The sequence below is a fragment of the Massilia paldalensis genome (assembly GCF_044901715.1).
In the GTDB taxonomy this organism is placed as follows: domain Bacteria; phylum Pseudomonadota; class Gammaproteobacteria; order Burkholderiales; family Burkholderiaceae_D; genus Telluria; species Telluria paldalensis.
In genome coordinates this window covers 55,864-113,534 of the sequence record NZ_JBJCIU010000003.1, presented here as the reverse complement: position 1 = coordinate 113,534, position 57,671 = coordinate 55,864, and the positions used below count along the sequence as shown (strand labels likewise).

46 protein-coding genes and 1 riboswitch (1 of these 47 running past the window's edge) are annotated in these 57,671 nt (G+C 68.0%); of the genes, 31 read left to right on the top strand and 15 right to left on the bottom strand.

Features of this window, described 5'->3' with window-relative positions; translation table 11 throughout:
- Nucleotides 1-1,375, top strand: partial view of a S8 family peptidase gene (locus ACI1V7_RS15190; protein ID WP_404532629.1) — the 3' portion only. Its footprint begins 392 nt before the window's first position; 1,375 of the gene's 1,767 nt are visible here — the last part of the coding sequence; its start codon lies off the left edge, out of view; the stop codon is at nt 1,373-1,375.
- Here ACI1V7_RS15190 and ACI1V7_RS15185 read toward each other — a convergent pair.
- Nucleotides 1,365-2,336 carry an AraC family transcriptional regulator gene (locus ACI1V7_RS15185; RefSeq protein ID WP_404532628.1) on the bottom strand — a complete coding sequence of 324 codons (972 nt, stop codon included), beginning with the start codon at nt 2,334-2,336 and terminating at the stop codon, nt 1,365-1,367. The genes ACI1V7_RS15190 and ACI1V7_RS15185 overlap by 11 nt on opposite strands.
- An 81-nt stretch (nt 2,337-2,417) precedes the next feature.
- On the opposite strand from ACI1V7_RS15185, the gene ACI1V7_RS15180 reads away from it, so the two are divergent.
- The 3 genes from ACI1V7_RS15180 (at nt 2,418) to ACI1V7_RS15170 (ending at nt 5,592) form a co-directional block, all read left to right on the top strand.
- Nucleotides 2,418-3,443, top strand: coding sequence for an aldo/keto reductase (locus ACI1V7_RS15180; protein ID WP_404532627.1), 1,026 nt, complete (start codon nt 2,418-2,420; stop codon nt 3,441-3,443).
- Nucleotides 3,444-3,529: 86 nt separating this feature from the next.
- Nucleotides 3,530-4,606, top strand: coding sequence for a DNA polymerase IV (gene dinB, locus ACI1V7_RS15175; protein ID WP_404532626.1), 1,077 nt, complete (start codon nt 3,530-3,532; stop codon nt 4,604-4,606).
- Nucleotides 4,607-4,695: 89 nt separating this feature from the next.
- Nucleotides 4,696-5,592 carry a recombination-associated protein RdgC gene (locus ACI1V7_RS15170; protein ID WP_290412815.1) on the top strand — a complete coding sequence of 299 codons (897 nt, stop codon included), beginning with the start codon at nt 4,696-4,698 and terminating at the stop codon, nt 5,590-5,592.
- A gap of 155 nt (nt 5,593-5,747) precedes the next feature.
- On the opposite strand, the gene ACI1V7_RS15165 is transcribed toward ACI1V7_RS15170, so the two are convergent.
- Both ACI1V7_RS15165 and ACI1V7_RS15160 read right to left on the bottom strand, forming a co-directional pair.
- Nucleotides 5,748-7,376, bottom strand: a complete 1,629-nt coding sequence (locus tag ACI1V7_RS15165; protein WP_404532625.1) for a catalase — start codon at nt 7,374-7,376, stop codon at nt 5,748-5,750.
- Nucleotides 7,377-7,467: 91 nt separating this feature from the next.
- On the bottom strand, nt 7,468-7,953 hold the full coding sequence (locus ACI1V7_RS15160) for an asparaginase domain-containing protein (RefSeq protein WP_290412813.1): 486 nt from the start codon (nt 7,951-7,953) through the stop codon (nt 7,468-7,470).
- A 149-nt stretch (nt 7,954-8,102) separates the two neighbouring features.
- On the opposite strand from ACI1V7_RS15160, the gene ACI1V7_RS15155 reads away from it, so the two are divergent.
- The gene (locus ACI1V7_RS15155; RefSeq protein ID WP_290412812.1) at nt 8,103-8,861 is read left to right on the top strand and encodes an L-asparaginase; all 759 of its coding nucleotides are present in this window, start codon (nt 8,103-8,105) and stop codon (nt 8,859-8,861) included.
- 104 nt (nt 8,862-8,965) lie between these two features.
- Here ACI1V7_RS15155 and ACI1V7_RS15150 read toward each other — a convergent pair whose 3' ends face one another.
- A complete protein-coding gene (locus tag ACI1V7_RS15150; protein WP_404532624.1) occupies nt 8,966-9,955 on the bottom strand; it encodes a D-2-hydroxyacid dehydrogenase family protein in 990 nt (329 codons plus the stop codon).
- A 343-nt stretch (nt 9,956-10,298) separates the two neighbouring features.
- Between ACI1V7_RS15150 and ACI1V7_RS15145 the strand changes: the two genes are divergently transcribed.
- From ACI1V7_RS15145 to ACI1V7_RS15135, 3 genes are all read left to right on the top strand, one after another.
- Nucleotides 10,299-12,164: a phosphoenolpyruvate carboxykinase (GTP) gene (locus tag ACI1V7_RS15145; protein ID WP_404532623.1), complete on the top strand. Its 1,866-nt coding sequence runs from the start codon at nt 10,299-10,301 to the stop codon at nt 12,162-12,164.
- Between the two features lie 236 nt (nt 12,165-12,400).
- A complete protein-coding gene (locus ACI1V7_RS15140; RefSeq protein ID WP_404532622.1) occupies nt 12,401-14,353 on the top strand; it encodes a phosphatase PAP2 family protein in 1,953 nt (650 codons plus the stop codon).
- A gap of 186 nt (nt 14,354-14,539) precedes the next feature.
- Nucleotides 14,540-16,138: a GH39 family glycosyl hydrolase gene (locus tag ACI1V7_RS15135; protein ID WP_404532621.1), complete on the top strand. Its 1,599-nt coding sequence runs from the start codon at nt 14,540-14,542 to the stop codon at nt 16,136-16,138.
- A 157-nt stretch (nt 16,139-16,295) separates the two neighbouring features.
- Here ACI1V7_RS15135 and uvrA read toward each other — a convergent pair whose 3' ends face one another.
- Complete coding sequence (gene uvrA, locus ACI1V7_RS15130; protein WP_404532620.1) at nt 16,296-19,145, bottom strand: excinuclease ABC subunit UvrA; 2,850 nt, start codon at nt 19,143-19,145, stop codon at nt 16,296-16,298.
- Nucleotides 19,146-19,639: 494 nt separating this feature from the next.
- On the opposite strand from uvrA, the gene ssb reads away from it, so the two are divergent.
- Nucleotides 19,640-20,137, top strand: coding sequence for a single-stranded DNA-binding protein (ssb, locus tag ACI1V7_RS15125; RefSeq protein WP_314547099.1), 498 nt, complete (start codon nt 19,640-19,642; stop codon nt 20,135-20,137).
- Nucleotides 20,138-20,237: 100 nt separating this feature from the next.
- Here ssb and ACI1V7_RS15120 read toward each other — a convergent pair whose 3' ends face one another.
- Both ACI1V7_RS15120 and ACI1V7_RS15115 read right to left on the bottom strand, forming a co-directional pair.
- On the bottom strand, nt 20,238-20,765 hold the full coding sequence (locus tag ACI1V7_RS15120) for a DUF1993 domain-containing protein (RefSeq protein ID WP_404532618.1): 528 nt from the start codon (nt 20,763-20,765) through the stop codon (nt 20,238-20,240).
- A 102-nt stretch (nt 20,766-20,867) separates the two neighbouring features.
- On the bottom strand, nt 20,868-21,443 hold the full coding sequence (locus ACI1V7_RS15115) for a Dps family protein (protein WP_404532617.1): 576 nt from the start codon (nt 21,441-21,443) through the stop codon (nt 20,868-20,870).
- Between the two features lie 229 nt (nt 21,444-21,672).
- Nucleotides 21,673-21,882: riboswitch (cobalamin riboswitch) on the top strand.
- Between the two features lie 120 nt (nt 21,883-22,002).
- Here ACI1V7_RS15115 and ACI1V7_RS15110 point away from each other — a divergent pair.
- The 15 genes from ACI1V7_RS15110 (at nt 22,003) to ACI1V7_RS15040 (ending at nt 37,348) form a co-directional block, all read left to right on the top strand.
- Entirely contained in the window at nt 22,003-22,683 is a 681-nt protein-coding gene (locus ACI1V7_RS15110; RefSeq protein ID WP_404532615.1) for an energy-coupling factor ABC transporter permease, read from the top strand.
- On the top strand, nt 22,680-23,021 hold the full coding sequence (locus tag ACI1V7_RS15105; protein ID WP_404532614.1) for an energy-coupling factor ABC transporter substrate-binding protein: 342 nt from the start codon (nt 22,680-22,682) through the stop codon (nt 23,019-23,021). The genes ACI1V7_RS15110 and ACI1V7_RS15105 overlap by 4 nt, the downstream gene beginning before the upstream one ends.
- Complete coding sequence (gene cbiQ, locus ACI1V7_RS15100) at nt 23,011-23,745, top strand: cobalt ECF transporter T component CbiQ (protein ID WP_404532612.1); 735 nt, start codon at nt 23,011-23,013, stop codon at nt 23,743-23,745. The genes ACI1V7_RS15105 and cbiQ overlap by 11 nt, the downstream gene beginning before the upstream one ends.
- A complete protein-coding gene (locus tag ACI1V7_RS15095) occupies nt 23,742-24,593 on the top strand; it encodes an energy-coupling factor ABC transporter ATP-binding protein (protein ID WP_404532611.1) in 852 nt (283 codons plus the stop codon). Before cbiQ ends, ACI1V7_RS15095 begins: the two co-directional genes overlap by 4 nt.
- The gene (cobM, locus tag ACI1V7_RS15090; RefSeq protein WP_404532610.1) at nt 24,590-25,381 is read left to right on the top strand and encodes a precorrin-4 C(11)-methyltransferase; all 792 of its coding nucleotides are present in this window, start codon (nt 24,590-24,592) and stop codon (nt 25,379-25,381) included. Before ACI1V7_RS15095 ends, cobM begins: the two co-directional genes overlap by 4 nt.
- A complete protein-coding gene (locus tag ACI1V7_RS15085) occupies nt 25,378-26,451 on the top strand; it encodes a sirohydrochlorin chelatase (RefSeq protein ID WP_404532609.1) in 1,074 nt (357 codons plus the stop codon). The genes cobM and ACI1V7_RS15085 overlap by 4 nt, the downstream gene beginning before the upstream one ends.
- Nucleotides 26,448-27,131, top strand: a complete 684-nt coding sequence (locus tag ACI1V7_RS15080; protein WP_404532608.1) for a precorrin-8X methylmutase — start codon at nt 26,448-26,450, stop codon at nt 27,129-27,131. Before ACI1V7_RS15085 ends, ACI1V7_RS15080 begins: the two co-directional genes overlap by 4 nt.
- Nucleotides 27,128-28,333, top strand: a complete 1,206-nt coding sequence (locus tag ACI1V7_RS15075) for a cobalt-precorrin-5B (C(1))-methyltransferase (protein WP_404532607.1) — start codon at nt 27,128-27,130, stop codon at nt 28,331-28,333. The genes ACI1V7_RS15080 and ACI1V7_RS15075 overlap by 4 nt, the downstream gene beginning before the upstream one ends.
- Before the next feature lie 2 nt (nt 28,334-28,335).
- The gene (gene cbiE, locus ACI1V7_RS15070; RefSeq protein ID WP_404532606.1) at nt 28,336-29,652 is read left to right on the top strand and encodes a precorrin-6y C5,15-methyltransferase (decarboxylating) subunit CbiE; all 1,317 of its coding nucleotides are present in this window, start codon (nt 28,336-28,338) and stop codon (nt 29,650-29,652) included.
- Complete coding sequence (gene cobI, locus ACI1V7_RS15065; protein ID WP_404532605.1) at nt 29,649-30,440, top strand: precorrin-2 C(20)-methyltransferase; 792 nt, start codon at nt 29,649-29,651, stop codon at nt 30,438-30,440. The genes cbiE and cobI overlap by 4 nt, the downstream gene beginning before the upstream one ends.
- Nucleotides 30,441-31,199 (top strand): cobalamin biosynthesis central domain-containing protein, encoded by a 759-nt coding sequence (locus ACI1V7_RS15060; protein ID WP_404532604.1) that lies wholly within the window; start codon nt 30,441-30,443, stop codon nt 31,197-31,199.
- Nucleotides 31,196-31,600 (top strand): cobalamin biosynthesis protein, encoded by a 405-nt coding sequence (locus ACI1V7_RS15055; RefSeq protein ID WP_404532603.1) that lies wholly within the window; start codon nt 31,196-31,198, stop codon nt 31,598-31,600. Before ACI1V7_RS15060 ends, ACI1V7_RS15055 begins: the two co-directional genes overlap by 4 nt.
- Entirely contained in the window at nt 31,597-32,604 is a 1,008-nt protein-coding gene (gene cobJ, locus ACI1V7_RS15050; RefSeq protein WP_404532602.1) for a precorrin-3B C(17)-methyltransferase, read from the top strand. The genes ACI1V7_RS15055 and cobJ overlap by 4 nt, the downstream gene beginning before the upstream one ends.
- Entirely contained in the window at nt 32,601-32,969 is a 369-nt protein-coding gene (locus ACI1V7_RS15045) for a (2Fe-2S) ferredoxin domain-containing protein (protein ID WP_404532601.1), read from the top strand. Before cobJ ends, ACI1V7_RS15045 begins: the two co-directional genes overlap by 4 nt.
- A gap of 167 nt (nt 32,970-33,136) precedes the next feature.
- Entirely contained in the window at nt 33,137-37,348 is a 4,212-nt protein-coding gene (locus tag ACI1V7_RS15040; protein WP_404532600.1) for an ATP-binding protein, read from the top strand.
- A gap of 73 nt (nt 37,349-37,421) precedes the next feature.
- Here the strand turns inward: ACI1V7_RS15040 and ACI1V7_RS15035 are convergent, their stop codons facing one another.
- The 6 genes from ACI1V7_RS15035 to ACI1V7_RS15010 form a co-directional block, all read right to left on the bottom strand.
- Nucleotides 37,422-38,234, bottom strand: a complete 813-nt coding sequence (locus ACI1V7_RS15035) for a ThuA domain-containing protein (protein ID WP_404532599.1) — start codon at nt 38,232-38,234, stop codon at nt 37,422-37,424.
- A gap of 22 nt (nt 38,235-38,256) precedes the next feature.
- Nucleotides 38,257-39,141, bottom strand: a complete 885-nt coding sequence (locus ACI1V7_RS15030; RefSeq protein ID WP_404532598.1) for an alpha/beta hydrolase — start codon at nt 39,139-39,141, stop codon at nt 38,257-38,259.
- A 2-nt stretch (nt 39,142-39,143) separates the two neighbouring features.
- Nucleotides 39,144-42,161: a glycosyl hydrolase family 28-related protein gene (locus tag ACI1V7_RS15025; protein WP_404532597.1), complete on the bottom strand. Its 3,018-nt coding sequence runs from the start codon at nt 42,159-42,161 to the stop codon at nt 39,144-39,146.
- A 20-nt stretch (nt 42,162-42,181) separates the two neighbouring features.
- Nucleotides 42,182-43,492, bottom strand: coding sequence for a GntT/GntP/DsdX family permease (locus ACI1V7_RS15020; protein ID WP_404532596.1), 1,311 nt, complete (start codon nt 43,490-43,492; stop codon nt 42,182-42,184).
- A 12-nt stretch (nt 43,493-43,504) separates the two neighbouring features.
- Nucleotides 43,505-46,582, bottom strand: coding sequence for a TonB-dependent receptor domain-containing protein (locus ACI1V7_RS15015; protein WP_404532595.1), 3,078 nt, complete (start codon nt 46,580-46,582; stop codon nt 43,505-43,507).
- A 77-nt stretch (nt 46,583-46,659) separates the two neighbouring features.
- Nucleotides 46,660-47,202 (bottom strand): gluconokinase, encoded by a 543-nt coding sequence (locus tag ACI1V7_RS15010; protein ID WP_404532594.1) that lies wholly within the window; start codon nt 47,200-47,202, stop codon nt 46,660-46,662.
- Nucleotides 47,203-47,925: 723 nt separating this feature from the next.
- Here ACI1V7_RS15010 and ACI1V7_RS15005 point away from each other — a divergent pair.
- The 5 genes from ACI1V7_RS15005 to ACI1V7_RS14985 all read left to right on the top strand — a co-directional run bounded on the left by ACI1V7_RS15005 (nt 47,926) and on the right by ACI1V7_RS14985 (nt 53,867).
- Nucleotides 47,926-49,092, top strand: a complete 1,167-nt coding sequence (locus ACI1V7_RS15005) for an MFS transporter (RefSeq protein WP_404532593.1) — start codon at nt 47,926-47,928, stop codon at nt 49,090-49,092.
- 322 nt (nt 49,093-49,414) lie between these two features.
- Nucleotides 49,415-51,064 (top strand): methyl-accepting chemotaxis protein, encoded by a 1,650-nt coding sequence (locus ACI1V7_RS15000; protein ID WP_404532592.1) that lies wholly within the window; start codon nt 49,415-49,417, stop codon nt 51,062-51,064.
- 127 nt (nt 51,065-51,191) lie between these two features.
- Nucleotides 51,192-51,923, top strand: coding sequence for a DUF4254 domain-containing protein (locus ACI1V7_RS14995; RefSeq protein WP_404532591.1), 732 nt, complete (start codon nt 51,192-51,194; stop codon nt 51,921-51,923).
- Nucleotides 51,920-52,762, top strand: a complete 843-nt coding sequence (locus ACI1V7_RS14990; protein WP_404532590.1) for a glycosyltransferase family 2 protein — start codon at nt 51,920-51,922, stop codon at nt 52,760-52,762. The genes ACI1V7_RS14995 and ACI1V7_RS14990 overlap by 4 nt, the downstream gene beginning before the upstream one ends.
- 4 nt (nt 52,763-52,766) lie before the next feature.
- Nucleotides 52,767-53,867 carry a glycosyltransferase family 9 protein gene (locus ACI1V7_RS14985; protein ID WP_404532589.1) on the top strand — a complete coding sequence of 367 codons (1,101 nt, stop codon included), beginning with the start codon at nt 52,767-52,769 and terminating at the stop codon, nt 53,865-53,867.
- A 12-nt stretch (nt 53,868-53,879) separates the two neighbouring features.
- Here ACI1V7_RS14985 and ACI1V7_RS14980 read toward each other — a convergent pair whose 3' ends face one another.
- A complete protein-coding gene (locus tag ACI1V7_RS14980) occupies nt 53,880-54,932 on the bottom strand; it encodes a glycosyltransferase family 9 protein (RefSeq protein WP_404532588.1) in 1,053 nt (350 codons plus the stop codon).
- A gap of 233 nt (nt 54,933-55,165) precedes the next feature.
- On the opposite strand from ACI1V7_RS14980, the gene nudC reads away from it, so the two are divergent.
- Nucleotides 55,166-55,987, top strand: a complete 822-nt coding sequence (gene nudC, locus ACI1V7_RS14975; protein ID WP_404532586.1) for an NAD(+) diphosphatase — start codon at nt 55,166-55,168, stop codon at nt 55,985-55,987.
- A 31-nt stretch (nt 55,988-56,018) separates the two neighbouring features.
- Here the strand turns inward: nudC and ACI1V7_RS14970 are convergent, their stop codons facing one another.
- Nucleotides 56,019-56,900, bottom strand: a complete 882-nt coding sequence (locus ACI1V7_RS14970; RefSeq protein ID WP_404532585.1) for a hypothetical protein — start codon at nt 56,898-56,900, stop codon at nt 56,019-56,021.
- Between the two features lie 143 nt (nt 56,901-57,043).
- Here ACI1V7_RS14970 and folE point away from each other — a divergent pair, with 143 nt between their 5' ends.
- Entirely contained in the window at nt 57,044-57,634 is a 591-nt protein-coding gene (gene folE, locus ACI1V7_RS14965) for a GTP cyclohydrolase I FolE (RefSeq protein WP_404532584.1), read from the top strand.
- The last annotated feature ends 37 nt before the right edge of the window (nt 57,635-57,671 follow it).

Here is a 57,671-nt window from a genome sequence, read left to right as displayed (position 1 = left end):
CGACGCGCGCTACGGCGAGCAATGGGACCTGTTCGAGGCCAGGGGCGGCATCAACGCGCCGGCCGCCTGGAACAAGGCCACCGGTAGCGGCATCAACGTGGCCGTGATCGACACGGGCTACCGCCCGCACGCGGACCTGGCCGGACAGATCCTGCCGGGCTACGATTTCATCACCACGGGCGTCATCGCCAACGACGGCGGCGGCCGCGATGCCGATGCCAGCGACCCGGGCGACTGGGCCCCGGCGGGCAGCTGCGCGGCCGGCGTGCCGGCCCAGGACACGAATTCGAGTTGGCACGGCACCCATGTCGCCGGCACCATCGCGGCGAAGACGAACAACGGCAGCGGCATCGCCGGCGTCGCCTACAACGCGAAGGTCGTGCCCGTGCGCGTGCTGGGCCGCTGCGGCGGCTACACCTCGGACATCGCCGACGCCATCGTCTGGTCCTCGGGCGGCACCGTCACGGGCGTGCCGGCCAACGCCAACAAGGCGCGCGTGCTGAACCTGTCGCTGGGCGGCAGCGGCACCTGCGACACCACCACCCAGCGCGCCATCGACAGCGCCCGTTCGCGCGGCGCCGTCGTGGTGGTCGCGGCGGGCAATGCGAACGTCGACGCCGCCAATTCGAACCCGGCCAACTGCAGCGGCGTGATCGCGGTGGCGGCCGTCAACCGCAATGGCGGCCGCGCGTCCTACTCGAACTACGGCAACGTGGTCGACCTGGCGGCACCGGGCGGGGACAATGGCGCCGGCATCCTGTCGACGCTGAACGCGGGCACCACCACGCCGGCCGGCGACAGCTACGCCACCTACATGGGCACCTCGATGGCGGCGCCGCACGTGGCCGGCGTGGCCGCGCTGATGCTGTCGGCGAATCCGTCCCTGACCCCGGACGAGGTCGAGGCGAAGCTGAAGTCGAGCGCGCGCGCCTTCCCGGCCACGTGCACGGGTTGCGGACGCGGCATCGTCGACGCGGCGGCGGCCGTGAACGCGGCGCTGCCGGCAGCGGCAGCCGCCGTGCCCGCGCAGAACGAGACGGAGTTGAACAACACGATCCCGGCGGCGAACGCGGTGACGGTGAGCGGCACGGTTGTCAACGGCACCGTCGCGGCGACCAACGACAACGATTACTTCGTGGTCCAGGTCCCGGCCGGCAAGACGCTGACGGCGACCCTGACGCCGGCTGCAGGTTCGGACTTCGACCTGTACGCCTACAACGCCGCCGGCACCCAGCAGGCCACCAGCACCAACGGCCTGGGCGTGGCGGACGCGGTGTCGACGGCCAACACGGCGGCGGCGACGCAGGCGCGCTACGTGCGCGTGCGCTACCACGCGGGCGCGGTAGGCAAGTACACGTTGAAGTTCACCTGGTAAGCCCTGCCGCCGTGCCTTGCTGCCGGAACTGTCCCGGCGCCAGGCCCGTGCTTTTCTTGAAGGCCGCGCTGAACGCGCTCTCCGACGCATAGCCGAGCCGGTACGCCAGCGTGGCCACCGGCTCGCTCCCCTGCACCAGGGCCTGGCGCGCCAGCCGCATGCGCCATTGCTGCAGGTAGTGCAGCGGGGCGCTGCCGACCAGGGCCTTGAAGCGCAGCGCCAGCGCCGAGCGCGACATGCCGCCGGCGCGCGCCAGCTCGGGCAGCGTCCAGCGCCGTGCCGGGTCGCCGTGCAGCGCCCGCAGCACGGGGCCGATCCTGGGGTCGGCCAGGGCGCCCAGCCACCCGTCCGCCGCCGGCCCTTCGCCATGGGCGCGCAGCGCCTGCACGAGCGCGATGCGCGCAAGGCCCGCCGTCACCGCGCGCTGGCCGGGCGCGCCGGCCTGCGCTTCGTCGCGGAACAGTTCGAGCAGGGCGCGCAGCGCCGGCGCCGCGCGCGAGGCGGCGCGGATGTGCAGCTCGGGCGGCAGAATCTCGTCCAGCAAGGCGCGCTGTCCCGGCGCGATCTCGAAACGGCCGGCCACGGCCACCATGTCCGGCGCGCCTTCTCCCCAGCGCACGCTGCCGCTGGCCCGGTCCATGGCGGCGGCGAAGTGCGCGACGCCGTCGACGGGCGCCAGCGCCAGGTCGCTCGCCACCACGAACGGGCGTCCGCCATGCATGACGAGGCAATCGCCCGGCTCCAGGCAGATGGCAGTGTCGCCGCCGTCCACGCGGATCCACTGGCGGCCCGCGACCTGGGCGATGAACTTCAGGTAGGAATACGAGGGCAGGCGCAGCGCCCACGCGCCGCCGGCGGCGATGCGCAGCGAGGTGCCGTCGCGGATCTGCAGCAGCGCCAGGACGTCGGACAGGGGATCGCCGACGGGGGCGTCTGCGCCTGGCGCTGGACGCGCGCGCATCGGTTGTGGATCGTGGAGCATGGTGGAGCGGGGCCGCGGCTTCTAGACTGTCGTCATCGGATCACAGGAGAACGACGCACCATGCAATACCGACGACTCGGAAAGACCGGCCTCATCGTATCACGCCTGTGCCTGGGCGCCATGACCTTCGGCGGCGCGGCGACGCCGCCCTACGACAAGGTCGGCGGCCTGTCGCTGGCGGACACGGACCGCCTGGTCGGCACGGCGCTGGACGCCGGCATCAACTTCATCGACACGGCCGACGTGTACGCGAACGGCGAATCGGAAAGCCTGCTCGGCGAGGTGCTGCAGGGGCGCCGCGACGACGTCGTGCTGGCCACGAAATACCATGCGCCGATGGGCAAGGGGCCGAACGATGCCGGCCAGTCGCGCCTGTACACGCTGCGCGCGCTGGACGCCAGCCTGAAGCGCCTGCGCACCGACCACGTTGACCTGTACCAGATCCACAATTTCGACGGCCTCACGCCGATGGAAGAGACGCTGCGCGCCCTCGACGACGCCGTCCGCGCCGGCAAGATCCGCTACATCGGCTGCTCCAACCTGGCCGCGTGGCAGGTGGCCAAGGCCCTCGGCCTGTCGGCGCTGCACGGCTGGTCCGCCCACGTGTCGGTGCAGGCCTGCTATTCGCTGGCCGTGCGCGACATCGAGCGCGAGATCCTGCCGCTGGTGCGCGACGCCGGCCTGGGCCTGATGGCCTGGAGCCCGCTGGCGGGCGGCCTGCTGTCGGGGAAGATCAGCCGCGCCGGCGGCGCCGACCCCGGTTCGCGCCGCGCCCACATCGACTTCCCGCCGATCGAGGCGGAACACGGCTACCGCGTCATCGAGGCGCTGGCGCCGGTGGCCGAGCGCCACGGCGTCAGCGCGGCCCGGGTGGCGCTGGCCTGGCTGCTGGCGCAGGAGGGCGTCACCTGCGCGATCGTCGGCGCGCGCCGCGTGGAGCAGCTGCAGGACAACCTGCAAGCGCTGGACCTGCAGCTGACGCCGGACGACCTGGCGCAGCTCGATGGCGCCACCGCGCTGCCGCGCGCCTACCCGGGCTGGGTGCAGGCGATGACGAACGTGCACCGGGAACGCTTCCTCGGCTGACCCTGCCGGACTTGCGCGGCGGGGGCGATCCGGGCGATACTGTATGCAATAACAGTAGTCGTCCCGGCGCCGGGACGCACGCCAGAGTGAACGTCCCTGTCCGCAAGATCATCCACTGCGATTGCGATTGTTTCTACGCATCCGTCGAGATGCGCGACGACCCCTCGTTGCGCGGCCGGCCGCTGGCCGTCGGCGGCAGGCCGGACCAGCGCGGCGTCATCGCCACCTGCAACTACGAGGCGCGCCGCTTCGGCATCCATTCGGCGATGGCCACCGCCACCGCCGTCAAGCTGTGCCCGGACCTCCTGCTGATCCCGCCGAACATGGAGAAGTACCGGACCGCCTCGCGCCAGATCATGGAGATCTACCGCGACTACACGGAGCTCGTCGAACCGTTGTCGCTGGACGAGGCCTACCTCGACGTCACCAATTCCCCCCACTGCAAGGGCAGCGCGACGCTGATCGCGCAGGAAATCCGGCGCCGCATCCACGAGACCGTCGGCATCACGGCATCGGCCGGCGTGGCGCCGAACAAGTTCGTGGCCAAGATCGCCAGCGACTGGAACAAGCCGGACGGGCTGTTCCTCGTGCGGCCCGACGAGGTGGATGCCTTCGTGGCCGCGCTGCCCGTCAAGAAGCTGTTTGGCGTGGGCAAGGTCACGGCCGCCAAGCTGAACCGCCTCGGCGCCCAGACCTGCGGCGACCTGCGCGACTGGAGCATGGACAAGCTGCAGCAGCATTTCGGCTCGTTCGGTGCGCGCCTGTACAGCCTGTGCCGCGGCATCGACGAGCGCGACGTGAATCCCGTGCGCGAACGCAAATCGATCAGCACCGAGGAAACCTATACGCCGGACGTGCCCGACCTGCCGGCCTGCCTGGCGCTGCTGCCCGAGCTGATGGAGCACCTGGCCGGGCGGATCAAGCGCAACGGTGCCGAAAAATTCATCAACAAGCTGTTCGTGAAGATCAAGTTTTCCGACTTCCAGCAGACCACCGTCGAATGCGTGGGCTACGCGCCGAGCCTGGAAACCTACCGCCACCTGATGGAGACGGGATGGCAGCGCGCCAGCCGTCCCGTGCGCCTGCTGGGCGTGGGCGTGCGCCTGGCGGACAGCGAACAGGTCGAGCAATTACGCCTGTTTGACGAACTCGCAACACACTGAAAAACCCTTCCCCGCGATATGAAAATTGCTGCTAAGCAGCGTGTAGAATGTCGTTCCTTTGAAATACCGAGATAACTGAGAGCAACCTTATGTGGTTCAAGAACCTGCAGATTTACCGTCTCCCCCAGAACTGGGCGTACACCCCCGAACAGATGGAAGAAGCGCTGCAATCGCAGGCGTTCACGCCGGCCAGCAGCAATGAATTGCTGCGCCAGGGCTGGGACTCGCCGCGCGGCAACGGCAAGCTGGTCCACGTGGTCAACAAGCAGATGCTGATGATGCTGGGCACGGAAAAGAAACTGCTGCCGAGCTCGGTGATCAACCAGGTCGCCAAGGCCAAGGCCGCCGAACTGGAAGAACAGCAAGGTTTCCCGCCAGGTAAGAAGGCGATGAAGGAATTGAAGGAACGCGTGGCCGACGAACTGCTGCCGCGCGCCTTCTCGATCCGCAGCAACGTCTGGACCTGGATCGACCCGGTCAATGGTTGGCTGATCGTCGATGCGGCCAGCCCGAACAAGGCCGACGACGTCATCAAGCTGCTGCTGAAGGCCGTCGACAAGCTGCCGCTGGAATCGCTGCGCGTGCAGAGCTCGCCGGTGGCCGTCATGACGGGCTGGCTGGAATCGGACGAGGCGCCGTACAACTTCACCATCGACCAGGACACCGAGCTGCGCGCCACCGGCGAGAGCAAGGCCGCCGTGCGCTACGTGAAGCACTCGCTGGACCCGGAAGACATCCGCCGCCACATCGCCGCCGGCAAGCAGTGCACGCGCCTGGCGCTGACCTGGAACAGCCGCATCTCGCTGGTGCTGACCGAGCAGCTGGCCGTCAAGGGCATCAAGCCGCTCGACGTGATCAAGGAAAACGAGACGATCACCTACAGCGACGACGAGCGCTTCGACAACGACATTATGCTGATGACGGGCGAACTGGCCAAGATGCTGGCGGATCTGGTGGAAGCGCTGGGCGGCGAAGCCAAGGCCTGATGAAACGTAGGGTGGGCACCATGTGCCCACCATGGCGTTCGCGGATGGCACGCGTTCATGGTGGGCACGTGGTGCCTACGCCGGCCGCGCCCACCCTGCGAAAGGCAAGCGGCCCGGGTTGTTGCCCGGGCCGTTTGCATTTCTGCGTCACGCCATTACTTCGCCGCGACTTCCTCGCTGGTCGACGGCTCCTTCACGCCGCCCGCGCCATCTCCCGCTTCCGCCTGGCCGCTCGTGTAGGTCGCCCCCTGGCGGTTCTCGTGCGGGGCCGGCTTGCCCGGCAGCGGCGGCAGGGCCCTGGCCTTGTCCAGGTCGATGCCGGCGACCTGGGCCACGCGGCGGCCGTAGTCCTCGTCGCAATGCCACAGGTGCCAGACCATGCGCAGCTGGATCACTTCCGGGCACTTCTTGAGGTCGCCGCCGACGTTGGCGACGAGGTCGTCGCGCTCCCAGTCCTGGAAGCTGCGGTAGCGGTCGCCGGCCTGCTTGTAGTCGGCCGCCGTGCTGGTCGTCTGGTAGCGGCCCAGGTGGCCCTGCACGTACTGGTGGTAATCCTTCTTCGGCTGCGGCCCTTCCTTCAAGCCGCCGATCAGGCTCGGTTCGTAGTTCAGGTGCTTGTTTTCGCCGCCATCGTCGACGTAATACGCCATCTGGCCGTCGCGCTGGTTGGTGCGGGCCACCGCCTTTTCCTGCGGCGCATTGATCGGCAGCTGCAAATAGTTGGGGCCCACGCGGTAGCGCTGCGTGTCCGAATAGGACAGGGTGCGGCCCTGCAGCATCTTGTCGTCCGAGAAGTCGATGCCGTCGACCAGCACGCCGGTGCCGAAGGCCGACTGCTCGGTTTCGGCGAACACATTGTCCGGGTTCTTGTTCAGCACCATGCGGCCCACGGGCAGCAGGGGGAACTGGTCTTCCGGCCAGCGCTTGGTATCGTCCAGCGGGTCGAAGTCGAGTTCCGGATGCTCGCCGTCGGCCATGATCTGCACGCAGAATTCCCACTCGGGAAAATCGCCGCGCTCGATGGCATCGTACAGGTCGCGCGTGGCATGGCTCGTGTCCTGGCCCTGGATCTCGGCCGCCTGCTGCGCGGTGAGGTTGCGCACGCCCTGCCTGGGCTGCCAGTGGAATTTCACCAAGTGGGCGACGCCCTGGTCGTTCACCAGCTTATAGGTGTTGACGCCCGAGCCTTCCATCTCGCGGTAGTTGGCCGGGATGCCCCATGGGCTCTTGACCCAGGTGACCATGTGCAGCGATTCCGGGTGGTTCGCGATGAAATCGTAGAAGCGCCACGGTTCCTGCTGGTTGGTGACGGGGTCCGGCTTGAAGGCGTGGATCATGTCCGGGAACTTGATGGCGTCGCGGATGAAGAAGACCTTCAGGTTGTTGCCGACGAGGTCCCAGTTGCCCTCGACGGTCTTGAACTTGACGGCGAAGCCGCGCGGGTCGCGCGCCGTCTCCGGGGATTCCTTGGCGCCGATCACGGTCGAGAAACGGACGAACATGGGCGTCTGCACGCCGGTCTCGTTCAGCACGCGGGCGCGCGTGTACTTGCTCGCCGGTTCGTTGCCGATCTTGCCGTAGGCTTCGAAATAGCCGTGAGCGCCGGTGCCGCGTGCATGCACGACGCGTTCGGGGATGCGCTCGCGGTCGAAGTGGGTGATCTTTTCGATGAACTGGTAGTTCTCGAGGGTTGCCGGGCCGCGCTCGCCGACCGAGCGCAAGGACTGGTTGTCGCGCACGGGATGGCCCTGGCGGGTGGTCAACGTGGGTCGCTGCTCATCCATCGTTCTTCCTCCTGCAAATGTGGGGGGGAGAACCATTATAGGAAGCGGCTGGGACATGCAGCGCCCGCCAGCCCTCAGGCAACTTGCGTTGTCAGAGCGCCTGGAACACGCCGGCCGCGCGGTTCTTGGTGACGTTGTCCCAGCTGAACACCTTGCCGTTCATGGCCACGTAGACGCCGGCCGGCAGCGTCTGTGCCACGCCGCAGGCGAAGCCGAAGTTGAACAGCGCGTCCGAATTCGCGATCTCGTAGGGAATCATGGCGCCGGTAAACACGATGGTCTTGTCGGTGGCGACCGTGCCCAGTACCTCGGCCGTCTCGCGCATGGTGTCGGTGCCGTGCACGATCACGATGGCCTTCTCGCTGGCGGCCTGGCAGGCGGCCAGCACCTTCTGGCGGTCGGCGTCCTGCATGTCAAGCGAGTCGAGCAGGGACACCACTTCCAGTGCGACGGGAATGGTCATGCGCGTGCGTGCAATGACTTCCGGCAAGTGGCTGTCGGCAAAGCCCAGAACGCCGTTCAGTTCGTTGTAGTGTTTGTCGAAAGTGCCGCCGGTGGCGATGATCCGCAGAGTCATGATGTTTTGAAAACTCGGTAAAAAAAGGTGGGTAATGATAGCCGCAAACCGTAGTGTATCCACATGTGACTGCGCTAGAATCTTCGAGATCGGATGAGTACACTGATCCCTTTGTTTGATCTCTTTCCGGGCCCCAGCCCGCTTCCCCAATGAAACCCGTCGCACCTGGAACCGTCATTTTCCACCGCCATCGCGGCTATGGCGTCATTACCCACGTCAACCTGCTGACCGGGTGGATTTCCGCGCGCTTCGGCAACGAATCGCGCACGCTCGACCTGAATTTGTCGACCGATGAAGTCCAGCATGCGGACGGCGAGCCGATCCTGTTCCGCCGCTCGCCGCCGGACCGCATGCCGCACGCGCGCCTGATGGCCATGGTGCGCGCGCTGCACCAGGCCGGCTACGAAAAGCTGTACCTGCACGCATGGCCCAAGCCCTCGGGCCTGCACTGGCGCTGGCACCTGTTCGCCGGCCAGCGCGACTGGATGCAGCGCCCCTGGCGCGAAGGCTGGTACGGCTCGGGCGCCGACTACAACAACAATCCCGTGATGGGCTGGGGCGACGCCCCGGGCGCCACCACGGACGAACTCGTGCACGCGCTGGCCAAGTTCGATCCCGAAGGCCTGGCCCGCGCGCTGGGCCGCGACGAAGACCACACGGCCTGGTTCGCGGGCGTGTGCGATGCGCTATTACCTGGCTACATGTATTCCTTCGACATGGCACCCGCTCCCCAGGGCGGCGGCCTCGTCGAGATGCCGCCCGTGCCCGTGGTGCCCGTGCGCGCGGGCTTGCCCGCCTATGCCGGCCCCGTCATCGAATGGCCGCCGGGCTGGCCGGGGCTGTGGCTGCGCAAGCATGCGATGCCGGCGCAGAAGCCGAATTTCACGGGCGAGCCGGAGTTGCGTTGATGCAGGCGTTGAGGTGGGCACATGGTGCCCACCCTACGATGCAGATACCGATACCGTAGGGTGGGCACCACGTGCCCACCGTGCGCGTACCACAGGCCCATGCATTACCGTTTCAACGCCTCCGGATTCAGGATATTGCTCGGATTCCCATTCGCGAACTGCACGATGTTCTCGAACGCCTTGCCGAAATACATCTCGTAGCTGTCCTTTTCCACATACCCCAGGTGCGGCGTCGCCAGCACGGTCGGGATCTTCAATAGCGGCGCATCCGCCGGCAGCGGTTCGCTGGTGAACACGTCCAGCGCCGCATAGCCCGGCCGGCCCTTGCGCAGCGCCGCTTCCAGCGCCCCGTCGTCCACCAGCTCCGCCCGGCTGGTATTGACGAACAGCGCATCGCGCTTCATGCGCGCCAGGTCCTCGCCCGTGACGATGCCGCGCGTCGCATCGTTCAGGCGCAGGTGCAGGCTCAGCACGTCCGCCTGTTCGAAGAACGCCTCGCGCGACGCCGCGGCCAGGTTGCCGTCGGCGACGGCCGCCGCGCGGCTCGCCTCGCTGCCCCAGACTAGCACCTGCATGCCGAAGGCACGGCCGTAGCCAGCCACCATGCGGCCGATCTTGCCGTAGCCCCAGATGCCCAGCGTGCGCCCGTGCAGCGTGCGGCCCAGGCCGTTGAGTTCCGGATTGATGGAGGCCGTCTGCCACAGGCCGTCCTTCAGGTTGTTGGCATAGGGAACGATCTTGCGGCTGGCCGCCATGACCAGCGTCCAGGCCAGTTCGGCGGGCGCCACCGGCGAACCCGTGCCTTCGGCGATGGCGATGCCGCGTTCGGTCGCGGCCGCCACGTCGATGTGGCCGGAGACCTTGCCCGTCTGCGAGATCAGCTTCAGGTTCGGCAGCTTCGCCAGCAGCGCGCGCGGGAAGGGCGTGCGTTCGCGGATCAGCACGAGGGCGTCGAACGGGGCCAGGCGGATCGCCAGCTGGCCCAGGCCGCGGGTCGAATTGTGGAACACCTTGACCTCGTGACCGTCCAGCAAGTGGAAGCAATCGAGGCGGCGGACGGCGTCCTGGTAATCGTCGAGGATGGCAATTTTCATGAAAACAGGGTGATTTGTGGGCTAGAACGTAATGAAATAACGTGATTTAAAGTTAAGAAATTAACCTACTACATTACTCAACCAAAATTCCTACATTTTTGTTGTTGAAGCATTTGAAACGCATTTGCGGGGGTGTAGAATCGACCAGACATAAAGACCCGCGATGTCTGAATGACATCACTCAAGGGCCTTCATCCGTTCCACAGCCCCATCGATTGCACCGCCACGCAGGTGCCCGGGCTGGCGACAAGACCGCCGTAGCGCCAGACCACCAGGCCGACATGACGACGATCCTGCCGAGACGGGACGAGACAGAGATTTCTATTGGCATGGAGGTACACCTATGAACCAGCCCGTGATGGGCGGCGCCGCCGCACTGAACGTCCCAGCTTACATCAAGCACGATCGACTCATCCACTGGGTGGCGGAAATCGCCGCCCTCACCAAGCCGGACGCCATTTACTGGTGCGACGGCTCGCAGGAAGAATACGACCGCCTGTGCGCGCAGATGGTCGAGGCCGGCACGATGAAGCGGCTCAATCCCGACAAGCGCCCGAATTCCTACCTGGCCTGCTCCGATCCGAGCGACGTGGCGCGCGTCGAGGACCGCACCTTCATCTGTTCCAGCACGAAGGAACAGGCCGGCCCGACCAACAACTGGGTCGACCCGGCCGAGATGCGCCAGACCATGCACGGCCTGTTCGACGGCTGCATGGCCGGCCGCACCATGTACGTGGTGCCTTTCTCCATGGGCCCGCTGGGCTCGCCGATCGCCCACATCGGCGTCGAACTGTCCGACTCCCCATACGTGGCCGTCAACATGCGCATCATGACGCGCATGGGCCGCGCCGTGTACGACGTGCTGGGCACGGACGGCGAATTCGTGCCCTGCGTGCACAGCGTCGGCATGCCCCTGCAGGCCGGCCAGCAGGACGTGCGCTGGCCGTGCAACGCCACCAAGTACATCGTGCACTACCCGGAAACCCGCGAGATCTGGTCGTTCGGCTCGGGCTACGGCGGCAATGCGCTGCTGGGCAAGAAGTGCTTCGCGCTGCGCATCGCCTCGAACATGGGTTACCAGGACGCGCAGCAGGGCGGCACCGGCTGGCTGGCCGAACACATGCTGATCCTGGGCGTGGAGTCGCCGCAGGGCGACAAGCAGTACGTGGCGGCCGCGTTCCCGTCGGCCTGCGGCAAGACCAATTTCGCCATGCTGATCCCGCCCGCCGGCTTCGAAGGCTGGAAGGTCACGACCATCGGCGACGACATCGCCTGGATCAAGCCGGGCCCGGACGGCCGCCTGGTCGCCATCAACCCGGAAGCGGGCTATTTCGGCGTCGCCCCGGGCACCAACGACAAGACCAACCCGAACTGCATGGCCTCGCTGCGCGAGAACGTCATCTTCACCAACGTCGCGCTGACCGACGACGGCGACGTCTGGTGGGAAGGCATGACGAAGGAGGCCCCGGCCCACCTGATCGACTGGCAGGGCAAGGACTGGACGCCGGCCTCCGGCACCAAGGCCGCGCACCCGAACGCGCGCTTCACCGTGGCCGCCACGCAGAATCCCGTGATCGATCCGGCCTGGGACGATCCGGCCGGCGTGCCGATCTCCGCCTTCATCTTCGGCGGCCGCCGCTCGACCACCGTGCCGCTCGTGACCGAGGCGCGCGACTGGACCGAAGGCGTCTACATGGCAGCCACGATGGGCTCGGAAACGACGGCCGCCGCCGCCGGCCAGATGGGCGTCGTGCGCCGCGATCCGTACGCGATGCTGCCCTTCATCGGCTACAACATGAGCGACTACTTCCAGCACTGGCTGGACCTGGGCCGCAAGGTGGCGGACAAGAACCCGCAGGCGCTGCCGAAGATCTTCTGCGTCAACTGGTTCCGCACCGACGATGCCGGCAACTTCGTGTGGCCGGGCTATGGCGACAATATGCGCGTCCTGAAATGGATCCTGGACCGCACCCAGGGCCAGGGCGGCGGCGTCGAGCACATGTTCGGCACCACCCCGTCGTACGCCGACCTGAACTGGACCGGCACCGACTTCAGCGACGCCCAGTTCGCCACGATCACGTCGATCGACAAGGACGCCTGGCGCGAAGAGCTCAAGCTGCACGCCGAGCTGTTCGACAAGCTGTCCTACCGGCTGCCGCAGGAGCTGGTGGCCACCAAGCAGAAGCTGGAACAGCGCCTGGGCCAGTAAGCGCGATCACTAAGCCGTATCACTAAGCCGTATCACTAAGCAGGAAAACTGAGCAGGACCACTGAGCAGGACCACGGAGAACCGGGGGAGACGACGGCTGCGGCACGTACCGCAGCCGCATTGGGGAAGAGGGACGGGCATATGCCTGTCCCTTTTTTCATGGCGCCATGTCATCGGCGCGTCATGTGGCGAAAGAATAATGCGCGGCTTCACCATCCATTTCTTCGGAGCCCGCAATGCCGCGTACGTCCCCTCATGCCCGCACCCTCGTCTCGATCGCCGTCCTGGCCATGCTGGCCGCTTGCGGCGGCAGCGACGATGTCACGGACATCTCGCCCGTCACCACCGCGCCGGCGGCGCCGGCCGATCCGGGCTTCGTCGAGAGCGTACCGGTACCGGCCGTCGCCGCCTTCGTGGACACGGTGGCCACCAACCAGCGCGGCGATGCCCGCTACGCCACGCTGGCCACCAATGCCGGCGTGCGCGTGCTGGGCGGCATGCTCGACATCTGGAAGCCGCTGACCGAGATCGTCGATGCCGGCGTCACCGCGCCCGCCGTCGACGGTTTCCCGGCCGTGGTCGCATCGGGCTGGACCGGCGTGCCGAACGACGGCACCAATGGCGGCACGGTCGTCAATGCCGCCGTGCACAACGCGAACATCGACTACGTCGTCAAGGCGACCGCGAACCGCACGCCGGAGCAGGCCCGCCTGGCCTACCTGGACGACCGCCGCAACAAGGGCTATAGCGTGACCGAGGGCATGGGCCCGCTGACGAGCGCCTGGCGCACGGCCGCGCGCGCGACCACCACGATCAACGACGTGCCGGCCGACGCCACCACGGTCAAGTACGACGACGGCGGCAACAACAACGGCGTGGGCGGCGATGCCAATGCCGACTTCGGCAAGGTCGTCGACCTGATCAACTCGATGGGCAACAACGGCTCGACGGAACCGGCCAAGCGCTTCTACAAATACGCGCGCCCGTACCGCTGGAGCACGGCCGTGAAGGTCGTGCCCCAACTGGAACCGGCGAAGAGCACCACGCCGAATACCGACGGCGGCTTCACCAGCGGCCACTCGGCCGAAGCGGTCCGCAACGGCGTCGCCATGGCCTACGTGCTGCCGGAACGCTACCAGCAACTGGTCGGCCGCGGCCTGGAGCTGGGCGAGAGCCGCATCCTGGCCGGCATGCACTCGCCGCTGGACGTGATCAGCGGCCGCGTGCAGGCGCAGGCCGTGGCCGCCGCCAACCTGCTCGCCGCGAGCAGCGCGACGCGCGCCGCCGCCGTGACCCAGGCGCACACCACCCTCATGAAGCTGACCAGTACGACCGCGGCCACGTTCCCGGCCTACGCCGTGTCCGGCACCGCCGCCAACGACCGCTTCGCCGACTACGCGACCAGCAAGGCCAACTACATCCGCCGCATGACCTTCGGCCTGCCGCAGATCGGCGCCACCAACGTGCCGGCCGCCGTGCCGAAGGGCGCCGAAGTGCTGCTCGAGACGCGCCTGCCCTACCTGAGCGACGCCCAGCGCCGCGCGGTGCTCAAGAGCACGGCGATCGCCTCCGGCTATCCGGTGCTGGACGATCCGGAAGGCTGGGGCCGCCTGAACCTGTTCGCCGCGGCCGACGGCTACGGCGCCTTCAACGGCAACGTCGTCGTGACGATGGATGCGGCGCGCGGCGGCTTCTATGCGATGGACGCCTGGCGCAACGACATTTCCGGCAGCGGCAAGCTGACGCTGAAGGGCAGCGGCCGCCTGGCCCTGTACGGCAAGAACAGCTTCACGGGCGGCACGCAGATCGACGGCGGCACGCTGGAAGCGGATGCCGAGGGCGCGCTGGGTAGCGGCGACGTCTATGTCGGCAGCGCCGGCACGCTGGCGAGCAAGGCCAAGGGCCAGCTGGCCATCGGCGGCAACTATGCCCAGCTCGACAAGGGTACGCTGGACATCACCCTCGGCTCCGCCAGCGCGGGCCTCGTGACGGTGAAGGGCACGGCGACCATCGTCGGCGGCACGCTGCGCCTGCGCTTCGCCGACGGCTTCAAGCCGGCGGCAGGCACCACCTACCGCGTGCTGACGGCCGGGGCGCGCAAGGGCGTGTTCACGAGCGTCGTGGCCGACGGCTACAAGGCGACTGCGGTCTACGCCAACGACGGCGTGAGCGTGCGCATCGACGGCTGATCCGCTCCGGCTTCGCCTCACGCAAGGACAGCGCAAGCTGTCCTTTTTTCATTGGCGATCGATGCCGCCGGAGGAGGCGGCCTTTCGTTTTACTAAAGTCTCGTTATCCATTATCCTTTGCAACTGGATGAGTGTTAGCGCAAACATTCCATCCGCCGTCATCGACGCCTACAAAGGACAATAATCATGAGACACCGTCGTACACTGCTCGGCAGCGCCGTGGCGCTGGTTTTTGCCGCCTCCTTTTCCCTCCCCGCCGCAGCCGCAGCCGCAGCCGCATCCGCACCGGCCAGCACACGCCACATCGCCGTCGACCTGAACGCGCCGACCACGCCGCGCGACCGTTTCGCCGACCTGTCCGTCGGATCCGACTATCCGGGTACCCTGATCCGCGACGACAGCCTGGCGCAACTGAAGATCGCCCGCGACGAGCTGGGCTTTCGCTACATCCGCTTCCACGCGATCTTCCACGACGTGCTGGGCACGTACAAAGTCGTCGACGGCAAGCCGGTCTACGACTGGACCAAGATCGACTACCTGTACGACAAGCTGCTGGCCATGGGCATCAAGCCCTTCGTCGAACTGAGCTTCACGCCGGACGCGATGAAGACCTCGGAGCAGACCATTTTCTACTGGAAGGGCAATACCTCGCATCCGAAGCATGCGCAGTGGGGACCGCTGGTCGATGCGTTCGTGCGCCACCTGCAGCAGCGCTACGGCAAGGAAGAAGTGCGCACCTGGTTCTTCGAAGTCTGGAACGAGCCGAACCTGGACGGCTTCTGGGAGAAGGCCGACCAGAAAGCGTATTTCGCGCTGTACGACCTGACCGCCAACACTATCAAGGCGATCGACCCGGCGCTGCGCGTGGGCGGTCCGGCGACGGCGGGCGCGGCCTGGGTGCCGGAATTCCTGGCGCACACGCGGCAAAGCGGCGCGGCCGTCGACTTCGTCGCCACGCACACCTACGGCGTGGATGGCGGCTTCCTGGACGAGAGCGGCAAGGAGGACACCAAGCTGTCGCCGAACCCGGACGCCATCGTGGCCGACGTGCGCAAGGTCCGCAAGGAGATCGAGGCGTCCTACCTGCCCAAGCTGCCGCTGTACTTCACGGAGTGGAGCACCAGCTACAACCCGCGCGACGTCGTGCACGACTCCTACATCAGCGCCGCCTACATCCTGAGCAAGCTGAAGGCGACGGAGGGCATCGTGCAGGGCATGAGCTACTGGACCTATACGGACCTGTTCGAGGAACCGGGCCCGCCGACGGCGCCGTTCGAAGGCGGCTTCGGCCTGATGAACCCGCAAGGCATCCGCAAGCCGGCCTGGTTCGCCTACAAGTACCTGAACCAGCTGGGCGACCAGGAGATCAGGACGGCCGACCGGCAGGCCTGGGCCGCGCGCGACAAGGACGGCAACGTGCAACTGCTGGCCTGGGACTTCCAGACCCCGGACCAGAGCAGGACGACCAACCGCAATTTCTATACGGTCGTCCAGCCGACCCGCAACGCCGCGCCGCTGAAGATCGCGCTGAAGGGCATGAAGCCCGGCAGCTACACGATGCAGGTCTACCGCACGGGCTTCAAGGCCAACGACGCGCCGACGGCGTATATCGAGATGGGGCGGCCGAAGGCACTGGATGCGTCGCAACTGGCGAAGCTGCAGGGGCTCACGCAGGACAAGCCGGAGACGCGCCAGGTGAAGGTGGGCAAGGACGGCACGGCCAGCGTGGAGGTGAAGATGCGGGTGAACGATGCGGTGCTGGTGAAGATTGGCCCGGCACGTTGATGTACCGTCGTCCCTGCGAAGGCAGGGACCCAATTTTGTACGTGCAGTCGAAGCGCAAACAGAAATTGGGTCCCCGCCTGCGCGGGGACGACGGTCTTGCGTAAGCATCAATAGAAAGGGCCGCTGATCAGCGGCCCTTCGTTCATGCTATTTAAAGTTACTGCTTGAGCAGCGGCTTCAAATACTTGCCTGTCACGCTCGCCTTGTTTTCCGCCACTTCCTCCGGCGTGCCGTGCGCCACGATCGTGCCGCCGCCCGCGCCGCCTTCCGGACCCAGGTCGACGATCCAGTCCGCCGTCTTGATGACGTCCAGGTTGTGCTCGATGATGACGAGCGTGTTGCCCTGGTCGCGCAGGCGGTGGATCACCTTCAGCAGCAGGTCGATGTCGGCGAAGTGCAGGCCGGTGGTCGGCTCGTCGAGGATGTACAGCGTGCGACCCGTGTCGCGCTTGGACAGTTCCAGCGACAGCTTGACGCGCTGCGCCTCGCCGCCCGACAGCGTCGTCGCGCTCTGGCCCAGCTTGATGTAGCCCAGGCCCACGTCCAGCAGCGTGTGCAGCTTGCGTGCGATGACCGGCACGGGCTTGAAGAACTCGTGCGCATCCTCGACCGTCATGTCCAGCACTTCGGTGATGTTCTTGCCCTTGTACTGCACTTCCAGCGTTTCGCGGTTGTAGCGCTTGCCGTGGCAGACGTCGCACGGCACGTACACGTCCGGCAGGAAGTGCATCTCGACCTTGACCACGCCGTCGCCCTGGCAGGCTTCGCAGCGGCCGCCCTTGACGTTGAACGAGAAGCGGCCCGCGGAGTAGCCCCGTTCCTTCGCCGTCGGCACCGTCGCGAACAGGTCGCGGATCGGGGTGAACACGCCCGTGTACGTCGCCGGGTTCGAGCGCGGGGTGCGGCCGATCGGCGCCTGGTCGACGGAGATCACCTTGTCGAAGTGCTCCAGGCCGTGGATGGCGTCGTGCGGCGCCGGGTCGGTCTGCGAGCCGTACAGGTGGCGCGACAGGGCCGGATACAGCGTGTCGTTCACCAGCGTCGACTTGCCGGAGCCGGAGACGCCTGTCACGCAGGTGAGCAGGCCCACCGGCAGTTCCAGCGACACGCTCTTGAGGTTGTTCCCGGTGGCGCCCGTGATCACCAGCTGGCGGTCCGGGTCGGCCTGGGTACGCTTCTTCGGCACCTCGATCTTCTTGCGGCCGCTCAGGTACTGCGCCGTCAGCGAATTCTTGTTCTTCAGGATGTCCTTCAGCGAACCCTCGGCAATGACGGCGCCGCCGTGCACGCCCGCGCCCGGACCCATGTCGACGATGTAGTCGGCGGTACGGATCGCGTCCTCGTCGTGCTCGACCACCAGCACGCTGTTGCCGATGTCGCGCAGGTGCTTCAGCGTGGCGATCAGGCGGTCGTTGTCGCGCTGGTGCAGGCCGATCGACGGCTCGTCCAGCACGTACATCACGCCCGTCAGGCCGGAACCGATCTGCGAGGCCAGGCGGATGCGCTGCGCCTCGCCGCCGGACAGGGTGTCGGCGCTGCGGTCCAGCGACAGGTAATCCAGGCCCACGTCGTTCAGGAATTTCAGGCGCGCGACGATTTCCTTGATCACGCGGTCGGCGATGTCCTTCTTCGAGCCCGTCAGTTCCAGGTTGTCGAAATAGGTCAGGCAGTCGCGCAGCGGCGTCTTGGCCACTTCATAGATGGCGCGCTGCTGCTCGCCATTGCCGATCTTGACGTAGCGCGCTTCGGTGCGCAGGCGCGCGCCGCCGCAGGTCGGGCATTCCTTCTCGTTGATGAACTTCGCCAGCTCTTCCTTGACGGCCATCGAGTCGGTCTCGCGGTAGCGACGCTGCAGGTTGTTCACCACGCCTTCGAAGGTGTGCTCGCGGATCACGGTGCGGCCACGCTCGTTCACGTAGGCGAACGGCACGGCGGTCTTGCCCGAGCCGAACAGCACGACGTCCTGGGCCTGCTTGTTCAGCTGCTCGAACGGCTTGTCCAGGTCGAAGCCATAGTGGTCCGCCAGGCTGGTGAGCATCTGGTAGTAGAACTGGTTGCGGCGGTCCCAGCCCTTCACGGCGCCGGATGCCAGCGACAGGTTCGGGAACGCGACGATGCGCTTCGGATCGAAGAACTCGATATGGCCCAGGCCATCGCATTCCTGGCAGGCGCCCATCGGGTTATTGAAGGAGAACAGGCGCGGCTCCAGCTCCTGCAGCGAATAGCCGCAGACGTTGCAGGCGAACTTGTTCGAGAAGATGTGCTCCTTCTCGGTATCCATCTCGTAGGCGACGGCGCGGCCGTCGGCCAGGCGCAGCGCGGTCTCGAAGCTCTCGGCCAGGCGCTGCTTGATCTCGTCGTTGACCTTGACGCGGTCGATCACGACGTCGATCGTGTGCTTTTCCGTCTTCTTCAGCTTCGGCAGCTCGTCGACGTCGTAGATCCTGGCCGCGCCGGTGCCGCTCTGGATGCGGAAGCGCACGAAGCCCTGGGCCTGCATGCCGGCGAACAAATCGCCGTGCTCGCCCTTGCGGTTGGCGACAACGGGCGCCAGGATCATCAGCTTGGTCCCTTCCGGCATGGCCAGCACGGCATCGACCATCTGCGACACGGTCTGCGCGGCCAGCGGCTCGTGCGAGTGGTCCGGGCAGTACGGCGTGCCCACGCGGGCGTACAGCAGGCGCAGGTAGTCGTGGATCTCGGTGACGGTGCCGACGGTCGAGCGCGGGTTGTGCGAGGTCGCCTTCTGTTCGATGGAAATGGCGGGCGACAGGCCTTCGATCATGTCGACGTCCGGCTTCTCCATCAACTGCAGGAACTGGCGCGCATAGGCCGACAGCGACTCGACGTAGCGGCGCTGGCCTTCGGCATACAAGGTGTCGAAGGCCAGCGAGGACTTGCCGGAACCCGACAAGCCGGTGATCACGATCAGCTTGTTGCGGGGCAGGTCGAGACTGATGTTCTTGAGGTTGTGCGTGCGGGCGCCGCGGATACGGATTTCTTCCATTAGTTTTCTTTGCTGGCTTTCGAATCGAATGGTTGCGGGCCGGCGCACGATGTCGACGGTGGGCGGCCGGACGGGGAACTCGCTAGTGTACCTGTTTTTATTTACAGTGGTATGGCGCCGGCGAAGAAAGCACGCAGACCTTAATACCTTGAAATGACGACTTGAAAACAGCTGTCTCGCCAGGGACACGCGCGTGTTCCGTATGTGTGCCGGGGACGACGCAATTCAATGGCAGACTCACCAGAAAGAGAAAAAAAATCGTGGCGGCCTAGCTTGTCGGTAGATGAGGAATGTTGACCTGCGTCTCTTCCAAATTGGGCACTTTGTCCCAATCTACGAGGTCTGATCGGATGCTGTACAACCGGGTGTCCGGTCATCGCTGAATCAGTTGCGTTCCAGTCCAACTGACCAGCATAATAGCGGACCGCTTTCAAACAGTTTCCCCGGTACTTAGACATCACGCAGAGTCGGGGATCATCAAAAGGAGTTTCACAATGGCATCAGTCAACAAGGTCATCATCGTCGGCAACCTCGGCCGCGATCCGGAAATCCGCTACATGCCGAGCGGCGACGCCATCGCCAACATCGCGGTGGCCACGTCCTACCGCTCGAAGGACCGCAACAGCGGCGAGCAGAAGGAACTGACCGAATGGCACCGTATTTCCTTCTTCGGCCGCCTGGCCGAGATCGTCGGCCAGTATCTCAAGAAGGGCTCGTCGGTCTACGTCGAAGGCCGCCTGCAGACCCGCAAGTACACGGATAAAGACGGCATCGAGCGTTACGCGACCGACATCATCGCCGAGAACATGCAGATGCTGGGCGGTCGCCAGGGCATGGGCGGCGGCGACATGGACATGGGTGGCGGCATGGACGGCGGCTACGAAGCCCCGCGCCAGGCACCGCAACGCCAGGCCCCGCCGCCTCCGGCAGCCCGTCCGCAGCCGAAACCGGCTCCGAACTTCTCGGATATGGATGACGACATTCCGTTCTAAGCTTCCCGAGCGACGGTTCTGATCAAGCCCAGTGCATCATCGATGCACTGGGCTTTTTCTTGTCTGCTTGTTTCACTTGCCGCGCGGGCCAGGGACATGGCTATGCCTGCCGGGCAAACGAAAACCCCGGCGGATAACGGTGATACCCATCGAAATCCGCCTTCCCGACGGGCACGCCGGCCTGGCGCGCGATGGCATACACCATCGAATAATGGAAGAAGAAGTTCGGCACCGCATACATCAGGTAATAGTCCCAGCCGGACAGGTCCAGTTCGGCGAAGCCCGCGGTCGTGTGCACGTCCAGCGCATCGATCCGGCCGAAGTCGGCATCCGGAATCTCGGATAGATAGCGCACCGTCGCTGCCAGCTCGGACTGCACGGACGGCAGCGTGAGCTCGCCATCGGCAAAGGAAACGATCTCGCGGCCGGCGAGTGGACAACTGGTGCGCAAGGTAAAGCCGATCGCCGTCCTGGCCTGTTGCAGCAAGGGTGCCATGTCCGGATGCAGGCGCTTGCCGGCGACATCGCCGTCGAAGTCCGCAACACGCTGCAGGAGTGCCTCCAACCTGTCGAGGTAATGAAGAAAGAGCCGTGTGGGCGGGATCATGAGATGGGTTTCCAATGGCATGCTGTCTTGGCAATGCCACTATAGTGGAACTCGCTGTCGTCCAACAGCAAAAAGCCCCGCGTCTTGCGATCGCGGGGCTTTCTTTTTTATCGACCAGCAGGCTTATGCGTCGGCTGCGCCCGCAGCGCCGGCATCGCCGCCCAGGTCCGAGAAGCGGGTCAGGTGCTGGATGATGAACCAGCTCTGCAGCTCGTTGGTACGGACGATCTCGCTGACGATCAGGTCGTTGGTGCCGTCGTCGCCGGCTTCGTCGGCGGCGCGGGCCAGCGGGCGGGCGTCGAGCAGGATGGTTTCATGGGCGTCTGCCAGGCGGTCGAGCTGGGCGCGCGCCGTTTCGCGGCCACGCGGAGCACGGGCGATCGACGACTCGCTGGCGATGTCGCCGGGCAGGGCGAAGGTCACGCCGCCCAGGGTCTGGATGCGCTCGGCGATCGAGTCCATCAGCGTCACTTGTTCTTCGTAATGCTTGTCGAACAGCAGGTGCAGTTCGTAGAAGGTGGCGCCGGAGGTCTGCCAGTGGGCTTTCTTGTAGGCGTCGCGCAGGGCCATCGTGTGGGCCAGCATGCGGTTCAGGGCGCGCACGCTCTGCGAACGGGTCTGGGCGTCCAGGCCGATGCGCACGGGGGCCAGTGCGCCGAATTCTTGGACGACGTTGTCGTCGGAGGATTTGTCAGTCATGTTGGGTCTCGCTTCAGGTTGGTTAAGTGGCAGCGATGCAATGCATGGGTGAATTCCGGTCCATTAGCTTGCCATGAAGTTGACGAATCTACACTGATCCAAAGATCAGCGGCGCCACGTCCGTCGCTATGGCTGATAGCGAGGGAAGCGTGCTTTTCCGGACCACTTCGGGCCGGTGTCGACCAGCCACAAGCGGTCACGGCAATACTGGCATCCCGTTCCTGCTCGGTGGTAATATCACCATTTGGGTGCGCCATGTCCGCTTGGGGATGGCGTTAAACGGGAAACCGGTGACACCGCCTCGCGCGGCCATTCCGGTGCAGCCCCCGCTGCTGTAAGCCTGACGACTCCGTCGATATGCCACTGCGATTGCCATCGCGGGAAGGGATGGGGAAGGATGAAGGCGAGCCAGAATACCGGCCCAAAGAATCGTTAGCACCATTCCCCGGGGTGTCGGGAAGCCGCTGTCGACCTGCTGCTGCCTCCGTGCATCCAGCCCCGTCGGCCGTCCTTTTCCCCGTCATGGTGTCCACATCGACCATTCGACGGGAGGTTTCGAATGCATATCATGGAAGGTTTCCTGCCGCCGGCGCACGCGCTCGGCTGGGCAGCCGTCTCCGTTCCCTTTCTGGCCGTCGGCCTGCGCAGCATGGGGCGCGACCTGCAGGCGCATCCCGAGCGGCGCATGCTGCTGGGCGTGGCCGCCGCGTTTGCCTTCCTGCTGTCCGCCCTGAAGCTGCCGTCGGTGACGGGCAGCTGCTCGCATCCCACCGGCGTCGGCCTCGGCGCGCTGCTGTTCGGTCCCGCCGCGATGGTGCCGGTGGGCGTCGTCGTGCTGCTGTTCCAGGCGCTGCTGCTGGCCCACGGCGGCCTGACCACGCTCGGCGCCAACGTGTTCTCGATGGCCATCGTTGGTCCCTTCGTCTCCTACGGCGTGTTCCGCGCGGCCGCTTCCCTAGGCCTGTCGCGCAGCGCCGCCGTGTTCCTCGCCGCCTGCCTGGGCGACCTGGCGACCTATGTGACCACCTCCGTGCAGCTGGCCTGGGCGTTTCCCGATCCGGTCGGCGGCATCCAGGCATCGTTCCTCAAGTTCGCCGGCATCTTCGCGCTGACCCAGGTGCCGATCGCCATCAGCGAAGGCCTGCTCACCGTGCTGGTGGTGAACGCGATGGCGCGCTTCAACGCGCACGAATTGCGCGCGCTGCCCGTGATGGCGCTGCGCGGGAGGAAGGAAGCATGAAGGTGCGCACCGGATTGACCTGGCTGGCCATCGTGCTGCTGACGGTGCTGCCGCTGTGGTTTGCCGCCGCGCCGCCGGCCGAACCGGGGGCGGAAGTGCCGTCCGTCTTCGGCGGCGCCGACGAGCGCGCCCAGCAAGCCATCGGCACCATCGCGCCGCATTACCGGCCCTGGTTCGCTCCCGTGTTCGAGCCGGCCAGCAGCGAGATCGCCTCGCTGCTGTTCGCGCTGCAGGCGGCCGCGGGCGCCGGCGTGATCGGCTTCTGGCTCGGCATGTCGGTGGCGCGCGAACGTGCGCGCCGTGCCGAGGGCTCGAAACAGGAACCCCGTGCTGATTGAGACGGTCGCTTATGCCAGCCGCTGGCGCACCGTGGCGCCGGCGGCCAAGGCGCTGTTCGCGCTGGCCGGCGTGATGGCCGCCTGGAGCGCGCGCGGTCCCGCCATGCTCGCGCTGCTCGCTGCGGTGCTGGTGCTGGTCGCGCTGCTCGGCGCGCGCGTGCCGCCGCGCGCCTATCTGGCGGTGGCGCTGCCGCCGCTCGGCTTTCTGCTGCTGTCCTGCCTGACGATGCTGGTCGGCCCCGACGCGCACGGCCGCTGGGGCTGGAACGGCGCCATGCTGGCGGCCGTCGCGCACACGGCGCTGCGTTCGCTCGCCGTGCTGGCGGCGCTGCTGGGCCTCGTCCTCACGACGCCGATGCCGGACCTGCTGGCACTGCTGCGCCGCCTGCGCACGCCCGAGCTGCTGCTCGACCTGATGGCGCTGTGCTACCGCATGCTGTTCGTGCTGCGCCAGGCCTGGGACGAGGGCGTGACGGCCCAGGGCGCGCGCCTGGGCTACCGCGGCTGGCGCCACGCCTGGCGCTCGACGGGGCTGCTGGCCGGCCAGATGGCCGTGCAGGTGTGGCAGCGCGCGGCCGCCCTGCAGATGGCGGCGGACGCGCGCGGCTATCAAGGCAGCCTGCGCTTCCTGCCGGCCGAGTATCCGGATGCGCGGCGCCACACGGTTGTCGCGGCGCTGGCCGGCGCCGCGCTGATCGCGCTGGCATGGGGGGATCGTCTGTGAGTTCGCCTGTAACCCCGCTGCTGGCATTGGAATCCGTCGACCACGTCTACCCGGACGGCAGCACGGGCCTGCGCGATTGCAGCCTGGCGCTGGGCCGCGGCCGCCGTCATGCGCTGCTGGGCGCGAACGGCGCCGGCAAGACCACCGTGCTGCAGCACTTGAACGGCCTGCTGCGCCCGAGCGCGGGCCTGCTGCGCTGGGATGGCACGCCGTTCGACTACGGCCGCGCGGGCCTGGCCGAATTGCGCCGCCGCGTGGGCCTCGTGTTCCAGAACCCGGACCGCCAGCTGTTCTCGGCCCGGGTCGAGGAGGACGTCTCGTTCGGCCCGCTGAACCTGGGCCTGGATGCCGCCACCGTGCGCGCGCGCGTGGCTGCCGCGCTGGACGCCGTCGGCCTGCGCGACCATGCCCAGCGCGCCGTGCACCACCTGAGTTTCGGCCAGAAGAAGCGCGTCTGCATCGCGGGCGTGCTGGCGATGGCACCGGACGTGCTGCTGCTGGACGAACCGATGGCCGGCCTGGACGCTCCCATGCAGCTGGAACTGGCCTCCTTGCTGGACCGCCTGGCGGCACAGGGCGTCACCGTGCTGCTGTCCACCCACGACGTCGATTTCGCCTACCGCTGGGCCGACGATATCCACGTCATGGCCGAGGGCCGCTGCATCGCTTCCGGCCCGGCACGGGACATGGCGGCGCGCGCCGACGTGCTGGCCGCGGCCGGGCAGCGCATGCCGCAGGCGCTGGCGCTGCATGCGGCGCTGGTGGCGCGCGGCGTGCTGCCGGCCGGGCCCGCGCCGCGCAGCGTCGACGCGCTGCTCGACCACCTATCAGGAGAACTCCCCGCATGACACAAGCATCGTTCGGCAAGATCTGGTTCGTGGGCGCCGGTCCCGGCGACCCGGAACTCATCACGGTCAAGGGCCAGAAGCTGCTGTCCCGCGCCGGCGCCGTGCTGTTCGCCGGCTCGCTGGTCGACCGCGCAGCCACGCTGTACGCGCCGCCCGGCGCCGCCATCCGCGATTCCAAGGACATGACGCTGGAAGAAATGACCGCGTGGCTGATCGACCAGGCCGGCCGCCACGAGACCGTCGTGCGCCTGCAGACGGGCGACCCGGGCCTGTACGGCGCGCTGATCGAGATGGCGCGCCCGCTCGGCGAGGCCGGCATCGACTGGGCCGTGGTGCCGGGCGTGTCCTCGGCCATGGCCTCGATGGCGGCCGCCGGCGAATCGATGACGCTGCCGGAGGTGACGCAGACGGTGATCCTCACGCGCGTCGAAGGCCGCACGCCGATGCCCGAAGGCGAAGACCTGGCCAGCCTGGCCGCGCACCGCACCACGCTGTGCATCTTCCTGTCGATCACGCTGATGTACAAGGTCGAGGCGGCGCTGCGCGCGGCCGGCTGGCCGGACGATGCGCCGATGCTGGTCGTGCACAAGGCCAGCTGGCCCGGCGAGGAAAAAATCATCCGCGGCACGCTGGCCGACATCAAGGGGCGCTGCCGCGACGCCGGCGTCGCCAGCCAGGCGATGATCGTCGCCAGCCCCACGCTGGGCGCCCTGCACTGGGAAACCTTGGTGCGCTCCAAGCTCTACGACCCCACATTCACCCATCGTTTCAGAAAGGCGAGCGCATGAACATCATGATGCAAGCAATCCCGGCGCAGGCCAAGGACACCATCCTCGTCGTCGGCCACGGTTCGCGCGAGGACTCCGGCAACCAGGAAATCCGCGATTTCGTCGACCAGTGGCGCGTGCGGCAGCCCGACTGGCGCATCGAGCTGTGCTTCATCGAGTTCGCGCCGCCCGAGCTGAATGCCGCGCTGCTGGCCGCAGCCCGTTCCTCGCGCCGCGTGCTGGTGGTGCCGCTGATCCTGAACGCGGCCGGCCACGTCAAGATGGAAATCCCGGAAGCCGTCGAGGGCGCGCGCGCCGCCTGTCCGCAGGCGGAGATCCTGCTGGCGCCGCACCTGACGGCCTGCGACCCGATCCTGGCGATCCTGAAGCGCCGCCTGCGCAAGGCGATGGGCGCGCTGGACATGCCCGACCCGACCACCACCGGCGTCGTGGTGCTGGGCCGCGGCTCGTCCGACCGCGGCGCCAATGGCGAGATGGCGAAGATGGCTCGCTGGCTGCTGGAAGAGGGCGACCACGAGCTGGTCGACCTCGCCTTCACGGGCATCACCTGGCCGCGCCTGGAAAAGGTCGTGCAGCGCCACGTGTTGCTGGGCATGCGCCAGGTCGTCGTGCTGCCCTACTACCTGTACACGGGCACGCTGATGCAGCGCATCCACCGCCAGGTGGAGCACCTGCGCGGCCAGTATCCGCAGGTGCGCTTCGCCTGCAGCGAGCACTTCGGCTTCGAGAAGGAGATCTTCGCGCTGATGGACCAGCGCGTGGAAGACCTGCGGGCCGGCGTGCCGGACAGCCGCCTGCCGTGCGACGGCTGCAGCTACCGAGAGATAGCGCACGAGCTGGGCCACGGCCACTCGCATGCGCATACGCACGATCATGGCCATGCCCACGGTCCGGAGCACGCCCACGGCCACGAGCACCATCACCATGAGCATCAGCACCATGAGCACGAGCACCATGAGCACGAGCACCATCACCATGCGCACGGGCATGAGCACGCCCACGAGCACGAGCACGCCCACGAGCACGCCCATGAGCACAACCACGTGAAAGCCGAGGGCCAGCCCGTATGAGCACCGTGAACACCGTCACCGAGCAGCTCACCCGCGCGGGCCAGGCGATCGAGCACGACAGCTTCGCGATCATCGATGCCGAAGTGGGCCGGCACGCCTACGACGCCGGCCAGTGGCCCATCGTGCGGCGCATGATCCACGCGAACGCGGACTTCGACTTCAACGGCCTGACGGCCTTCCACCCCGATGCCGTCGAGGCGGGCGTGCGCGCCATGCTGGCCGGCGGCGGCACGCCCGTCGTGGCCGACGTCGAGATGATCTGCTCGGGCCTGTCGCAGCCGCGCCTGGCGCACTTCGGCATGAAGACCTACCAGTTCATCAGCGACGCCGACGTGATCGAGACGGCCAAGGCCGAGGACACCACGCGCGCCGTGCAGGCCATGCGCAAGGCGCACCGCCTGGGATTGCTGGACGGCGCCATCGTCGGCATCGGCAATGCACCCACGGCGCTGATCGAGCTGGTGCGCCTGGTGCGCGAGGAGGGCGTGCGGCCCGCGCTGGTGGTCGGCATGCCGGTCGGCTTCGTGTCGGCGGCCGAGTCGAAGGACTTGATGGCCGGGGTGGACGAGGTGCCGTGGATCGTGATCCGCGGCCGCAAGGGCGGCTCGACGCTGGTGGTGGCGGCGCTGCATGCGCTGCTGGCGCTGGCGGAAGCGCGCCAGAAGGCGGCGCAGCCATGAAGGAGAAGGCGGCTGCCGAACGGGGCACCCGCACCGGCTTCACCACCGGCGCCTGCGCCGCCGCGGCCGCGCGCGCGGCGGTGCTGGGGCTGGCCGGCGGGCAGGTGCCGGACGAGATCGAAAGCCTGCTGCCCAACGGCAGCCGGGTGCGCTTCGCCGTGCACGACGGCCGCAGCGACGACGGCCGCGCCCACGCGATGGTCGTGAAATTCGCCGGCGACGATCCGGACTGCACCGACGGCGCCCACCTGACGGTCGATTTGCGCCTGCTGCCGGGCCAGGCCGGCACCGTGAGCTATGTCGCCGGAGACGGCGTCGGCACGGTGACGATGCCGGGCCTGGGCCTGGACGTGGGCGGACCCGCCATCAACCCGGTCCCGCGCCGCAATATCGCCGACAACCTGCGCGAAGCCGCGCCCGACCTGCTGGCCCGGCACGGCATCGAGGTGACCATCAGCGTGCCGGACGGCCAGGTGATGGCGAAGAAGACGACCAATGCGCGCCTGGGCATCCTGGGCGGCATCAGCATCCTCGGCACCACGGGCATCGTCAAGCCGTATTCGACGGCGGCCTGGCGCGCGAGCGTCGTGCAGGGCGTGCAGGTGGCGGCGACTACGGGCCACGACGTCGTCGCGCTGACGACGGGCGGCAGGACCGAGACCTTCGCCATCGCCACGCTGCGCGCCGAGCGCCCGGAACTGCCGTCCGCCTGCTTCGTGCAGATGGGCGACTTCTTGCGCTATGCGCTGGACGAGGCGGCGGCGCAGGGCATCGGCCTCGTCGTGCTGGCCGTCATGGTGGGCAAGCTGACCAAGATCGCCCAGGGCGAGACGATCACGCACGCGAACCGCAGCGAGGTCGATACGGACTTGGTGGCGGAGATCGGCCGCCGCATCGGCGCTTCCGCCGAGGATTGCGCCGCCATGGCCGCCGCCGAGACCGCGCGCTTCGGCGCCGAATTGATGGTCGAGCGCGGCCTGGGGGAGAGCTTCCATCGAGAGCTGGCGCAGGCCGCCATCGACACGCTGACGGCGCCCGATCGCTACGGCCGCGCCTTCCAGCTGCGCGTGCTGGTGACCGACTTCAGCGGCAACCAGGTGGCCGACGTGTGGTCGGCGCCAGCGCTGCCGCGCGAGCGGCCGGCCGGCGCGCGCCGCATCGGCATCGACCACATCGTCGACACAGAACCCACACCGGACTGACCATGGATACCAGCCTCAACGACCCCAACCCCTGCCGCGTGATCGGCGTCCTCGACGACGGCGTCGCCAGCCTGAACGCCACCGCGCTGGCCCATCTGCGCAGCGCCGACGTGGTGATCGGCGGCGCGCGCACGCTGGCGCTGTTCGAGCACGAATTCAAGGCCGGCGCCGTTCGCCACGACCTCACGGGCCAGCTGAAGGCCGTGCCGGACTGGGTGCGCGCCGCGCGCGCCGACCACCTCTCCTGCGTGGTGCTCGCTACCGGCGACCCGCTGTGCCACGGCATCGCGCCGTACCTGGCCCAGCACCTGTGCGTGCAGGCGCTCGACATCCTGCCCAACCTGTCAACACTGCAGCTGGCCTGCGCGCGCATCGGCCTCGCGTGGCAGGATGCACGGATCGTCTCGGTGCACGCGCGCGACGCCGGCGAGTGGGCACGCGGCAGCCTGCCGTCGCACGGCCTGTATGCGCTGGCCCAGGCTGTGCGCGCCAACGCGCGCCTGCTGGTGCTCACCAGCCCGGACAACAGCCCGGACCGCATCGCGCGCCTGCTGGTGGCGGAAGGCCTGGGCGACGACTTCCACATGGCGGTCGCCGAGAACCTGCTGCAGCCGGAGGAGCGCGTGCTGGCGGAACTGAGCCCGCACGACGCGGCCGGCATGCGCTTCGCGCCGTTGAACGTCGTGCTGCTGTGGCGCACGGCCGCCGCGCCGCGCCCCGTGCGCTTCGGCCTGGCCGATGCGGAATTCGCGCAGCGCCAGCCCGAGAAAGGCTTGATCACGAAGCAGGAAGTGCGCGCCGTCAGCCTGGCGCGCCTGCAGCTGCGGGCGGACAGCGTCGTCTGGGACATCGGCGCCGGCTCCGGCTCCGTCGGCCTGGAAGCGGCGCGCCTGTGTCCCCAGGGCCATGTGTATGCCATCGAGAAGAACGAGGCGGATCACGCGATCGCGGGGCAGAACCACGCGGCCTTCGGCGTCTCCAACTACAGCCTGTTCCACGGCAAGGCGCCGGAAGGACTCGACACCTGGCCCGATCCGGACGCCGTCTTCATCGGCGGCTCGGGCGGGGAACTGGCCGGCTTGATCGCCGGCATCCTGCGCCGCCTGCGCCGGGGAGGCTCCCTCGTGATGAACTTCGTCACATTGGAAAACCTGGCCACGGCCACGGCGACGCTGCAGTCGCTGGAAGGAGAGGGTATTTCGTGGGACGTGCTGCAGCTGCAGGCCGCGCGCAGCAAGCCGATCCTGCACATGCACCGCATGGCGGCCGAGAACCCCGTGTGGATCGTCTGCGCGCGCCGTACGGAGGTGTCGGCATGAGCGGCACCCTGTGGGGCATCTCGCTGGGCCCCGGCGACCCCGGCCTGATCACGCGCGCGGCCTGGGATGCCCTGCAGCACCGCGACACCGTCTGGGTCTACCCGGCGCGCAGCGGCAAGACGCCCAGCTATGCGTTCGACATCGTGCAGCGCGCCGGACTGGCGCCGCCGGAGGAGCACGCGCTGCTGCTATTCCCGATGACGCACGACGGCGAGAAGCTGGCGCGCGCCTGGCTCAAGGCGGCCGAGACGGTGCTGCCCTGGCTGCGCGCGGGACGCGACGTGCTGTTCCTCGTCGAGGGAGATGCCAGCACCTATGCCACCTTCGGCCACCTGGCGCGCACCGTGCGCGCGCTCGACGACACCGTGGGCGTGAAGATCGTCGCCGGGGTGAACGCCTTCACGGCCGCCTGCGCCGCCGTCGAGGTGCCGTTCTCCGAGCAGGACGACACGGTCGCCATCGTGCCGGCCGCCTACGGCGTGAGTGCCGTCGACCGCCTTCTGCCCGACTTTGACACGCTGGTGCTGATGAAGGTGAAGCCGATCCTGGACGAACTGATCGACTGGATGGAGCGGCGCGACCTGCTGGCCGGCGCCCACTTCATCGAACGCGTGGGCGCGCCGGACGAGCGGCGCTGTTCCGCCGGCGAGATCCTGGCGCTGCGCGGCACCAAGGTCAGCTACCTGTCCCTGCTGATCGTCAAGCACCCGCACCGCATCCGCGGCGAACGCATCAAGGGCTGCCTCAGGAAGAGCGGCCCGCAACCTTTATCGATGGAGAACGAATAGATGGATGGAACGAACAACCCTGCCACGCCGCGCCTCTGCCTGGTGGCGATCACCAAGCATGGCGCCGCCCAGGCCGCGCGCCTGGCCGCCGACCTGCCGGATGCCGATATCTGCACCTCGGCCAAGTTCGCCGCCACCTTCGCCGGCCTGTATAACCCCCTGCGCGCCTACGACGGCGCGCTGCGCGACGAGATCGGCCCCCTGTTCGAGCGCTACGACCAGATCGTGTTCTTCGTCTCGCTGGGGGCCGTCGTGCGCCTGATCGCGCCGCACCTGCGCAGCAAGGACGAGGACCCGGGCGTGATCGTCGTCGACGATGCCGGCCAGTACGTGATCCCCGTGCTGTCGGGCCACGTGGGCGGCGCCAACGAATGGAGCGAGCGCGTGGCCGACCTGCTGGGCGCCGCGCCCGTGCTGACCACCGCGTCCGACGTGGGCCGCACGATCCCCGTCGACATCCTGGGTCGCCACCTGGGCTGGCGCGTGGAAGCGCCGAAGATCAACATCACGCGCGTGTCGGCCCACGTGGTCAACGGCGAACCGATCGCCTTCGTGCAGGAAGCGGGCAGCGCCGACTGGTGGACCCGACCCACGCCGCTGCCCGACACCATCCACCGCTTCGCCCGCTTCGACGAGGTGCCGCTGGACCGCTACGCCGCCGTGCTGTGGGTCACGCATGCCGAGGTGCCGCAGGAACGCTGGGATGCGCTGAAGGAGCGCCTGGTCGTGTACCGCCCGCCGCAGGACGCCGCTGCATGAGCAGGTTCACCGTGGGCCTGGGCTGCGACCGCGGCGTGCCGCTCGACACGGTGCGCGACGCCGTGCTGGCCGCGCTGGCCGCCGCGGGCGCGCGCCCGGACCAGGTCGCGGCCGCCGCCAGCATCGCCCTGAAGCGCGACGAGGCCGCGTTCCTGGCGCTGGCGCGCGAGCTGGGCTGGCCCCTGCATTTCTATGAAGCGCACGAACTGGCCGCCGTGCCGGTGCCGAATCCGTCCGAGACGGTGCGGCGCTACACGGGCACGCCGTCCGTCAGCGAGGCGGCTGCGCTGCTGGCCGCCGGACCGGATGCGCCGATGAGCGCGCTGGTCGTCGAAAAATACAAACACCGGGGCGCCGATGGCCGCAATGCCACCGTCTCGATCGCAAGGATGAACACATGAACGATGCACAGGACATCACGACCGACCTGCCGGCCGCAGGCAAGATCATGCTGGTGGGGATCGGCCCCGGCAGCGTGGACCACATGACGCAGCGCGCCAGGGCCGCCATCGCCGAAGCCGACGTCGTGATCGGCTACGTCACCTACATCAAGCTGGTGGCCGACCTCATCGAGGGCAAGGAGATCATCCGCAAGTCGATGACGGAGGAACTGGACCGCGCCGTCAGCGCGCTGGAGGCGGCCCGTGCCGGCAAGAAGGTCGCCCTGATCTCGTCGGGCGACGCCGGCGTCTACGGCATGGCCGGCCCGACCTACGAGGTGCTGTTCCAGTCCGGCTGGACGCCGGACGACCCCGTGCAGGTCGAGATCGTCCCCGGCGCGTCGGCGCTGAACAGCTGCGCCGCGCTGGTCGGCGCGCCGCTGACGCACGACTTCTGCGCGATCTCGCTGTCCGACCTGCTCACGCCCTGGCCGACCATCGCGCGCCGCCTGGATGCGGTGGCGATGGCCGACTTCGTCGTCGCGCTGTACAACCCCAAGAGCGGCCGCCGCACGCGCCAGATCGTCGAGGCGCAGCGCCTGTTCCTGCGCCACCGCCGCCCGGACACGCCGGTCGCCATCGTGAAGAGCGCCTACCGCCGCCGCGAGAACATCGTGTTCACCACGCTCGATGCGATGGCGGAGGCGGACATCGGCATGCTCAGCACCGTCCTGATCGGCAACAGCAATACCTTCGTGAAGCATGGCCTGATGGTCACGCCGCGCGGCTACGCCAACAAGTACGACATGGAAGGCGGCGCGACACGCGAGGGCGAACGCGCCGGCCGCTCGCTGTCGACGGGCCTCCTGGGCTGGCTCGACGCCTTGCGCGCGGAATACGATGCCGGCGACGACATCGCCGTGCTGGCGGCACGCTACCGCCTGCCGGCCGACTACATCCAGGCCACGCTGGACGAACCGTGGGAAGACGAGGCGATCGCCGCCACCGAGGAGAATGAAGGATGAACGAGAACGAGAGCGGTATGGAAGCGGCGCAGGAAGTGGTCAAGCCGAAGATCGGCAGTTATCGCCGCCACCTGCTGGTCTGCACGGGACCGCGCTGCAGCGCCGACGGCGCGTCGCAGGCCCTGTTCGACAGCCTGGGCGACAAGTTCAAGGCCGCGGGCCTGAACGCGGGCGAGCTGCGCGTCAAGCGCAGCCGCGTGAGCTGCTTCGCCGCCTGCAAGGGCGGGCCGATCGTCTGCGTGCAGCCGGACGGCACCTGGTACTACAACGTCACGCCGGAGAACATGGACCGCATCATCGACGACCACCTGTGCCACGGCAGGCGCGTCGAGGACCTGGTATTCCACCAGGCGGGCGAAGACTAGCGACCGCTGCGCCGGCGGGATGGGCGCCCGGCGGGCGGCGTCGGCGGATTGCCACGGTGGGGCGTGGTGAATTCGATAATTGGTCGGGGAAGCGGCATATTTGCCGTACAATAAGGTGGCGATCGACATCATTGATCGCATTTTTCTTTTCCCCACCAAGCACGCCCATGTCCCCTCCACACTCGCCTTCCACCCCGACCGACGACCTGAGCTGGCTCGCCGGCGGCGGCGAGATGGGCGCCCTGATCCGCGCGATGGACTGGTCCACGACGCCGCTCGGGCCGCCCGCCACGTGGCCGCAAAGCCTGCGCACCTCGGTCAGCCTGTGCCTGTCCTCGACCTTCCCGATCCTCATCGCATGGGGGCCGGACGACATCCAGATCTACAACGACGCCTACCGCCCGATCTGCGGCGACCTGCACCCGGCATCGATGGGGGCGCCGTTCAAGGAAGTGTGGGCCAGCGCGCTGCCCGTGGTGGGCGACAAGTTCGAGCGCGCCCACCAGGGCGAAGGCACGTACATCCGCGACCAGCGCATGTTCCTCGACCGCTACGGCTACCTCGAGGAAGCGTTCATGACCTTCTCGTTCTCGCCGATCCGCGTCGAGTCGGGCGAGGTGGGCGGCATCTTCCACCCGATCTCGGAGGCGACGGCGGCCGTGCTGAGCGCGCGCCGCAACCAGTGCCTGCGCGACCTGAGCGCCGCCATCGCCGATGCCCGCGCGATCGGCGACATCGGACGCGACATCGAGGCGCAGTCGCAGAACATGGCGCTCGACCTGCCGTTCGTGCTGCTGTACCAGATCGATCCGGACAGCGGCAAGCTGCTGCTGCGCGCCGGCGCGGGCATGGACGCGCACGCCCATCTGGCCCCGCCCGTGGCGGAGCTGGACGACGCGCTGTGGCCGTTCGCGCGCACGCAGCGCGAACGCAGCGCCCAGCAGGTCGACGGCCTGGCCGCGCGCTTCGGCGACGTCAAGTGCGGGCCCTACGACGTGCCGCCGGACTCGGCGATCGTGCTGCCGGTCACGGCGCCGGGCCAGCCGGAACTGTACGGCTTCGTGGCGGCGGGCGTGAGCGCCGCGCGCGCCCTCGATGCCGAGTACCTGAATTTCTACGAACTGCTGGGTGCCGCCATCAACACGGCGGTCGGCAACGTGGTCGCCTACGAAAAGGAGCAGCGCCGCGCCGAGGAGCTGGCCCAGATCGACCGCGCCAAGACCGCCTTCTTCTCCAACGTCTCGCACGAGTTCCGCACGCCGCTGACGCTGATCCTGGGACCGCTCGACGACGCCCTGTCGGACCGCGAGGAAGCGCTGTCCCCGCTCCAGCGGCGCCGCATCGACGTCACCCACCGCAACGCGCTGCGCCTGCTGAAGCTGGTGAACTCGCTGCTGGACTTCTCGCGCATCGAGGCGGGCCGCGTGCAGGCCAACTACGAACCGCTCGACCTGGCGCGCCTGACGGGCGACCTGGCCAGCGTGTTCGAATCGGCGATGGAAAAGGGCGGCCTGGATTACCGCCTCGACCTGCAGGACCTGGGCGAGCCGGTCTACGTCGACCGCGACATGTGGGAAAAGATCGTCTTCAACCTGCTGTCGAATGCCTTCAAGTTCACGCTGCACGGCGGCGTCTCCGTCAGCCTGGCACGCCACGGCGACGTGGCGCGGCTGTCGGTGCGCGATACCGGCAGCGGCATCCCGGAGGCGGAGCTGCCGCGCGTGTTCGAGCGTTTCCACCGCATCGAGGGCACGCCCGGCCGCACCTTCGAGGGTACCGGCATCGGCCTGGCGCTGATCCAGGAACTGGTGCGCCTGCACGGCGGCACGATCGCCGTCGACAGCGCGCTGGGGGAGGGGACGGAGTTCGTCGTCGACATCCCGTTCGGCTACCACCACCTGCCCGAGGAACGCATCGTGCATGCGCAGGACACGCGCAACCAGGCCTCGGACCAGGAAGGGGGCCGCATGGGCGCTGCCTTCGTCGAGGAAGCGCTGCGCTGGCTGCCGGACGAGACGGCGGCGGCGCAAGGGCGCGAGGTCGGCGAGGGACCAGTACGTGCGCCGGCGCGCGCCGGGGCGCCATCCGGCACGCTGCCGCGCATCCTGATCGCGGACGACAACAACGACATGCGCGCCTACCTGAAGTCGCTGCTCGACCCGCATGCGCAGGTCGCCGTGTGCGCCGACGGCGAAGCCGCGTTCGCGCTGCTGCAGGCCGATCCGGAGCACATGCCGGACCTGCTGCTGAGCGACGTGATGATGCCCAGGCTGGACGGCTTCGGCCTGATCGCCCGCATCCGCGCCAGCGAATCGCTGCGCCACCTGCCCGTGATGCTGCTGTCGGCGCGCGCGGGCGAGGAAGCCAAGGTCGAGGGCCTGCAGGCGGGCGCCGACGACTACCTGGTCAAGCCGTTCGCCGCCAACGAGCTGCTGGCGCGCGTGCAGCGCCAGCTGGAACTGGCGGCCGAGCGCCGCGTGCAGCGCGAGGAGCTGGCGCTGCGCGAATCGTATTTCCACTCGATCATCGACGTCGCCCCCGTCATGCTGTGGACCACCGACGTCGACGGCCAGTGCACCTACCTGAGCAAGCGCTGGTACGACTACACGGGCCGCACGCCGGAGCAGGACCTGGGCCTGGGCTGGCTGGAGAACGTCCACCCCGACGACATGGACCGCGCGCGCGACGTGTTCCTGGACGCGAACGCGAGCCACGCCCCGTTCTCGCTCGACTACCGCCTGCGCCGCCACGACGGCAAGTATCGCTGGTTCATCGATGCCGGCATGCCGCGCTTCGACGACGACGGCGCGCCGGCCGGCTTGGTCGGCACCGTGGTCGACATCCACACGCGCACCACGCTGCAACAGCGCCTGGAGCAGGTGGCGCGCGCCGGCGACATCGGCGTCTGGTATGCCGATGCGCCGTTCGACAAGTACCGCCTGAACCCGCAGATGCAGGCTCACCTGGGCCTGGAGGGGCGGCGCGACGTGGCGCCCGCCGACCTGCTGGGCGCCGTCGACGAAGCCGACCGCGAGCGCCTGGCGTCCTGCATCGAGGCCGCCACCCTGCGCGGCACGGCGCTCGACCTGGAATTCAGGAGCGGCGACGGCCGGCGCTGGCTGCGCGCGATCGGCTGGTGCGACATGAGCGCGGGCAGCCAGCCGGTGCGCTTCGACGGTGTCACCTTCGACATCAGCACGCACAAGGATGCCGAGCAGGAGCTGCGCCGCCTGGCGGGCGAGCTGACCGAGAAGAACCGCATGCAGAGCGACTTCCTGTTCACGCTGGCGCACGAGCTGCGCAATCCGCTGGCGCCGATCCGCACGGGCCTGGAACTGCTGCGCATCCGTGCCGGCAAGAGCGCCGTGCCGGGGTCGGGCGAGGTGCATGCGATGATGCGGCGCCAGGTGGACCACATGGTGCGCCTGGTCGACGACCTGCTCGACATGGCGCGCCTGTCCGAGGGCAAGGTCGAGCTGCGGCGCGCGCCGGTGGAGTTACAGCAGGTGGTCGGCGATGCGATCGAGATCAGCATGCCGCTGGTCGAGGCGGGCGGCCACCGGCTGGCGCTGGACCTGCCGCCGCAACCCGTCGTGTTGCATGTCGACCGCCACCGCGTCGCCCAGATCCTGAGCAACCTGGTCAACAACGCGGCCAAGTACACGCCCAAGGGAGGCCGCATCGACGTCGCCGCGCGCGTGCAAGGCAACGAGGTCGTGCTGGCGGTGCAGGACAACGGCATCGGCATCGGTCCGGACATGCTGCCCCACGTGTTCGACATGTATGCGCAGGCCCACAACACGCACAGCATGGCCCAGGGCGGGCTGGGCGTCGGCCTGAACCTGGTGCGGCGCCTCGTCGAGCTGCACGGCGGCCGGGTCGGCGCCGAGAGCGGCGGTCCCGGCCTCGGCAGCCGCTTCACGGTATTCCTGCCGCTCGAGACGCCTGCCGCGGCGCCCGCCGAGGGCCCCGCTGCTGCTGCCGCCGACGTGGAAGACGCGGCCGCGCTGCGCGTGCTGGTGGTGGACGACAACGTGGATGCGGCCCTGACGCTGGGCGCGCTGCTGGAGATGAGCGGCCATGCCGTGCGCGTGGTGCACGACGGCGCCGCCGCGCTGGCCGAGGCGCCGCGCTTCCGCCCGCATGCCGTGTTCCTCGACATCGGCCTGCCGGACCGCAGCGGCTTCGACGTGGCGCCCGAGCTGCGCCGGGCCGAGGGCATGGAGGCGGCCACGCTGGTGGCCCTGACGGGGTGGGGTGCGGAGCAGGACCGCCAGCGCTCGCGCGAGGCCGGCTTCGACGCCCACCTCACCAAGCCGGCCGACTTCGACAGCGTGGAAGCGCTGCTGCGCGGGACGGCGGCGCGGCGGGCGGATTAGGAGCCGTGTTTTTGTTGAACTAAACATCGTCGCCCCTGCGCAGGCAGGGGCGACGTAGTAATGTGGCCGGACCCTAGCGGCTGGCCGCCTGGCCCTTCCCGGTCGCCGCCCACCAGATGCCGCCCATCAGGTGGTTCAGGTACTGCGGATCGCGGTACATCTCGCCGTTGTGGCCCAGCGTGGTGACGAACACGCGGCCCTTCTCGACCTCGTGGTACCAGGCCACCGGGTGGTCCTTGCCCATGCCCTTGGACACCTGGCCCGGCCAGATCTTTTCCGGATCGTAGGTGCTCTCGTCCACGTTCAGCACGGGGTGGATCGTGATCTTGTACGGGTTGGTGGTGACGTACCACTCATCGCTCCACATCCAGCGCTGCGGGATGCCGTAGGCGGCCGGGAAGCCCCGGTCGACGACGTCGACGGCGGCCGTCTGCAGCATCGGATGGTTGGTAAAGGAGCGGCCCACGAGCTTTTCGTACCAGACCCAGTTGTTCGGCGGCGTGATCGCGGCGCGGTGCACGACGACGGCATTGCCGCCTTCGCGCATGTACTGCTCGAACTTCGCGCGCTGGGCCGGGTTCAGCTCTTCGCCGGGGGTATTCAGGAACACCACCGCCGCGTACTGCTTCAGGTCGCCCTCGAACATCTCGGGCTTGTTGGTGTAGGTGAGCTGGAACGCGTGCAGCTTGGCCAGGTGCTCCAGGCTGTCGCGCGCCACCGGGATGTATTCGTAGTGGTATTTGTTCGGAATGGCCAGCACCAGCACCTTGTACTGGATGTCGGTGCCGGCACCCGGCGCCAGCGTGAGCGTGGCGGCCGGCACGGTGGCCGGCGCCAGCGCCAGCATCGTTGCCAGCGCGGCGGCCGGTATCAAGACAGATTTCATTCGTTCTCCTGGATCAGTGCGTTCAGGGCGCGGGCACGCTGGCGCCGCGCGCGATCAGCCAGCCGCCGTCCGCCAGCCAGTCGGCCAGGCGGTCCGGCCAGTGCTGCAGCGAGACGCGCTCGCCGCGCTGGCCCATGTTGAAGGCGTGGTCGGTATCGGCGTACAGGTGCAGTTCGGCCGACACGCCTGCTCCGACCAGTTGCTGGTACAGCTTGAGGGCCGGCGGCATGCAGCAGCTGTCCTTCGACCCGGCCGCGATGAAGGCCGGGGGCGCCTTGTCCGCGGCCCTGGCCGGCGACCCTAGTGGGCCGGGATAGATGAGCACCTGGAAGTCCGGCCGCGCGCTGAGCTTGTCGACGGCATCGCGCGCGGGGGCCGGCGCGCTCTCCGGATTGTCCGCCACCAGCGATACCAGCTCGCCGCCGGCCGAGAAGCCCATCACGCCCACGCGCTGCGGGTCGACGCCGTACTCGGCCGCATGCGCGCGCACCCAGCGCACGGCGCGGCGCAGGTCGGCCGCCGCGTCGCGCTCGATGTCGTAGCCCGAGCCGCCGTCGCGCGCCAGCCGGTATTTCAGCACGAAGGCGGACACGCCGATCCGGTTCAGCGTCTTCGCCGCCACCATGCCTTCGTTCTGGAACACGAGCATGCGGTGGCCGCCGCCCGGCACGATGACGACGGCGGCGCCGTTGGCATGGCGCGGATCGGCGCGCGACACGGTGAGCGACGGGTCGTGGATGTTGCTGAAGTAGACGCCGTCGGCGACCTTTTCCGCTTCGCCGTGGCGCTTCTCGGAGCCGGGCGCGCCGTCCGGCCACAACTGGAACACTGGCGGGGCCGCCTGCTGCTGGGCGGCGGAAACGCCGCAGGCCAGCGCCAGCAGCAGGGGAAGGAAAGCACGTTTCATGGTCAGATCCGCGTCGAGTACAGGCTGTGGTGGGTGAGGATGAACAGCGTGCGCTTGTCCGCGCCGCCGAAGATCAGCTGCAGCGGGCGCTCCGGCACGTCGATGCGGCCGACCGGCTGCTTCGGATCCTGGCCGTAGACGAACACCTGGCCGTTGGCGACATAGACCTTGCCGTCCGGCCCCACGGCCGCGCTCTCGCCGCCGCGGTCGGCGACCGTCTTCAGGTCCGTGATGGCGCCGCCCGCGCCCAGCAGGCCGCTGAAGGTGCGGTTCTCCGAGCCGTTGGTGAACACGACGCGCTCGCCCACGCGGCCGTAGGTGAAGCCGTGGGTGTCGAGCGTGTCCGACCAGCGGTAGCCCATGTGGTCCGTCGGGCCCTGGCGCAGCACGCGGTACGCCGGCAACACCAGGCTGCCGTCGGGCGACACGTATTCCTGCGCCTTGGGCTTGGCGACGTCGCGCGCGAACATCTCGGCCAGCGTCGTGAATTCATAGGTCTTGAAGTCCAGCTGGTCCTGGAATTCGCCGTTCTGCCAGAAGTTCACGGGAATCGCCACCTGCGTGTCGGCGCGTTGCGCGACCGGCGTGGGCTTGATCATCGCGAGCTGGCTGCGCGGCGCGTCCGGCTTGAAGGCGTACACGCCCGCTTCCTTGCCGTAGTGCGACAGCACCATCAGGTTGCCGCTCTTGTCGATGGCGAGGTTGATCGGGTCGAGCGGGGCGTCGCGCACGATCGCCAGGCCGCCGGCCTGGTCCCAGCGGTAGATGCGCTTGAAGTGGCGGTCGACGAAGTACAGGCGGCCCTGGGCGTCGACGGCGGCGCCGGCGATCGAATAGAAATCGCCTTCCAGCTTGTCGACCTTGCCCTGGGCGGCGGGTGCGGCCGTCTGCTTGCCCGTGTAGTCGAGCACCGCGAACTCGCGCTCGCGCACCTGGATCTTGTGGGTGGCGTCCGTGATCGCGTTCTCGTACGGGTACTTGGAGGCGCGCAGGTAGGTGGCGCAGCCGTTGTCGTCGCAGGTGGCGAAGCCGCTCTCGCCGTTCACGTGCACGTTGCGGAAACGGATGTCGCTCGAGTTCTCGATGCGCACGGCCGTCGGCGCCGGCTTGATCGAGCGCGTGACGCGGTAGCCGTGGTAGTTGGCGATCAGGATGTTCTTCGAGTTGCGGATGTCGAAGGACACGGAATCCATGCCGTCGCGGACTTCCTCTTCCGTCTGCGGCGCGAGGAATTCCCAGTTCTGCACGTCGTCCAGCACGATCTCGTTGCGGATGTGGTGCTCGGCCGACAGCTCGTACACATAGCCCGGCGTCTTCGTGTTCGACACGTAGAAGCCGGCCTGGGCGTAGCCGCTCGGCGACCAGATGCCGGAGAAGGTGCCGCCGCCGTTGTCCGTCACCCAGATGCTCGGGTACTGGCGGTCCCACCACGCGGTCGTGTCCCAGTTGCCGTTCTTCTGGTACGGGTCGGCGCGCGAGCCGTCGTACAGGCGCGTGCCGTGGCCGCCCTGGATGCGCACGTCGTCCACCAGCGAACGCTCGCCCGCGCGCCACAGCAGGGCCACGGCGCGGTTGTTGACTTCCCCGGTGGCCAGGCCGATGCCGGAGACGATGGCGTCGCCGCCGCGCGCGCTCTCGAGCAGCGCCTTCGGTCCGTCGACGCCCTGGAAGGCCGGCGAGCCGTTCGGCAGCACCAGCTGGGTCAGGCCCGGGTGCAGCGCGACGATCACCGTGTCCGGCTTCATGCGGATCGTGTCGTTGACGAGGTAGAAGCCCAGCGGCAGGTACACGGTGCGCTTGCTGTCGATCGCCTTCTGGATCGCGGCCGTGTCGTCCGTCTTGCCGTCGCCCTTGGCGCCGAAGCTGCGCACGTTGGCCCAGTCCTTCGTCGGCGGCAGGGGCCGCAGTGCCGGCCCTTTTGCCTTGGCATCCTTCAGCGCCGCCGTCTTGTAGCTGGTGTCGAAGCGGCCCGGCGCGCCCAGCTGGTCGAGCTTCATGCCGTGGTTGAATGCCGTGACCTCGTAGTTGCGGCCGTTGCCGGCCAGCGTCTTGCCGCTGTCGCGGAAGCGCGCGAAGGTCGGCACGTTGCGCGCGCTGGCGTGCTCGAAGCCGATCTGGGTATAGACGTTGTCCTCGTTGCTGATGACGAGGGCGGCCTTGGACACGTTCTCGAAGCGCACGTCCTTGCCCCACAGCCAGTCGCCATAGCCGCGGTTGATCTCGATGCCGACCGGGGTGTTGCGGATGTCCGTGTTCACCAGCGTCAGGCCCGCCTCGTGCTCGCGGATGGCGGCGTCGCGCTGGCCGTCGAAGCTGGCATCGACGAGCGTGAACTGCCAGGCGGGCGAGGTCTTCTCGCTCAGGATGCCGTAGCGGCCGCCGTGGAATTTCAGGTCGTAGGCGATGTTGCCGACCTGGTAGACGCCGGCCAGGCCGGAGCCGATGTGGAAGTCGATGTGCGACAGGTTCGAGTGCTGGGCCGTGTGCATGCGCACGGCGGCGGCGGCCGGGTTGCCGTCGCCGATCTCGAAGTCGACGTTCGACAGCGCCGAATAGAAGGTGGAGGAATTGGCGTCGCGCACCGGCTTGTGCTCCGGGTCGAACGGAACAGCGCTGGGCACCGGCATCGGCACCTTGCCGACCGTGTACTGGTCGCCGCCCGTGAAGATGACCATGTTCGCCACGCCCTGCTGGAATCCCGGCGTGTTCGGCGCCAGCACGAACACGGGACGGGTGGCGCCCACGCCGTACAGGCGCACGGCCAGCGGGATCAGGAGGCTCTTCGTGATGCGGTAGCGGCCCGAGGGCAGGAAGACGATGCCGCCCTGGCCCTTGTCGGCGGCCGCATCGAGCGCCTGCTGGATCGCGGCCGTGTCGTCGGCCTTGCCGTCGCCGCGGGCGCCCTTGACGACGATGGCATGCGGGTCGTCGGGCATGGTCTGGTAACTGGAAACGGAAGCGGCATGGGCGGGCAGCGCCAGCGCCATGGCGAGCGCCAGTGCGGTAAGTCGGTGATTCATGTGTGTCCCCTCTCTCTTTTTTATCGAACGAACAGCGACAGCAACAGCACGAACAGCAGGCCGAATACGCCGACCAGGGTTTCCATCAGCGACCAGGAGCGGAAGGTGTCCTTCAGCGACAGGCCGAAATATTCCTTGAACATCCAGAAGCCGGAATCGTTGACGTGGCTGCACATCAGGCTACCCGCGCCCACGGCCAGCACCATCAGGTTGGGGTCGCAGCCGGAGCTCTGCACGAGCGGGCCGACGACGCCGGCCGCCGTCACGCCGGCCACCGTGGCGGAGCCGAGGCAGATGCGGATCAGGGTCGCCACCGACCAGCCGAGCAGCAGCGGCGGCACCGGCAGCGTGGCCAGTTGCGCGCCCAGCTCGGCGCTGACGCCGGAATCGATCAGCACCTGTTTCAACGCGCCCGCGCCGGCGATGATCAGGAGGATGGGTGCGATTTCGCGCAGCGCTTCCTGGGCCCCCTGCATCACCTGCGCCAGCGTGCGCCCCTGGGCGAGACCCAGCGTCCAGATCGCGACGAAGTAGGAGACCAGCATCACGACCAGCGGGTTGGAAAAGAAGGCGAGCGGCGCCGCCAGGTCCGGCCGGACCAGCGTGACCAGCGTGAGCGCGGCCAGCAGCACGACCGGCAGCAGCGCGGTGGCGAAGCAGTTGAAGGTGCCGGGTGGCGTCGTCTCCACCGGCTGGGCGTTGCGGAACATGGGCGCCGGTTCGGCGCGGATGTTCTTCAGGCTCATGGCGAACACGGGGCCGGCGATGATCAGGGTCGGGATCGCGACGGCCAGGCCGTACAGCAGCGTCTTGCCCATGTCCGCATGCACGGCCACGACCAGCGCCGTGGCGGATGGATGCGGCGGCAGGAAGCCGTGCGCGATCGACAGCCCGGCCAGCAGCGGCATGCCCAGCGCCACGGCCGGCCGCCCCGACTGCTGGACCAGCGAAAAGATCAGCGGCACCATCAGCACGAAGCCGACGTTGTAGTACAGCGGCAGGCCGACCACGAAGCCGGTGACGGTCATCGCCACCGGAATCCGGGCCGGCCCCGTCTTGCCGATCAGGGACGCGGCGATCTGGCGGGCGGCGCCGCTGTCGGCGATCAGCTTGCCGAACACGGCGCCCAGGCAGATCACGACGACCAGCGACCCGAGCAGGTCGCCGATGCCCTTCTCGATAGCGCCCGGGATCTTCGCCGCCGGCATGCCCAGCAGCAGGGCAGCGACGATGGCGGCGATCACGAACGCCAGCAGCGGCTGCACCTTGCCCCAGGCGATCAGCACGGTGAGCAGGCCGACGGCCAGCAGCACCGATACGATGTTCCACACGGTGCCGCCCGATCAGTAGTTGTAGCGCAGGCCGACGCGGTAGGTGCGGCCGACCACGTCGTACAGGGCCGGGTTGATCGCGAAGCTCGGGTTGGCCTGCGGCGCCGGTTCCGGATCGCGGTCGGTCAGGTTGTCGACCTTGAAGTACAGCATGAGCTGCTTCGAGATGTTCCAGCTGCCGCCGAAGTCGAGGTAGGTCGCGCCCTTCATCTGGTTGTTGTAGATGGTCGGGTGGATCAGCGTCGAGGTCGGGCAGTTGGTCTGGCACTCGATGAACTCGTTGCTGTACACGCCGTCGCTGAACCAGCGCTCCGTCAGGGTCAGGCTCAGCTTGTCGTTCAGCAGGCCGTCCCAGGTCTGCGAGGCCAGCACCTTCCACTTCGGCGTATTGCCAAGGTTGACGCCCGCGCCTTCGCTCGGGATCGTGCCGACCACGCCGGAATCCGTGATGAAGTGCAGGTTGCGGGTGGCCAGCGCGCGGAACGTGAAGCGGCCCGGCAGGCTGAAGGCATCGAGGTTCTTGCGGTACGCGGTCTCCAGGTCGAAGCCTTTCGCATGCAGCGACGCCAGGTTGAAGTTCTGCACGGTGACGTAGTTGTTGCCCGGGCTGTTCAAGACCATCGCGGAGCAGATCTCCTGGTTGCCGGCCGCGCACAGGTCGACTTCCTGCTGGATCGACAGCGTCGAGATCACGTCCTTGACCTTGATGTCGAAGTAGTCGAGCGAGACCGAGAAGCCCGGCGCCCAGGTCGGCTGGCTCAGCACGATGCCGAAGGAGTTGTTGCGGGCGGTCTCCGGACGCAGGTTGGTGTTGCCCACCGTGCGCTGCTGGACGCTGATCGCGTTGCCCTGGTACTGCACCTGGTTGTTGACGACGACGGGGGCGGCGAACAGTTCGGACAGGTTGGGGGCGCGCACGTCCTTCGACGTCACGGCGCGCAGGCGCAGGCCGTCGACCGGGGTCTTCCAGGTCGCGCCCAGCTTCCAGGTGCCGTTGCTGCCGGCCGTGCTGTACTTGGTCTGGCGGTCGGCCACGTTGATGTTGGCCTCGCCCCAGCGCTCCGACTTCAGCACCGGCACGTTGAATTCCACGTAGGCTTCGCGCACGTTATAGGAGCCGCCGCCGTTGTGGTAGTTACCGGCATACCAGTTGTTGCCGACGGTGCTGTTGAGCGTCGGGTCGGCCGGGTAGCCCGGCAGCGACAGCGAGTCGGGCGACACGCCGGCGCCGTACGGGTCGCCCTTGACCGTGTACTTCTCGCGGCGGTACTCGGCGCCCGTCGCCATCGAGATCGGGCCGGCCCAGCCGTCGAAGATCTCGCCGTTGATGTTGAAGCTGGCCACGTCCTGGCTTTGCTCGGTGCGCTGGATCGGGCCCGCTTCCGGCGCCACGTAGCCCCAGGCAGCGGCGCTGACCGGGTTGTTGCCGATGATATTGAGCGGCACGCAGCCGTTGGCGCGCGCCACCGCGTTGCGGCAGCCGATGGTGCCGTCGGCCAGGCGCACGGCATCGATCGCATTGTTGTAGCGCGTGTTGAGCGTGATGTCGTGGACGTTGATGTTGGTGGTGTTCTCGCCGTGCTCCGCGTAGGCGTCGTAGTTCCATTCGCGGCCGAACAGCTTGAACTTGCCGTCGGCGCCGATCACGAAGCGGCGCTGGGTGCGCGTCGGGTGCACGTTGATGTCGGCCGGGAAGATGGCGTTGGCGGTGCCGTACTGGAAGCTGCGGATATTGTTGGCCGCGCAGGCGGCAGCGATCGACGCCGGCAGGAACGGGTTGTCGCACTGGATCGTCAGGTTGGCCTGCTTGGCCGCGCCCGGGTTCGGCGTGAACTGCGAGGCCACCTGCGCCCAGTTGGCGGTGAAGTAGATCTCGTTGTCCGGATCGAGGTCCCAGGACAGGCGCGTGTAGGCGACCTGGCGCTTGAAGTTCATCGCCAGGTTGGTGCCGGCGCCCACGCTGCCCGTCAGGTCGCCGCCGACGCAGAACGGGTTGACGCAGTTGCTGACCTGGCCGTTCCCGAGCGGCACGCCGTTCGAGCCGTACTGGAACTGGTAGGGGGCGCCGCCGGCGCCGAACGCGGTACCCTGCAGCGGGCCGCTCGTGATCAGGCCGTATTTCGCGTACTGGTATTGCTGGGCGTGGTCGATGACGCGGTATTCCGGGCGGCCATCGGTCGTCTGCGACAGCGGGCGGCGCTCGTACACGGTGTTGCGGTACCAGTCGCGGCCGTTGGCGCCCACTTCGCCGAAGCCCGGCGAATCGATGCCGTTCTCCTTCGAGAATTCGCCGCTGACGGTCACGTGCAGGCGGTCGTTCATGAACCCCTTGCCCCACGCGGCTTGCACGGTGCCGCTCTTGTCGTCGTTGTACTTGGTCTGGCCGCCCTCGACGTTGGCCTTGAAGCCTTCGAACTTCTTGTCGGTGATGAAGTTGACGACGCCGCCGACGGCATCGGAACCGTAGGACGCCGAGGCGCCGCCCGTGACCACGTCGACGCGCTTGACCAGCAGCTGCGGGAACTGGCTGACGTCGGTGACGCCGGTGACGTTGGCGCCGACCACGCGCTGGCCGTCCAGCAGGGTCAGCGTGCGGATCGGTCCCAGGCCGCGCAGCGACAGGGACGAGAGGCCCTGGATGCCGCTCGAGGTGCTGTTGGTGCTGGTGGTGCGGCCCGTGCTGCCCTGCAGCGCCGGCAATTCCACCAGCGTATTGAACAGGTTCGGCTTCGCCGCCTTTTCGAGGTCGGCGCTGGACAGGCTCGTGGTCGGCGTCGGCTGCGAGAAACCGCGCGCGGCGATGCGCGAGCCGGAGATGCGCACGACGTTGGTGTTGGCAGCGGCGCCGGCGACGGGGGCCGGCGGCATCGTCTGCACGGCAGGGGTTTGCTGGTCGTCGGGCGCCGGCGGGGTGGCCTGCGCTGCGGGATCGGCGGGTGCCGGGGCCGGCGTGGCCTGTGCCGTATCGGCTTGCGCGGCAGCCGGCTGGGCCGCCTGCTGCGCCGCCTGCTCCGCATGGGCCGCGCCCAGCATGCAGCAGGCGCTGGCGACGGCGAGGTTGATCAGGGTTCTTGCTTGTGGTGTACGCATGTCTGTCTCCGTGCTTTTTATGTGGCCGGCGCGCCTCCTCGGACGGTGGGAGGCTGCGCCAATGGATGCGAACTAGTTCAATCCGTCCTTTCCGTGCCGGCGCCGATGCGGGCAATGAGCAGTTCTGGCGCCAGCGTGATGTCGAGGGTCATGCCGTCCTCGCCCGCCTGCAGCGGTTCGAGGTCGCGTAACTGGCTGTCCAGCAGCGACGGCGGCATGTAGTGGCCGGGGCGCGACTGCATGCGCTGTTCGATCAGCGCGCGCGGCCCCTGCAGGTGGACGAAGCGCAGGCCGGGGTCGGCCTGGCGCAGCAGGTCGCGGTAGCGGCGCTTGAGCGCCGAACACGAGACCACGATGCCGGTGCCGCGCTCGCGCGCGCCGCGGATCTGGTCGGCCAGGGCCTGCAGCCAGCCCGCGCGGTCGGCATCGTCGAGGGGAATGCCGGACGACATCTTGGCGACGTTGGCGTCCGGATGGAAGGCGTCGCCTTCGATGAAGGGAACGTCGTTGGCGTGGGCGAGGGCGGCACCGATGGTGCTCTTGCCGCATCCGCTCACACCCATGATCACCCAACGGCCCGTCGAAGCCGGCGGGGTGGGCGAATCGCTTGCTGGTGGCATGGTTTGTCTCCGTTTGGCTACCGTTAGCGCTATCATTTTTTTGACAAGTCTTTAGCAGCAAAAAAAGTTTGTAAAGCACGATTCATGCTGCACAGCAGTATGGCGAGCGGGCGCATCCTCCGGAATGACGGGCCGACGGGCGCTTCGTCATAGTGGCGAGCGTGATAGCGCTATCAATTGTGCGTGGCGGAATTGATTGAAAACGATGTGGTGTTTTCAACACAAGTGCCGCGCGCTGTATAGGATGGACCGGAACAGGGTTGAGCCGTGCTCTTCCATATGCGCTGTCGAGCATGTTCATACTTCGTCAAAACCTTGCCGTTACTGCCAGGAAGAGTGACTTGAGGTAATCATTTTGGTGACAAATACAGTTGTCGATGTCACCTTTATGTACTTAGGGAATATCCGGTATCACGCTGCTTTGTCGGCTAAATCCATCTCAACCGTCCCTTTATTGCCGAGAAATTCGGATAAATGAGGAGGATTTCGTGCGCTTTGTCGGGAGCCTGCAACGCTTTCGTACGCGGTTACAAACAGTAGGAATTTTTTTCCGCGTGGAAAACCAAAAATTTCTCCAGACGCGTAGAATTGCCTCCCATCAGATGCCCGACGCCAACCAATCACACGGTTGGCGTTGTGCTTTCAGACCCTGTTAGCAAGCAGTCACCAAGCCGCACGACGCGGCGGGTGCCGAACAACAAAACACTCATCACACCAGCCATCATGCAAACCCCTGTGCCCGCCACCAGCACTGTTTCGCGCAATCCCGCCATCGCGCTCGTCCAGCCGCACGCGCTGCCCATCCTGTTCACGCTGTTCGGCGTGATCATGGGTTCGTGGGCCGGCCGCATCCCGGCCATGGCCGAACGCGTCCACGTCTCGCACTCGGCCCTGTCGATGGTGCTGCTGTGCGGTGGCCTCGGCGCCGTGCTGTCCTACCCGATTTCCTCGCGCATGATGGGCTCGCTCGGCGCGCGCAAGACCCTGCTGTTCTCGGGCCTGGCGCTGCTGTGCGTGCTGATCGCGATCGGCGTCGCCCCGACCGTGCCGCTGCTGATGATGGCCGTGCTGAGCCTGGGCATCACGGCCAGCACCTTCGACGTCGCCATCAACTCCGCTGCCACCAGCCGCGAAACCCGTACCGGCAAGTCGGAACTGTCGAAGCTGCACGGCCTCGGCTGCGCAGGCGGCCTGGCCGGCGCGACGCTGGGCAGCCTGATGGCCAGCCTGCACATCATGCCGGGCACCCACTTCCTGATGCTGGCCGGTCCCTTGGCCGCGCTGCTATACTTCGCCTACACCATGCTGGACGCGGACGATGCGCCGGCCACCGTCGAGAAGAAGTCGTTCTCGCTGCCGCGCGGTCCGCTGCTGTTCCTGGGCCTGATCGGTTTCCTCGGCTCGATGGCCGAAGGCAGCATCGCCGACTGGAGCGGCGTGTTCCTGAAAGAGCATTTCGGTGCGTCGGACGGCCTGGCGCCGCTGGCCCTGTCGGCCTTCTCGGTGATGATGCTGCTGGCCCGCCTGGTCGGCGACAAGCTGAAGGCACGCTACGGCGCCCGTCCCCTGGTCACCAGCGGTGCGATGCTGGGTGCGGCCGGCCTGATGTTCGCCGTGCTGTCGCCGAACGCCTATTTCGCCCTGTTCGGCTTCGCCGTCGCCGGCCTCGGCCTGTCGCTGGTGTTCCCGTTCGTGTTCAGCGCCGCCGGCGCGCAAGGTCCGGCGGCACTGGCCGGCGTCGCGACCATGGCCTATAGCGGCAGCCTGATGGGCCCGCCGGTACTGGGCGCCATCGCCCAGGGCCTGGGCATGCAGATCGCCATCGCCTACGTCGGCGGCCTGGCAGCGCTGATCGCCTTCGTGGCCAGCCGTTCGCAGATGCTCAAGTAAATCCTGTTTCCTTCTTCGGAGGGCGGCTGCCGCGAGGCGCCGCCCTTTTTTCATGCCTGTTCGCCGGGCGGCACGGCATGGAAGGAGCATCCGGATGATAGCGCTCCCATCATACACAATCCGAGGCCTCAAAAAGTTGTGCTAATACATCATTTCTAGAAAGAATTTAAACTTTCTTTATTGAAAAATTTGACGAATCCAAGGAAAATGCCGCCTGTCTCTTCTGTTAATGATCTAAAAGCAAAGAGAAACGACGGTTTTGAGTCCCGGCGTCTCGACCTCCGCTCCTCCTTCCACGCCGGTTTCCACAGATAGTCAACCGATGCGACACTTCAGTATCAAACACCTCATCACGTCCGTTGTTGCCCTGCTCATCGTCGTCACGCTGGCGGTCGGCGCGATGGGTTACCTGGCGACGCAACATGCCGTCACCACGCTCGAAGGCGCCGTCCTGCGCGACGCACGCCAGAAAGCCATGATCACCAACCTGATGCTGCGCATGGAAACGAACCGCAGCCAGGTGCTGCAAGCGCTGCAGCACAATCCGGCCACCGAATACGCGAGCCTGCACGACCATCCTATCGCCGTGCACTTCCAGGCGATCGCCGACAATACCCGCCTGCTGGAACACGCCCGCGACGAGTTCAGCGCCTCGCTGCAAACGCCGCAAGCCAAGGCGCTGGTCGCCACGTGGTACGAGCAGAGCGAGGGCCTCGGCATTGCCTACATCCAGGCGGCGACGAAAGCGATCGAAGCGGGCAACTGGAACGAGGCGGGCGTGATCCTGACGAAGAAAATCAACCCGACCTACAAGAAGAGCCAGCCGGCCTACGACGCGCTCCAGGACTTCCTGGGCAAGCGCAGCGAAGCCAATGCCGCCCGCACGCATGAGGAATTCCACAATCGCAATATCCTGATGGGCATCCTGATCGCCGCCGGCGCGCTGATCGGGATCGGCGCCGCCGTGTTCCTGATGCGCAGCATCATCCGTCCGCTGACGGAAGCGGTGGCCATCGCCCGCCGCGTCGCCGCGGGCGACCTGAGCGCAGACATCCAGCCGGGCTCGAACAACGAATTCGGCCAGCTGCTGGGCGCGCTGCGCGACATGAACGGCAGCCTGGCGGCCATCGTCGGCCAGGTACGCTCAGGCACCGAGGACATCGCGCGCGCATCGACCGAGCTCAGCGCAGGCAATATGGAATTGTCCTCGCGTACCGAAGAGCAGGCCAGCACGCTGGAACAGACGGCGTCCTCGGTCGAGGAACTGAGCGCCACCGTGCGCCAGAACGCCGAGAACGCGCAGGAGGCGAACAGGCTGGCCGCCACGGCATCGGATGTCGCGGCCAAGGGCGGCGCGGTGGTGGCCGACGTGGTGCGCACGATGGGTGCGATCAACGAATCTGCGGGCAAGATCGTCGACATCATTTCCGTCATCGACGGCATCGCCTTCCAGACCAATATCCTGGCCCTGAACGCGGCCGTGGAAGCGGCAAGGGCCGGCGAGCAGGGCCGCGGCTTCGCGGTGGTGGCGAGCGAGGTGCGCAACCTGGCCCAGCGTTCGTCCGCGGCGGCCAGGGAAATCAAGGCCCTGATCACGGACTCGGTCAGCAAGGTCGAGGACGGCAGCCGCCTGGTCGACCAGGCCGGCACCACGATGCAGGACGTGGTCGACAGCATCCACCGCGTGGCCGGCATCATGAACGAGATCACGGCGGCCAGCCAGGAGCAGCGCATCGGCATCGAGCAGATCCACGACGCCGTCAGCCAGATCGACCAGGTGACCCAGCAGAACGCAGCCATGGTCGAGGAGGCGGCCGGCGCCTCGCAATCGCTGCTGGACCGCGCCTCCGGCCTGGCGCAGTCGGTCAGCGTGTTCCGCCTGGAACGCGTCCAGGGCTTCGCGTCCGGCCACGTGCAGCATGCCGCACCGGCGCGCCACGCCGCGCGCCTGGAGGCGATCGACACGGTGTAAGCAGGCGCGGCGGCCCGCGTGCCGCACTGCCTTTGCGCTGTGCCAAGCGGACCTGCCGGGAGGCGAACTCCAGCAGGTATCGCGCGCTCCAAATGAAGTCATCGTCCGTTTCCGGATCGGAGTCTTCATGCAAAGCGATATCGACGCGGTATCCGTCGCCTGGTTCCACGACCGCCAGCTGCGCCAGCGCGACTGGCCGGTGCTGTCGCGCGCGTCCGTGCCGCCCGCGGGGGCGACGCCGTGCACCGCCTGGGCCTGGATCGACGCCAACCACCGCTACAACGGCCTGCTCTGGAACGAGGAGGACCGCGCCCGCCGGCTGGACGTGCCGCCGTCCGAGATCGCCGCCGGCAAGCGCCTGATCGACCGCTACAACCAGAAGCGCAACGACGCCGTCGAGCGCATCGACGAAGCCTTGCTGGCCGACCTGGCCGCGGGGCTGCCCGATGGCGCGCCGCGAGCGGGCGCGCGCCTGTCCAGCGAAACCGTCGGGGCCATGATCGACCGCCTGTCGATCCTGGCGCTCAAGATCCACCACATGCGCATCCACGCGCTGCGCCTGGACGCCGGCGAGGAGCACGTGCGCGCCTGCAGCGCCAAGCTCGAGCGCCTGCAGGCGCAGCGCCATGACCTGATGGCCTGCCTCGATACCCTGCTCGCCGAGGCGCGCAGCGGGCACGCCTATTTCAAGGTCTACCGCCAGTTCAAGATGTACAACGATCCTGCCCTCAATCCCTATCTCAACGGACAGGCGCACGCGCCACAGCCGGAGCACGAGAGGGAGCACGAAAGGGAGCCGGAACAGGAGCAGGAGCGGGAGCGGGAGCAGGAGCGAGCGCCGGGGAGGGCGGCGCCGTGAGCGCCGCGGCCGAGCTCGTCGACGCCTTGGTGCCGACCCGTAACCGGCCCGCGGCGCTGGCCGTCACGCTGGCCACCCTGGGCAGCCAGGACTGGCCGCAGCTGCGCATCGTCGTCGCCGACCAGTCCGACGACGATGCCTGCGCCCGGGGCGAAGTGCTTGCCGTGCTGCGCTGGCTGCGCGCCACGGGCCGCGTCGTTGACACCTTCCGGCGCCTGCCGGCGCGCGGCATGGCCGAGCAGCGCGCCTTCCTGCTGGACCAGGTGCGCACCCGCTATTGCCTGTTCGTCGACGACGACGTCATCCTGGACCCGGACCTCGTCACGCGGCTGCTCGCCGTCATCCGCGCGGAGCGTTGCGGCTTCGTCGGCAGCGCCCTGCACGGGCTTAGCTACCTCGGCCGCCAGCGCCCCGCCCAGGAAACGATCGCCTTCTGGAACGGCCCGGTCAGGCCGGAAACGGTGCGCCCCGGCACCGCGGCCTGGGAGCGCCACCACCTGCACAGCGCGGCGAACCTGTTCCACGTCCAGGCGCGGCTGGGCGCGAACCGTGCCAGCACGCGGCGCTACAAGGTCGCCTGGGTCGGCGGCTGCGTGCTGTTCGACACGGCCATGCTGCGCGCCGCCGGCGGGTTCGACTTCTGGCGCCAGCTGCCGCCCCGGCATTGCGGCGAAGACGTGCTGGCCCAGCAGCGCGTGATGGCGCGTTACGGCGGCTGCGCCATTTTTCCGTCCGGCGCCTACCACATGGAATTGCCGACCACGGTGCCGGAGCGGGCCGTCGATGCGCCCTACGTGCTGCCGCTGGCGCCGCCGGAGGATGCCGGCATGCCGGGATAGTGCCATGCAGGGGCGCGTGCAGGTGGCGCAGCGGAGCCATCCGCCATTGGACCGCGTGCACCGGATCGCCGTGCTGCGGCCGAACGCGGTAGGCGATTTCGTGTTCGCCCTGCCGGCCCTGCATGCATTGAAGCAGGCCTATCCCGCGGCGCGCCTGACCCTCGTCGGCAAGGCCTGGCACCGCGACTTCCTCGCAGGCAGGCCGGGACCGGTGGACGATGTTGCCGTGATGCCGCCCGTACCCGGAATCGGTGCGGCGCCCGAGGCCGGCGGCGATGCCGTCGATGCCATCGATGACTTTATCGCACGCATGCGGGAACGATCGTTCGACATCGCCCTGCAGATGTACGGCGGCGGACGCCATTCGAACGCCTTCCTGCAGCGCTTCGGGGCGCGCCTGAGCGTGGGCGCACGTGCCCGCGACGCCCCGCCGCTGGACCGCTGGCTGCCGTATCGCGAACCCGTCCCGCGCCGGCTGGCGCTGCTGGAAATCGCCGGACTGGCAGGCGCGCCGCCGTTGGTGCCGCCCTTGCCGGAACTAACGCTCGTCGACGCCGACCGCGCCGAGGCGGCCGCGGCCTTGCCGCCCGTTCCCGGCGAGCGCCTGGCCGTGCTGCAGCCGGGGGCCAGCGATCCGCGCCGGCGCTGGCCGGCCCACCGCTTCGCGGCGCTGGGCGACCGCTTGGCGCTGCAGGGCTTGCGGGTCGCCATCAACGGCGCGCCCGGGGAAGCGGCGCTGGTGGCCGAGGTGGCGGGGCGCATGCGCCATCCGGCCGTCGCGCTCGCCGGCCGCCTCGGCCTGGGCGGCTTGTGCGGCCTGCTGGCGCGCGCCCGCCTGCTGGTGTCGAATGACACGGGACCGCTGCACCTGGCGCTGGCGCTCGGCGTGCCCGGCGTCGGCATCTTCTGGCTGACGAACCTGGTCGAAGGCATGCCCTTGCGGCCGTCGCTGCTGCATGCCGCGTTGTCCTTGCGCACCCGCTGCCCCGTGTGCGGACAGGACAACGTGGCGCAGCGCTGCCCGCACGACGCCAGCTTCGTCGCCGACGTGGGCCTGGACGAGGTGGCGGCGCTGGCTGGCCGGGCGCTGGACGAGACGGGATAGGTTCCAGGCGCCTCACCAGTACGGCCACATGCCCACGCTGCGCTGGCGGCTGGGCGCCGTATCGGACAACAGCGCACGCGCATGCTGCAGCACGACCTTGGCCCGTTCCGCGCCCGGGTCCCAGATGCAGCGGTGGGCCATGCGGTCGAGCGGGGCCCAGCGCGCGATGTCCGCCTTGCTGAACACGACGACGCTCTTGAGCTTGAGGCCGGACGCGATGTGGGACACGCCCGTGTCATTGCACAGCAGCAGGCGGGCGTCGCGCAGCAGCACCGCCATGGCGCCGATGGAGATCGGGGCGGCCGCGTCGATGGGCGCGTGGTGCATGTGGGACGCCACCTCGGCGGTGAGGTCGCGCTCCGCGGCCGATCCGGTCAGCACGACCTGCAGGCCGAATTCGGCCGCCAGGCGGTCGCCGACTTCGGCGAAGCGGCTCGGCGGCCAGCATTTGTCGCGGGTACGCGCGCCCGGGTGGATGCACAGGTAGTCGCCCGGTGCGAGGCCCTGGCCGATGCCGTTGGCCTGCAGCTCTTCCTCGTCCTGGCGCGACAGGGGGAATTCGAGGTGGGTGCCGGCGGACGTGGCGCCGAGCTGCGTCATCAGGGATTGCAGGCGCTCCGGTTCGGCGCCGATCTCGGGGTAGGGAAACAGGGCGAGGCGGTCGCGGCTGACCGCCGGGCCGCGGCAGAAGCCCGCCATGGCCTCGGCGCCGAAGCCGCTGACGATGTCGTTGCTGATGTCGCCGTTGCCGTGCAGCTGGATCGCCAGCGCGAAGCGGCGCGCGCACAGCCGGTTGTAGAAGCGCGCCAGCGCGTCCTGCCGCACCGGCTGCTCGGGCAGCAAGGGATGGCCGGGGAAGGGGATGAATTCGTCGACATAGGTGGCGAAGCGGTCGGCGAACTGCTGCGCCCAGGGCAGGCCGACGAGCGCGATGTGGGCGCGCGGCAGGGCGGCGCGCAAGCTGCGCAGGGCCGGCACGGCGCACAGCATGTCACCCAGGTGCAGCGCCCGGAACACGACGACCGAGGCAGGGTCGAGGCGTTGCAACAGCGGTCGGCGCGACATGATTCCTCCTGTGACGATCGACTGCGGATACGGGGCTGGCACGGGACGGCTCGGATATCCTGCGTCCTCTTTACGCCTAGCACGAGCGGAGCGTCGGTCATCGTGGTCTCCCGTTGGGCTGCGGTCCAGTATTGGAGTGCGCTCTACCGCTTTAGTTCGGGATGGCGGCGGCCTGAACGGTCCGCGGAAAGGCGGTATGATCGACGATCGGTTTTTGCCACGGATTGATGCCCATGCTCCAGACGCCCGCCTCGTTCACGCCTCTGCTGGTCCCGCAGGAAAGCGCCGACCCGCTCTCCTTCCTTTTCCATGCCGGCCGCCTGCTGGTGCGCGACGCCGACCTCGCGCTGCCGGACCCGGAGGTCGTGCGCAGCCTGCGGCTCGATCCGCAGCGCCTGCAGCCGGTCGGCCTGCTCGGCGGGCGCTACGCCCGGGCCGGCTGGCTCGACGACGAGGCGCAGGCCCCCGCCGGCTACGGCTGGCGCGGCCTGCGCTCGCTGTTCGGCGAATTGGACGAGGCCCTCGTCGCCGTGGCCGGACGCGCCTTCCAGATCGCCGAATGGGCGCGCACCCACCGCTTCTGCGGCGTGTGCGGCAGCGGCACGGCGCTGGCGGCGGGCGAGCGCAGCTTCAAGTGCACCAACTGCGGCCACACGGCGTATCCGCGCATTTCCCCGGCGATGATGGTGCTGGTGCGCAAGGGCGATTCCTTCCTGCTGGCCCAGCATGCGCAGTACACGGTCAAGCGCTTCGTGCCGCTGGCCGGCTTCGTGGAGGCGGGAGAATCGATCGAGGAAACGGTGCACCGCGAAGTGTTCGAGGAAGTGGGCTTGCGCGTGCACAACCTGCGCTACTTCGGCAGCCAGTCCTGGCCCTTCCCCCATTCGCTGATGATCGCCTTCACGGCCGATTACCTGGAGGGCGAGATCCGCACCGACCCCAACGAAATCGTCGAGGCGCGCTGGTTCGGTCCGGACGACGAATGGCCGGAGCGGGTGCCGCAGATGTCGATCTCGAGCATGCTGGTCGACGCCCACCGTCCGCCCGGCCGCTGATCCGCGCCGCCGCGCGGCGACGGGGTGCGCGTCAGCGCGGCGTGGTGGTGGCCGAGGCGGCGATCTTGCCTTCCACGCGCAACGCCAGCGGCAGGTCGTCCGGCCTGGCGCCGGTGCCGCGCATGCGCACCACGCGCTGCATCAGGTCGAACCAGAACGGCGCGCCGAACATGGCGGTCGACGCGCTGATCAGCCAGCCGGCCGCCTGCAGGGCGAAGTCCAGCCCGAGCGTGGGCGGAAAGCTGGTCCAGCCGATCGGCAGGGCCATCATGGCATCCAGGGCGGCGGCATTCAATTCGTCGGGAATGTCGCCCAGATGGGCGGCCAGCGTCGGCTGCTGCCACAGCGTGCGAAACAGGTGGATGCTGTCGATGTTGAACAGGATCGCCACCAGCAGCGCCAGCAGCAGCGAGATCAGGAGCTGCGAGCGTTTGTAGGCGCCGGACATGCGCGCCATCGCATTGTCGAACCAGCCGGCCAGCATGTCCTGGAACTGCTGCAGGTCGCGCGCGCGGCCGTACAGGCCCAGCATCGCCTTGCGCACCTGCGGGTCGGGGATGGCGTCGATCGCGCCGCCGAGCTGGACGAAGTCGCCGGGCGCCTGCCACAGGCTGTCGACCAGGGCGATGGCGAAATGGGCGGGCTCGATGTACGAGGGCTTGGCGGGCAGCGCGCGTTCGTCGCGCAGGCTGCCGTCCGCGTGCGGATTGACGAGCGGATGCGCGTACACGGCACGCGCCAGGCCGTCGAAGCCGGGGTCGTTGAGCATCGTCTTGATGCCCGCCAGCAGGGTGTTGGCGCGCAGGCGGAAGGCCGCCGCCAGCGCTTCCTGCAGGGTGGTGACGATCAGGCCGAGCGTGCCGTAGCAAAACATCAGGCCGATCGCGACTTCCACGACAGTGCTGCCCATCATATTGTTCTCCCGGATTGACGGATATCGACCATGCTGGCGCGTCCTGCCAACGCACGTGTCCGGTTTGCGCAAACAGTGCGCGCTCGCGCGTGATTTGGTGTGTTTTCTATATACTTCGGGCAATCGACACTCCCGGGTTGATCATGTCCAGCCACGACCACAAGCACGACCGCGACTCCGCCCCCTTCACCGAGCGCGACTGGCGCCGCCTGCTCACCAGCATCGGCGAGGACCCCGACCGGCCCGGCCTGCACGAGACGCCGGCGCGGGTCGCCAAGGCCTGGAAGCACTGGACGTCCGGCTACGACCAGGACCCTGTCGAGATCCTCAAGGCCTTCGAGGACGGCGCCGAGGAATACAACGAACTGATCGTGGTGCGCGGCATTCCCGTGTACAGCCACTGCGAGCACCACCTTGCCCCGTTCTTCGGCAAGGCCACGGTCGGCTACCTGCCGAACGGCAAGATCGTCGGCCTGTCCAAGCTGACCCGCCTGGTCGACGTGTTTTCGAAGCGTCTGCAGGTGCAGGAACGCCTGACGGTGCAGATCGCCAATACCCTGATGGAAGTGCTGGAGCCGAAGGCCGTCGGCGTGGTCATCAAGTGCCGCCACATGTGCATGGAAAGCCGCGGCATCCGTACGCCCGGCGAGGAAACGATCACGTCGGCCCTGCTGGGGGAACTGCAGCCGAACCTGGCATTGCGTACCGAATTCCTGTCCCTCGCCAGGGACTGATGCCTGGCTGGCGCGCGCACACCATGGCGCACCGCAG

Bases quoted from the DNA above. Each gene is read 5' to 3' on its own strand.
- ACI1V7_RS15185 (WP_404532628.1), bottom strand. From the start codon at position 2,336: ATGCGCGCGCGTCCAGCGCCAGGCGCAGACGCCCCCGTCGGCGATCCC.
- ACI1V7_RS15180 (WP_404532627.1), top strand. From the start codon at position 2,418: ATGCAATACCGACGACTCGGAAAGACCGGCCTCATCGTATCACGCCTG.
- ACI1V7_RS15170 (WP_290412815.1), top strand. From the start codon at position 4,696: ATGTGGTTCAAGAACCTGCAGATTTACCGTCTCCCCCAGAACTGGGCG.
- ACI1V7_RS15165 (WP_404532625.1), bottom strand. From the start codon at position 7,376: ATGGATGAGCAGCGACCCACGTTGACCACCCGCCAGGGCCATCCCGTG.
- ACI1V7_RS15160 (WP_290412813.1), bottom strand. From the start codon at position 7,953: ATGACTCTGCGGATCATCGCCACCGGCGGCACTTTCGACAAACACTAC.
- ACI1V7_RS15155 (WP_290412812.1), top strand. From the start codon at position 8,103: ATGAAACCCGTCGCACCTGGAACCGTCATTTTCCACCGCCATCGCGGC.
- ACI1V7_RS15150 (WP_404532624.1), bottom strand. From the start codon at position 9,955: ATGAAAATTGCCATCCTCGACGATTACCAGGACGCCGTCCGCCGCCTC.
- ACI1V7_RS15145 (WP_404532623.1), top strand. From the start codon at position 10,299: ATGAACCAGCCCGTGATGGGCGGCGCCGCCGCACTGAACGTCCCAGCT.
- ACI1V7_RS15140 (WP_404532622.1), top strand. From the start codon at position 12,401: ATGCCGCGTACGTCCCCTCATGCCCGCACCCTCGTCTCGATCGCCGTC.
- ACI1V7_RS15135 (WP_404532621.1), top strand. From the start codon at position 14,540: ATGAGACACCGTCGTACACTGCTCGGCAGCGCCGTGGCGCTGGTTTTT.
- uvrA (WP_404532620.1), bottom strand. From the start codon at position 19,145: ATGGAAGAAATCCGTATCCGCGGCGCCCGCACGCACAACCTCAAGAAC.
- ssb (WP_314547099.1), top strand. From the start codon at position 19,640: ATGGCATCAGTCAACAAGGTCATCATCGTCGGCAACCTCGGCCGCGAT.
- ACI1V7_RS15120 (WP_404532618.1), bottom strand. From the start codon at position 20,765: ATGCCATTGGAAACCCATCTCATGATCCCGCCCACACGGCTCTTTCTT.
- ACI1V7_RS15115 (WP_404532617.1), bottom strand. From the start codon at position 21,443: ATGACTGACAAATCCTCCGACGACAACGTCGTCCAAGAATTCGGCGCA.
- ACI1V7_RS15110 (WP_404532615.1), top strand. From the start codon at position 22,003: ATGCATATCATGGAAGGTTTCCTGCCGCCGGCGCACGCGCTCGGCTGG.
- ACI1V7_RS15105 (WP_404532614.1), top strand. From the start codon at position 22,680: ATGAAGGTGCGCACCGGATTGACCTGGCTGGCCATCGTGCTGCTGACG.
- cobM (WP_404532610.1), top strand. From the start codon at position 24,590: ATGACACAAGCATCGTTCGGCAAGATCTGGTTCGTGGGCGCCGGTCCC.
- ACI1V7_RS15085 (WP_404532609.1), top strand. From the start codon at position 25,378: ATGAACATCATGATGCAAGCAATCCCGGCGCAGGCCAAGGACACCATC.
- ACI1V7_RS15080 (WP_404532608.1), top strand. From the start codon at position 26,448: ATGAGCACCGTGAACACCGTCACCGAGCAGCTCACCCGCGCGGGCCAG.
- ACI1V7_RS15075 (WP_404532607.1), top strand. From the start codon at position 27,128: ATGAAGGAGAAGGCGGCTGCCGAACGGGGCACCCGCACCGGCTTCACC.
- cbiE (WP_404532606.1), top strand. From the start codon at position 28,336: ATGGATACCAGCCTCAACGACCCCAACCCCTGCCGCGTGATCGGCGTC.
- cobI (WP_404532605.1), top strand. From the start codon at position 29,649: ATGAGCGGCACCCTGTGGGGCATCTCGCTGGGCCCCGGCGACCCCGGC.
- ACI1V7_RS15060 (WP_404532604.1), top strand. From the start codon at position 30,441: ATGGATGGAACGAACAACCCTGCCACGCCGCGCCTCTGCCTGGTGGCG.
- ACI1V7_RS15055 (WP_404532603.1), top strand. From the start codon at position 31,196: ATGAGCAGGTTCACCGTGGGCCTGGGCTGCGACCGCGGCGTGCCGCTC.
- cobJ (WP_404532602.1), top strand. From the start codon at position 31,597: ATGAACGATGCACAGGACATCACGACCGACCTGCCGGCCGCAGGCAAG.
- ACI1V7_RS15045 (WP_404532601.1), top strand. From the start codon at position 32,601: ATGAACGAGAACGAGAGCGGTATGGAAGCGGCGCAGGAAGTGGTCAAG.
- ACI1V7_RS15040 (WP_404532600.1), top strand. From the start codon at position 33,137: ATGTCCCCTCCACACTCGCCTTCCACCCCGACCGACGACCTGAGCTGG.
- ACI1V7_RS15035 (WP_404532599.1), bottom strand. From the start codon at position 38,234: ATGAAATCTGTCTTGATACCGGCCGCCGCGCTGGCAACGATGCTGGCG.
- ACI1V7_RS15030 (WP_404532598.1), bottom strand. From the start codon at position 39,141: ATGAAACGTGCTTTCCTTCCCCTGCTGCTGGCGCTGGCCTGCGGCGTT.
- ACI1V7_RS15025 (WP_404532597.1), bottom strand. From the start codon at position 42,161: ATGAATCACCGACTTACCGCACTGGCGCTCGCCATGGCGCTGGCGCTG.
- ACI1V7_RS15015 (WP_404532595.1), bottom strand. From the start codon at position 46,582: ATGCGTACACCACAAGCAAGAACCCTGATCAACCTCGCCGTCGCCAGC.
- ACI1V7_RS15010 (WP_404532594.1), bottom strand. From the start codon at position 47,202: ATGCCACCAGCAAGCGATTCGCCCACCCCGCCGGCTTCGACGGGCCGT.
- ACI1V7_RS15005 (WP_404532593.1), top strand. From the start codon at position 47,926: ATGCAAACCCCTGTGCCCGCCACCAGCACTGTTTCGCGCAATCCCGCC.
- ACI1V7_RS15000 (WP_404532592.1), top strand. From the start codon at position 49,415: ATGCGACACTTCAGTATCAAACACCTCATCACGTCCGTTGTTGCCCTG.
- ACI1V7_RS14995 (WP_404532591.1), top strand. From the start codon at position 51,192: ATGCAAAGCGATATCGACGCGGTATCCGTCGCCTGGTTCCACGACCGC.
- ACI1V7_RS14985 (WP_404532589.1), top strand. From the start codon at position 52,767: ATGCAGGGGCGCGTGCAGGTGGCGCAGCGGAGCCATCCGCCATTGGAC.
- ACI1V7_RS14980 (WP_404532588.1), bottom strand. From the start codon at position 54,932: ATGTCGCGCCGACCGCTGTTGCAACGCCTCGACCCTGCCTCGGTCGTC.
- nudC (WP_404532586.1), top strand. From the start codon at position 55,166: ATGCTCCAGACGCCCGCCTCGTTCACGCCTCTGCTGGTCCCGCAGGAA.
- ACI1V7_RS14970 (WP_404532585.1), bottom strand. From the start codon at position 56,900: ATGATGGGCAGCACTGTCGTGGAAGTCGCGATCGGCCTGATGTTTTGC.
- folE (WP_404532584.1), top strand. From the start codon at position 57,044: ATGTCCAGCCACGACCACAAGCACGACCGCGACTCCGCCCCCTTCACC.